Origin of the sequence: Psychromonas aquatilis (assembly GCF_038155185.1) — a bacterium.
GTDB classification, from domain to species: Bacteria; Pseudomonadota; Gammaproteobacteria; order Enterobacterales; family Psychromonadaceae; genus Psychromonas; species Psychromonas aquatilis.
In genome coordinates this window covers 1-57,671 of sequence record NZ_JBAKAZ010000009.1, presented here as the reverse complement: position 1 = coordinate 57,671, position 57,671 = coordinate 1, and the positions used below count along the sequence as shown (strand labels likewise).

Annotated in this window: 51 protein-coding genes (1 of these 51 running past the window's edge); 39 read left to right on the top strand and 12 right to left on the bottom strand. The window is 37.6% G+C overall.

Annotated elements, in window-relative coordinates; all coding sequences use genetic code 11:
* Positions 1-518 carry the 3' portion of a DEAD/DEAH box helicase family protein gene (locus tag V6256_RS04030; protein ID WP_341596779.1) on the top strand. It extends 2,380 nt beyond the left edge of the window, so only the last 518 of its 2,898 coding nucleotides appear in the window; the start codon falls outside the window, past its left edge; the stop codon is at positions 516-518.
* Positions 519-643: 125 nt separating this feature from the next.
* Here V6256_RS04030 and V6256_RS04025 read toward each other — a convergent pair whose 3' ends face one another.
* Entirely contained in the window at positions 644-1,987 is a 1,344-nt protein-coding gene (locus V6256_RS04025) for an MATE family efflux transporter (RefSeq protein ID WP_341596778.1), read from the bottom strand.
* 163 nt (positions 1,988-2,150) lie between these two features.
* Here V6256_RS04025 and V6256_RS04020 point away from each other — a divergent pair, with 163 nt between their 5' ends.
* Together V6256_RS04020 and pepN are read left to right on the top strand one after the other, a co-directional pair.
* Complete coding sequence (locus V6256_RS04020) at positions 2,151-4,856, top strand: bifunctional acetate--CoA ligase family protein/GNAT family N-acetyltransferase (protein ID WP_341596777.1); 2,706 nt, start codon at positions 2,151-2,153, stop codon at positions 4,854-4,856.
* A 188-nt stretch (positions 4,857-5,044) separates the two neighbouring features.
* Entirely contained in the window at positions 5,045-7,690 is a 2,646-nt protein-coding gene (gene pepN / locus V6256_RS04015) for an aminopeptidase N (RefSeq protein ID WP_341596776.1), read from the top strand.
* A gap of 1,299 nt (positions 7,691-8,989) precedes the next feature.
* On the opposite strand, the gene V6256_RS04010 is transcribed toward pepN, so the two are convergent.
* Positions 8,990-9,601 (bottom strand): hypothetical protein, encoded by a 612-nt coding sequence (locus V6256_RS04010; protein WP_341596775.1) that lies wholly within the window; start codon positions 9,599-9,601, stop codon positions 8,990-8,992.
* An 82-nt stretch (positions 9,602-9,683) separates the two neighbouring features.
* Positions 9,684-10,205 carry a DUF2062 domain-containing protein gene (locus tag V6256_RS04005; protein WP_341596774.1) on the bottom strand — a complete coding sequence of 174 codons (522 nt, stop codon included), beginning with the start codon at positions 10,203-10,205 and terminating at the stop codon, positions 9,684-9,686.
* A gap of 33 nt (positions 10,206-10,238) precedes the next feature.
* On the opposite strand from V6256_RS04005, the gene V6256_RS04000 reads away from it, so the two are divergent.
* The 13 genes from V6256_RS04000 to V6256_RS03940 all read left to right on the top strand — a co-directional run bounded on the left by V6256_RS04000 (position 10,239) and on the right by V6256_RS03940 (position 27,405).
* Positions 10,239-12,698: a DNA internalization-related competence protein ComEC/Rec2 gene (locus V6256_RS04000; protein ID WP_341596773.1), complete on the top strand. Its 2,460-nt coding sequence runs from the start codon at positions 10,239-10,241 to the stop codon at positions 12,696-12,698.
* A gap of 20 nt (positions 12,699-12,718) precedes the next feature.
* Positions 12,719-14,470 (top strand): lipid A ABC transporter ATP-binding protein/permease MsbA, encoded by a 1,752-nt coding sequence (gene msbA / locus V6256_RS03995; RefSeq protein WP_341596772.1) that lies wholly within the window; start codon positions 12,719-12,721, stop codon positions 14,468-14,470.
* The gene (gene lpxK, locus V6256_RS03990; protein WP_341596771.1) at positions 14,470-15,441 is read left to right on the top strand and encodes a tetraacyldisaccharide 4'-kinase; all 972 of its coding nucleotides are present in this window, start codon (positions 14,470-14,472) and stop codon (positions 15,439-15,441) included. The genes msbA and lpxK overlap by 1 nt, the downstream gene beginning before the upstream one ends.
* Complete coding sequence (locus V6256_RS03985) at positions 15,435-15,614, top strand: Trm112 family protein (protein WP_341596770.1); 180 nt, start codon at positions 15,435-15,437, stop codon at positions 15,612-15,614. Before lpxK ends, V6256_RS03985 begins: the two co-directional genes overlap by 7 nt.
* Positions 15,615-15,616: 2 nt before the next feature.
* Entirely contained in the window at positions 15,617-16,396 is a 780-nt protein-coding gene (gene kdsB / locus V6256_RS03980) for a 3-deoxy-manno-octulosonate cytidylyltransferase (protein ID WP_341596769.1), read from the top strand.
* Positions 16,397-16,399: 3 nt separating this feature from the next.
* The gene (locus tag V6256_RS03975) at positions 16,400-17,344 is read left to right on the top strand and encodes a hypothetical protein (RefSeq protein WP_341596768.1); all 945 of its coding nucleotides are present in this window, start codon (positions 16,400-16,402) and stop codon (positions 17,342-17,344) included.
* Positions 17,345-17,358: 14 nt separating this feature from the next.
* Positions 17,359-18,258, top strand: a complete 900-nt coding sequence (locus tag V6256_RS03970) for a DUF350 domain-containing protein (RefSeq protein WP_341596767.1) — start codon at positions 17,359-17,361, stop codon at positions 18,256-18,258.
* A gap of 61 nt (positions 18,259-18,319) precedes the next feature.
* Entirely contained in the window at positions 18,320-20,029 is a 1,710-nt protein-coding gene (locus V6256_RS03965; protein ID WP_341596766.1) for a polyamine aminopropyltransferase, read from the top strand.
* A gap of 175 nt (positions 20,030-20,204) precedes the next feature.
* Positions 20,205-21,953 carry a bifunctional ornithine lipid synthase OlsF gene (gene olsF, locus V6256_RS03960; protein WP_341596765.1) on the top strand — a complete coding sequence of 583 codons (1,749 nt, stop codon included), beginning with the start codon at positions 20,205-20,207 and terminating at the stop codon, positions 21,951-21,953.
* Between the two features lie 260 nt (positions 21,954-22,213).
* Positions 22,214-23,776 (top strand): SulP family inorganic anion transporter, encoded by a 1,563-nt coding sequence (locus V6256_RS03955; protein ID WP_341596764.1) that lies wholly within the window; start codon positions 22,214-22,216, stop codon positions 23,774-23,776.
* An 854-nt stretch (positions 23,777-24,630) separates the two neighbouring features.
* Positions 24,631-25,593 carry a 6-phosphofructokinase gene (gene pfkA, locus V6256_RS03950; RefSeq protein WP_341596763.1) on the top strand — a complete coding sequence of 321 codons (963 nt, stop codon included), beginning with the start codon at positions 24,631-24,633 and terminating at the stop codon, positions 25,591-25,593.
* Positions 25,594-26,082: 489 nt separating this feature from the next.
* Positions 26,083-26,679 (top strand): UPF0149 family protein, encoded by a 597-nt coding sequence (locus V6256_RS03945; RefSeq protein ID WP_341596762.1) that lies wholly within the window; start codon positions 26,083-26,085, stop codon positions 26,677-26,679.
* A 12-nt stretch (positions 26,680-26,691) separates the two neighbouring features.
* On the top strand, positions 26,692-27,405 hold the full coding sequence (locus V6256_RS03940) for a TIGR01621 family pseudouridine synthase (RefSeq protein WP_341596761.1): 714 nt from the start codon (positions 26,692-26,694) through the stop codon (positions 27,403-27,405).
* Positions 27,406-27,491: 86 nt separating this feature from the next.
* Here V6256_RS03940 and xthA read toward each other — a convergent pair whose 3' ends face one another.
* The 3 genes from xthA to V6256_RS03925 all read right to left on the bottom strand — a co-directional run bounded on the left by xthA (position 27,492) and on the right by V6256_RS03925 (position 29,468).
* Positions 27,492-28,298 (bottom strand): exodeoxyribonuclease III, encoded by an 807-nt coding sequence (xthA, locus tag V6256_RS03935; RefSeq protein WP_341596760.1) that lies wholly within the window; start codon positions 28,296-28,298, stop codon positions 27,492-27,494.
* A gap of 80 nt (positions 28,299-28,378) precedes the next feature.
* Positions 28,379-28,615: a TIGR02647 family protein gene (locus V6256_RS03930; protein ID WP_341596759.1), complete on the bottom strand. Its 237-nt coding sequence runs from the start codon at positions 28,613-28,615 to the stop codon at positions 28,379-28,381.
* A 430-nt stretch (positions 28,616-29,045) separates the two neighbouring features.
* Complete coding sequence (locus V6256_RS03925) at positions 29,046-29,468, bottom strand: outer membrane protein assembly factor BamE (RefSeq protein ID WP_341596758.1); 423 nt, start codon at positions 29,466-29,468, stop codon at positions 29,046-29,048.
* 241 nt (positions 29,469-29,709) lie between these two features.
* On the opposite strand from V6256_RS03925, the gene hemA reads away from it, so the two are divergent.
* The 8 genes from hemA to rlmM all read left to right on the top strand — a co-directional run bounded on the left by hemA (position 29,710) and on the right by rlmM (position 36,702).
* Positions 29,710-30,975, top strand: a complete 1,266-nt coding sequence (hemA, locus tag V6256_RS03920; protein WP_341596757.1) for a glutamyl-tRNA reductase — start codon at positions 29,710-29,712, stop codon at positions 30,973-30,975.
* Positions 30,976-31,015: 40 nt separating this feature from the next.
* Positions 31,016-32,107 carry a peptide chain release factor 1 gene (prfA, locus tag V6256_RS03915; protein WP_341596756.1) on the top strand — a complete coding sequence of 364 codons (1,092 nt, stop codon included), beginning with the start codon at positions 31,016-31,018 and terminating at the stop codon, positions 32,105-32,107.
* Positions 32,108-32,944 (top strand): peptide chain release factor N(5)-glutamine methyltransferase, encoded by an 837-nt coding sequence (prmC, locus tag V6256_RS03910; protein WP_341596755.1) that lies wholly within the window; start codon positions 32,108-32,110, stop codon positions 32,942-32,944.
* A gap of 83 nt (positions 32,945-33,027) precedes the next feature.
* A complete protein-coding gene (locus V6256_RS03905) occupies positions 33,028-33,417 on the top strand; it encodes a SirB2 family protein (RefSeq protein WP_341596754.1) in 390 nt (129 codons plus the stop codon).
* Between the two features lie 3 nt (positions 33,418-33,420).
* Positions 33,421-34,281: a SirB1 family protein gene (locus V6256_RS03900; protein WP_341596753.1), complete on the top strand. Its 861-nt coding sequence runs from the start codon at positions 33,421-33,423 to the stop codon at positions 34,279-34,281.
* A gap of 51 nt (positions 34,282-34,332) precedes the next feature.
* Positions 34,333-35,178 carry a 3-deoxy-8-phosphooctulonate synthase gene (gene kdsA / locus V6256_RS03895; protein WP_341596752.1) on the top strand — a complete coding sequence of 282 codons (846 nt, stop codon included), beginning with the start codon at positions 34,333-34,335 and terminating at the stop codon, positions 35,176-35,178.
* Positions 35,179-35,188: 10 nt separating this feature from the next.
* Positions 35,189-35,578 carry a DUF423 domain-containing protein gene (locus V6256_RS03890; RefSeq protein WP_341596751.1) on the top strand — a complete coding sequence of 130 codons (390 nt, stop codon included), beginning with the start codon at positions 35,189-35,191 and terminating at the stop codon, positions 35,576-35,578.
* A 32-nt stretch (positions 35,579-35,610) separates the two neighbouring features.
* Entirely contained in the window at positions 35,611-36,702 is a 1,092-nt protein-coding gene (gene rlmM / locus V6256_RS03885; protein WP_341596750.1) for a 23S rRNA (cytidine(2498)-2'-O)-methyltransferase RlmM, read from the top strand.
* Between the two features lie 48 nt (positions 36,703-36,750).
* Here the strand turns inward: rlmM and V6256_RS03880 are convergent, their stop codons facing one another.
* Positions 36,751-37,965, bottom strand: coding sequence for a pyridoxal phosphate-dependent aminotransferase (locus V6256_RS03880; RefSeq protein WP_341596749.1), 1,215 nt, complete (start codon positions 37,963-37,965; stop codon positions 36,751-36,753).
* A 408-nt stretch (positions 37,966-38,373) separates the two neighbouring features.
* Here V6256_RS03880 and moeA point away from each other — a divergent pair, with 408 nt between their 5' ends.
* The 4 genes from moeA (at position 38,374) to V6256_RS03860 (ending at position 43,246) form a co-directional block, all read left to right on the top strand.
* Positions 38,374-39,621, top strand: coding sequence for a molybdopterin molybdotransferase MoeA (moeA, locus tag V6256_RS03875; RefSeq protein ID WP_341596748.1), 1,248 nt, complete (start codon positions 38,374-38,376; stop codon positions 39,619-39,621).
* Between the two features lie 92 nt (positions 39,622-39,713).
* Positions 39,714-40,766, top strand: coding sequence for a 3-deoxy-7-phosphoheptulonate synthase AroG (gene aroG / locus V6256_RS03870; protein ID WP_341596809.1), 1,053 nt, complete (start codon positions 39,714-39,716; stop codon positions 40,764-40,766).
* A gap of 89 nt (positions 40,767-40,855) precedes the next feature.
* The gene (locus V6256_RS03865; protein WP_341596747.1) at positions 40,856-42,256 is read left to right on the top strand and encodes a cobyric acid synthase; all 1,401 of its coding nucleotides are present in this window, start codon (positions 40,856-40,858) and stop codon (positions 42,254-42,256) included.
* 9 nt (positions 42,257-42,265) lie between these two features.
* Positions 42,266-43,246 carry a Solitary outer membrane autotransporter beta-barrel domain gene (locus V6256_RS03860; protein ID WP_341596746.1) on the top strand — a complete coding sequence of 327 codons (981 nt, stop codon included), beginning with the start codon at positions 42,266-42,268 and terminating at the stop codon, positions 43,244-43,246.
* Positions 43,247-43,328: 82 nt separating this feature from the next.
* Here V6256_RS03860 and pdxH read toward each other — a convergent pair whose 3' ends face one another.
* A complete protein-coding gene (gene pdxH, locus V6256_RS03855; RefSeq protein ID WP_341596745.1) occupies positions 43,329-43,982 on the bottom strand; it encodes a pyridoxamine 5'-phosphate oxidase in 654 nt (217 codons plus the stop codon).
* A gap of 136 nt (positions 43,983-44,118) precedes the next feature.
* On the opposite strand from pdxH, the gene V6256_RS03850 reads away from it, so the two are divergent.
* The 3 genes from V6256_RS03850 to V6256_RS03840 all read left to right on the top strand — a co-directional run bounded on the left by V6256_RS03850 (position 44,119) and on the right by V6256_RS03840 (position 45,719).
* Positions 44,119-44,610, top strand: a complete 492-nt coding sequence (locus V6256_RS03850) for an elongation factor P hydroxylase (RefSeq protein ID WP_341596744.1) — start codon at positions 44,119-44,121, stop codon at positions 44,608-44,610.
* Positions 44,611-44,853: 243 nt separating this feature from the next.
* Positions 44,854-45,306 (top strand): low molecular weight protein-tyrosine-phosphatase, encoded by a 453-nt coding sequence (locus V6256_RS03845; RefSeq protein ID WP_341596743.1) that lies wholly within the window; start codon positions 44,854-44,856, stop codon positions 45,304-45,306.
* Positions 45,307-45,314: 8 nt separating this feature from the next.
* Entirely contained in the window at positions 45,315-45,719 is a 405-nt protein-coding gene (locus V6256_RS03840) for an acyl-CoA thioesterase (protein ID WP_341596742.1), read from the top strand.
* 6 nt (positions 45,720-45,725) lie between these two features.
* On the opposite strand, the gene V6256_RS03835 is transcribed toward V6256_RS03840, so the two are convergent.
* A complete protein-coding gene (locus tag V6256_RS03835; RefSeq protein ID WP_341596741.1) occupies positions 45,726-46,481 on the bottom strand; it encodes a 4'-phosphopantetheinyl transferase family protein in 756 nt (251 codons plus the stop codon).
* A 60-nt stretch (positions 46,482-46,541) separates the two neighbouring features.
* Positions 46,542-46,844: a DUF496 family protein gene (locus V6256_RS03830; protein ID WP_341596740.1), complete on the bottom strand. Its 303-nt coding sequence runs from the start codon at positions 46,842-46,844 to the stop codon at positions 46,542-46,544.
* Between the two features lie 263 nt (positions 46,845-47,107).
* On the opposite strand from V6256_RS03830, the gene V6256_RS03825 reads away from it, so the two are divergent.
* The gene (locus tag V6256_RS03825) at positions 47,108-48,487 is read left to right on the top strand and encodes a PhoH family protein (RefSeq protein ID WP_341596739.1); all 1,380 of its coding nucleotides are present in this window, start codon (positions 47,108-47,110) and stop codon (positions 48,485-48,487) included.
* Positions 48,488-48,533: 46 nt separating this feature from the next.
* Here the strand turns inward: V6256_RS03825 and V6256_RS03820 are convergent, their stop codons facing one another.
* Entirely contained in the window at positions 48,534-49,127 is a 594-nt protein-coding gene (locus tag V6256_RS03820; RefSeq protein WP_341596738.1) for an RNA methyltransferase, read from the bottom strand.
* Between the two features lie 94 nt (positions 49,128-49,221).
* Complete coding sequence (locus V6256_RS03815) at positions 49,222-49,581, bottom strand: DUF2750 domain-containing protein (RefSeq protein WP_341596737.1); 360 nt, start codon at positions 49,579-49,581, stop codon at positions 49,222-49,224.
* 149 nt (positions 49,582-49,730) lie between these two features.
* Here V6256_RS03815 and V6256_RS03810 point away from each other — a divergent pair, with 149 nt between their 5' ends.
* From V6256_RS03810 to V6256_RS03780, 7 genes are all read left to right on the top strand, one after another.
* Positions 49,731-50,861: a site-2 protease family protein gene (locus V6256_RS03810; protein WP_341596736.1), complete on the top strand. Its 1,131-nt coding sequence runs from the start codon at positions 49,731-49,733 to the stop codon at positions 50,859-50,861.
* A gap of 33 nt (positions 50,862-50,894) precedes the next feature.
* The gene (locus V6256_RS03805; RefSeq protein WP_341596735.1) at positions 50,895-51,347 is read left to right on the top strand and encodes a YbaY family lipoprotein; all 453 of its coding nucleotides are present in this window, start codon (positions 50,895-50,897) and stop codon (positions 51,345-51,347) included.
* A gap of 110 nt (positions 51,348-51,457) precedes the next feature.
* The gene (gene cysD / locus V6256_RS03800) at positions 51,458-52,366 is read left to right on the top strand and encodes a sulfate adenylyltransferase subunit CysD (RefSeq protein WP_341596734.1); all 909 of its coding nucleotides are present in this window, start codon (positions 51,458-51,460) and stop codon (positions 52,364-52,366) included.
* A 47-nt stretch (positions 52,367-52,413) separates the two neighbouring features.
* Positions 52,414-53,823 carry a sulfate adenylyltransferase subunit CysN gene (gene cysN, locus V6256_RS03795; RefSeq protein WP_341596733.1) on the top strand — a complete coding sequence of 470 codons (1,410 nt, stop codon included), beginning with the start codon at positions 52,414-52,416 and terminating at the stop codon, positions 53,821-53,823.
* Positions 53,824-53,888: 65 nt separating this feature from the next.
* The gene (locus tag V6256_RS03790) at positions 53,889-55,616 is read left to right on the top strand and encodes an SLC13 family permease (protein WP_341596732.1); all 1,728 of its coding nucleotides are present in this window, start codon (positions 53,889-53,891) and stop codon (positions 55,614-55,616) included.
* A 90-nt stretch (positions 55,617-55,706) separates the two neighbouring features.
* Complete coding sequence (gene cysC, locus V6256_RS03785) at positions 55,707-56,339, top strand: adenylyl-sulfate kinase (RefSeq protein WP_341596731.1); 633 nt, start codon at positions 55,707-55,709, stop codon at positions 56,337-56,339.
* On the top strand, positions 56,339-57,298 hold the full coding sequence (locus V6256_RS03780; RefSeq protein ID WP_341596730.1) for a DHHA1 domain-containing protein: 960 nt from the start codon (positions 56,339-56,341) through the stop codon (positions 57,296-57,298). The genes cysC and V6256_RS03780 overlap by 1 nt, the downstream gene beginning before the upstream one ends.
* Positions 57,299-57,671 lie beyond the last annotated feature (373 nt).

The following is a 57,671-nucleotide window of genomic DNA, read 5'->3' as shown; positions in this document are numbered from 1 at the left end:
ATTTAAGATTGTTAGAGTATAGGCAACGAGACAGTATAAAAACGGCTATCGCTAGCTCAAATGTAACGGAATTAGCACCGCCTATTCAAGTAGAAAGTGAGCCTTTACAGTTGAAATTTTACCCTAACTTGAAAATTGCATGTGGGCATTTTAAGACAGGGGAAGTATCGGAAGTGGAATACAAAATAGCACCTGAGGGTTATGGGCATTTGGATAGTGATAAGCACTTTCTAGCGCATGCAACTGGTAATTCTATGAATGGGGGTAAGTATCCAATATTAGATAATGACTTGCTGTTACTAGAATTAATTACACCGGAAAATGCAGGCTCTTTACAAGGACAAACAGTGGTTATCGAAAATCATGATATGACTGGCGATGAGTTGTATTTGTTGAGAGATATTAAAAAATTAGGTGATGGAAGATATCAACTGATTGCGAAAAATAGTGATTATGAAAATATTATTGCCAGTGAAAATATGAAACCACTTGCAAGATTAAAAGGGGTTATTGCTTAGGTTTCAATCCTAAATAGATTATCAACCAACACGCTGAAATAGGTTTTACAGCATGTTGGTTGATCAAGGTTAGTGCTGTTTAAGGCTAACTAATCTAATAACTAACCCCACAACTAATCCAATAATTAAGCCATTAACTTGTTTTGTGTAGTGCGTAGTTTTTGTCCTAATAATACCGCTGCGGTTGTAAGGCCAACGGTAATACCAACCCAGAACCCTTCCGCGCCCATTGGTTCTACTAACCAGTCTGTCATACCCAGAATGTAGCCTAATGGTAACCCGACAATCCAGTATGAGATGAAAGTACGGGTGAAAATGGCGTTCATTTCTTTATAGCCTCTTAATGCTCCCGCTGCGACAACTTGTATCGCATCTACACATTGATATACCGCTGACAGTAAGATTAACGTAATGGCCAAGTCGATCACTTCTTTGCTGTCAGAATATAATAAAGCTATTTGCTCTTTAAAGATGATACTGAGTAGGGCTGTGATAACTGATAAGCCTAAGCCTAAAGCCAGTCCAGCATAGCTAGCTTGTTTTGCTCCGTTGTTATCTTTTTTACCTAGGTTATAGCCTACACGAATGCTGACTGCGCTGGCGATACTCATTGGTAACATGAAAATCATACTAGAGTAGTTAATGGCGATTTGATGCGAAGCAACAACTAATGGGCCAAGTGGCGCGACTAAAATGGCAACGGCTGCAAAAATAGTCACCTCAAAAAAGATCGCAATCGCAACGGGTACACCTAGCTTAGTGATAGTGTAAATTTGTTTAAAGTCAGGTTTACTAAATTGTTTGAATAATGGGTAATATTTTAGTTTACGGGTATAAAATACATAAGCTGCCAACATCAAACACATGATCCAATAGACAATGGCCGTTGCAACGCCACAACCCGCACCACCTAACGCAGGTGCGCCTAATTCACCGTAAACAAACATCCAGTTTAATGGGATGTTAACTAATAGCCCAATGAAGCCAATTACCATGGCAGGCTTGGTTAATGATAAGCCTTCAATATAATTGCGTAATGCTTGGAACAGTAAAAATGCAGGGATAGCAAAAATCATGGCATATAAATAATGGGTAGTGATTTCTGCTAATAATGGTTCAATGTCCATTATCACCATTAAATAACTGGCATTAAATAGCACAATCGCTATTGGGATCGATAATAATAGGGAGAGGTAAATACCTTGTTGACCGGTTTTTGGAATATTAGCGAGATCGTTTGCGCCATGAGCTTGTGCGATTAACGGAATAAGTGCAATCAATACGCCGACACCGAATAAAATACAAGGTAACCAGATGCTTGCAGCAATCGCTACAGCCGCCATGTCTGTTGGGCTCACGCCACTGGCCATGATGGTGTCAACAAAGCCCATTGCAGTTTGTGCAAATTGAGCAATGAACAGTGGAATACTCAATTTTATAATTTTTTTGGACTCAACAATAAAAGGCACAAACTACTCCATTAGATAAAAAAGGTGAAGTGTAGTCTGCGCCATCAAAGGACGCAAACAAATATTAAATGATATGCCTCTTATTTTAATTTAAAAAATATAACAGTGACAACTTTAACAGGTAATATAAGCACATATTTAGTTGATATTAGGTGAGTTTGCTATGAGTTTGCAATTATTGAAAAATTTCTTTAATCCTCAATCTATTGCGGTCATTGGCGCGTCGGTCAATGTAAAACGCGCAGGGTATTTAGTGGTTAATAATCTCCTTGCTGCTGGTTTTAATGGACCTATTATGCCGGTAACACCTAAGTATCGTTCGGTCCATGGTGTACTCGCTTATAAGGCTGTTGAAGATTTACCGATTACTCCTGAGTTGGCGGTTATTTGTACCAGTGAGCAGCGTATTCCTGAGATATTATTGTCACTGGCTGAAAAAGGCTGCCATGCCGCTATTATTGTGGCTACTGAAACTGAAACGGATATCTCTGAACAGATTTATAGGGTCGCAGCTGAAAATAACATTCGTTTATTGGGCATGAGTAGTTTGGGGATTATCTCTCCGCATAATTTAGTGAATGCCAGCTTATCGCACTGTAATGCACTACCGGGCAATATTGCTTTTATCTCGCAATCAGCAGCGGTGTGTACCACGGTTTTAGATTGGGCAACCAGTAAAGGGATTGGTTTTTCTGCTTTTGTGTCGTTAGGTGATGCACAGGATCTGTCTTTTGCTGAGTTGTTAGATTATTTGGCGCGAGACCCTAAAACCCAGTCTATTTTGTTATATATCGATAATATTGATAATGCGCGTGCCTTTTTGTCTGCTGCTCGAGCCATTTCCCAACATAAAACTGTATTGGTGATTAAGTCTGGTACGTCATTATTAGGGGCAAAAGCCGCTGCCTTGCATAGTCGTGGTCTATTTGGGCATGACAGTGTTTATGATGCAGCGATTAAGCGTGCCGGGATGCTAAGAGTACATGATTTACATGAGCTGTTTGCCGCAGTTGAAACCCTCGCTTATTCAACGCATTTACATGGCGAACGTTTAGCCATTATCAGTAACGGTGGCGGCTTAGGTGTGTTAGCCGTTGATAATTTAGTGGAAGAAGGTGGCCGTTTAGCTGAATTAGACGATGAGTTGATGGATAAGTTAAACACTTGTCTGCCTAAGAATTGGTCGCATAATAACCCTATTGATATGATTGGCGATGCAGATCCTAAGCGTTACGCAACTGCTTTAAAGTACATTATGGACAGTGATAATGTGGATGCTGTGTTAATCATGCACAGCCCATCAGCGCTCTCAAATAGTACGGAAACGGCACAAGCCATTGTCGATATGATTAATGCGCATCCTAAACGTAAACAAATTAATATCTTAACCAACTGGACGGGTGAAGAAGCCGCAAAACCTGCTAGAAAGATCTTCTCAAAAGCCAGTATTCCGACATTAAGAACGCCAAAAGGGGCGATCACCGCCTTTATGCATTTAGTGCAATACCGCCGTAATAAGAAGTTATTGTTAGAAACACCAAGTAGTTTACCTGAACATTTAATTTACGACCCTCAAGCTGCTGCTGACTTTATTGTTGAAAATATTGCACAGCGTAGCCCTAGTGGTAATAGTAATTCGGTGAAGCTAAGTACTTATTGTATGAAACCGCTGCTGGATGCTTACCACTTAAATACCATTGAAACGCACATCGCACTGGATATTAATGAGGCGATTGAAAAAGCAAAAATTATTGGCTATCCGTTAGCCGTTAAAATTAATTCACCGGATATTCAATATAAATCGCAAGTGCATGGCGTGATGTTGAATATCGACAACGCGCGCGAACTTGATTCAGCACTAACCTCGATTACTTCTCGTGTTAAAACTGCGTTACCAGATGCAGAGTTAACTGGATTTACACTGCAGGAAATGGTCGCTTCAGGGCTTGCTTTAGAATTAAGGGTGATGATTAAACAAGATCCGATTTTTGGGCCTGTGATTGCGATTTCACAAGACAGTGACGACCGTGATTTACACAATACACTGGAGAATGCAGTGGTTGCTTTACCGCCTTTGAATATGGCGCTAGCACGTTATATGGTTATTCAGGGTATTAAAGATAAAAAGATTAAAATTAATAAAATTGCACATGACTTTGATATGCAAGCGGTGTGTTTAATGCTGACGCAAATTTCACAAATGTTGCTCGATAATCCACAAATTAACGATTTAGATTTTAATCCGGTGTTAGTGTCAGGGAAAGAGATCACGATTGTTGATAGCCAAGTGTCTTTAACTGCTTCTGATGATGATTTACCAACGCATTTTGCGATTAGCCCTTATCCAAAAGAGTTGGAAGAATACATCACCTTAAAAAATGGCCAAGATATTTTGATTCGTCCTATTACCGCTGAAGATGAGATGCGAAACCTGACCTTTGATAATAGCTTAAGCAAAGAGGATCGTTATAAACGTTATTTCTCAGAGCGCGGCAAAATGACGCATGAAGAGATGGCGGTGTTAACGCAAATCGATTATGAAAGAGAGATGGCGTTTATTGCGTTACGTTTAGACAGTGATAATGAATGGGAGATTTTGGCGGTGATTAGAGCGTCAACGGATCCTGATAATATTGATGCGGAATTTGGAATGATTGTGAGTGCCGATTTACAAGGTTTAGGCTTGGGTTCCATTATGCTTAAAAAGCTAATTGCTTATCAAGCGTCGAAGGGAACACGTTATTTAACGGCGATGACCATGCTGAGTAATGTGGGAATGGCAAAATTAGCAAAAAAAATGGGTTTTAAAATTGAACGAGATATTGAAGAGGGTATTATAAACATGGAGTTGGAACTAACAAAGATCTAAACAGTCTGAGAAAGACGTGAGATTAACTATGTTGTACTGGCCATTATGAGATTAATTGCCAGTATCAATGATTTTAGTATTCAATAAAGAAATTATAAATACCAAAAAAGTATTCAAAAGGGCTTAGCGTTCCTCGAGCCTTCTTGTATATTAGCTGCATTCATTTTTCCCATTAAGAGCATATAATAATGAGCCAAACAGATTCCCTTGTAGAAGAGGTTGTTGAGAAAAATCCTCAAGAAAAACACCTAAGTGATTACCGCCCATCAGACTATACTATTTCCACTATCGACCTTGTATTCGATTTGTTTGATGAAAAAACAAAAGTACAAGCTATTAGCCAAGTTGAACGTGTTAGTGAGTCAGTCACACCGTTATTTTTATTCGGTGAAGCATTAACTTTAACGTCACTATTAGTTGATGGCGTTAACTTTACCGATTACCAATTAGTTGAAGATGGCATTGTGATCAATAACTTGCCTGCTTCATTTAAATTAGAAATTAACACTGAAATTGATCCTGTTAAAAACCAAGCGTTTGAAGGGTTATATAAATCAGGTAGTGCTTTTTGTACGCAATGTGAAGCCGAAGGTTTCCGTCGTATTACTTATTACCTTGATAGACCTGATGTGTTGGCAAAATTCAGCACTAAAGTGATTGCTGATAAATCACTTTACCCATTCCTTTTATCTAATGGTAACCAAGTAGACCAAGGTGATTTAGAGAACGGTCGTCACTTTGTCAGCTGGGTTGATCCTTTCCCTAAACCAGCTTACCTATTCGCTTTAGTCGCGGGTGACTTTGATGTACTAGAAGATAACTTTGTCACTAAAAGTGGCCGTGATGTGAAATTAGCTTTATTTGTTGATAAAGGTAATTTAGATAAAACACAACACGCAATGGTATCGCTTAAAAAATCAATGAAATGGGATGAAGAGCGTTTCAACTTAGAATACGATTTAGATATCTACATGGTGGTTGCTGTTGATTTCTTCAACATGGGCGCAATGGAGAATAAAGGTCTTAATATCTTTAACTCTAAATACGTGTTGGCAAATCCACAAAGTGCAACAGACCAAGATTACTTAGGCATTGAAGCGGTTATTGGACATGAATATTTCCATAACTGGACTGGTAACCGTATCACTTGTCGTGATTGGTTCCAATTAAGCCTAAAAGAAGGGTTAACGGTATTCAGAGACCAAGAGTTTAGCTCTGATTTAGGTAGCCGTAGTGTTAACCGTATTGCTAATGTGATGACATTACGTGATCATCAGTTTGCTGAAGATGCAGGCCCAATGTCACATCCAATTCGCCCTGAAAGTGTAATGGAAATGAATAACTTCTATACCTTAACTGTGTATGAAAAAGGCTCTGAAGTGATTCGTATGATGCACACATTATTGGGAGAAGAAAAATTCCAACAGGGTATGCAACTTTATGTTGAACGTTTTGATGGCCAAGCGGTAACTTGTGATGATTTTGTGGCTGCCATGCAAGATGCAAGTGGCGTTGATTTATCGTTGTTTAAACGTTGGTACTCTCAGTCAGGTACACCGCAAGTATTTGTAACAGATCATTACAATAGCGACAGCCAAACTTATCAACTGACCTTTAAGCAAAAAACATTACCAACGGCAAACCAGAAGAAAAAACTACCATTGCATATTCCTGTTGATATCGAACTGTTAGATGTTAATGGTAACTCTATTGAGCTTGCTCCTGGTAAAACAAACCGTGTACTTAGCTTGACTCAAAAAGAGCAAACGTTTGTGTTTGAAAAGATCACAACACGACCAGTACCTTGTCTGTTTAGAGGTTTCTCTGCACCGGTTAAATACCAATATTCATACACTGATGAGCAGTTACTGGATATCATGAGCTTTGCGACCGATGAGTTCTCAAGATGGGATGCTGGCCAGTCGTTATTTAACAAGTACTTAATTCAAAATGTTAAAGCACTTAACGCTGGTAAAGAGATGACTGTACCGATTATCTTTATTGATGGTTTTAAGTCTATTCTAGTGAGCGAAACGTTAGATCCTTCATTAATCTCTGATATGTTTACCTTTACCAGTGAAAATGGGGCACGTGAGCTGTTTGATCAAGTTGATGTTGATGCTATTAATAAAGTTCGTGGCTTCATGCTTAATGAAATCTCAACTCAATTGCATGAGTTGTTTGTTGATACTTATCTACGCCATAATCAATTGAAAGCATACCAGCCTGATATTGACGATATCGCAAAACGTAAGCTTAAAAATCTTGCATTGTCTTTCATTGCCCGTGTCGATAAAGAGCTAGCTGATAAATACGTTACTGAGCAAATTGCGTCATGCAATAATATGACCGATCATCTTGGGGCGTTAAATGCGGCTAACATTGGTTTATTGCCATGTCGCGCTACAGTAATGCAAGACTTTGATGATAAATGGTTTGAAAACGGCCTAGTGATGGATAAGTGGTTTGTATTGCAAGCGAGCATGCCTTCGGACGATGTACTAAGTCATATTGAGTCGTTATTTGAGCATCGCAGTTTTGATTTCAATAACCCTAACCGTTTACGCTCTTTAGTCGGTGCTTTTGCGCAAACTAATAGCTACCGTTTCCATAATATTGACGGCAGTGGTTATAAGTTCTTAACTGATCAGTTAATTAAACTAAATAGTCAAAACCCACAGGTTGCTTCGCGTTTAATTACGCCGTTAATTCAATTTAATCGTTTAGATGCAGCACGCATCAAGTTAATGAAAGCAGAGCTTAATCGTTTATTAGCCTTGCCTGATCTAGCAGTTGATTTATATGAGAAAGTAACAAAAGCATTAGCGCAATAATTGGTTTGTTAATAGCAAACTGTAAATAACAGAGCGTTAATAAGTACCTCATGTTTAACACTGGCTATTCGATATTGAATAGCCAGTTTTTCCATTACATTTCTTCTCCACTATCTTTTTTATCTGTTGTAACAACCCGTATTAGCGACGCTATCTTGCTGGGCTAAGATTTTTATTGGCTTTTATTTTGGTTTTTGGGGCGGTGGCTTCAGCCTCCCTTGAAGATGTAATGAATAGAAGAAAGTACTTCGTTCGTTACCTTGTTGCGTTTTACTCGATGAATTTTTGTTTTTATTTTTGGGATTGACGCAAGCAGGAAGACTAAAGTCACCGCCCCGGGGTTGGAAGTTGGTCGTTCTCATGAACTGAGGAGCTCTGCGACTTATTTTTTTAGCTTCCCTTGAAGGCGTAGTAAGTAAAAAATATTTCACTAATTACCTTGTTACATTTTACTTTGATGCAGTTTGTTTCGGGGCGGTGGCTTTAGCCTCCCTTGAAGGTGTAGTAAGTAACAAATATTTCCCTAATTACGTCGTTACATTTTACTTTGATGCAGTTTGCTTTGGGGCGGTGGCTTTAGCCTCCCTTGAAGGTGTAATGAATAAAAGAAAGTACTTCGTTCGTTACCTTGTTGCGTTGTACTCGATGATTTTTTGCTTTGGCTTTTGCTTTGACGCAAGCAGGGAGACTGAAGTCACCGCCCCGAGTTGGAGGCTTAGCTCTTGGGGCGGTGGGCGAATTAAGCGCCAGCTTAGTTTCATGAGCGGATCTCTGCGACTCCTTTTTTTGGTCTACTTTGAAGATGTAGTAAGTAAAAAATATTTCACTAATTACCTTGTTACATTTTACTTTGATGCAGTTTGTTTCGGGGCGGTGGCTTAAGCCTCCCTTGAAAGTGCTATGAATAAAAGAACGACTTCGCTTGTTACCTTGTTGCGTTGTACTCGATGATTTTTGTTTTGGTTTTTGGGACTGACGCAGGCAGGGAGACTGAAGTCACCGCCCCGGGTTATAGCTTTGGCTTTTGCTTTGACGCAGGCAGGGAGACTGAAGTCACCGCCCCGGGTTATAGCTTTGGCTTTTGCTTTGACGCAGGCAGGGAGACTGAAGTCACCGCCCCGAGTGAGAGCTTTGGTTTTTTGCTTTGACGTAGGCAGGGAGACTAAAGTCACCGCCCCGGGTTAGAGCTTTGGTTTTTTGTTTTGACGCAGGCAGGGAGACTGAAGTCACTGCCCCGAGTTAGAAGCTGAGTTCTTGGGGCGGTGGTTTTGTATTTACTTATACAGTTTAGTTTTTAGGTTAGAAGGTATATTCAACACCGGCTAATAGTTCTGTTTCTAAAAAGTAACCTTTATCGCAGTCTGTTGCTGAACACATTGATTCATTATGTCCATCTCGTAATAACGTTCCGTAAATACGTAAATCACTACGTAATGCAAATTGCTCACTTAATTGATAACGCGCACCTAATGCCATGTTACCTGATAAGGCAAAATCATCGTCGTATTCATTACCTTGAGGGTTGATGTAGGTTGCACCTGCACCTAACGCAATACTGGTTGAGAAGGGTGTTGAGTTTCTAAATAAAATTCTGCCGCCAACATGTAAGTATTGAATGTATTGTTCGCTGACTGGTCCTGTGCGTTGGCTATTAGAGAATAATAGTTCGCCTTCTGCGTTTTTTGCATAAGCCCAGTTTAAGGCAATCGCTTGTGAAAAACGTGCACTGTCATCTCGGTAATCATTATGCGTACCATCGTCCGTTTCAATATCAAGTTTGGCACCTAAGAAAGCGGTTACTTTAACGTATTCACCTAGGTAGTTTTCTTGAGTATCTGGATTTTCTGCAAAAGCAGGGTATGCGAAGCTACTTAAAGCAATGGCTGTGATTAAGCCTTGGTGTATTTTCATAACATATCCATATATTGATGATGCGTATTAGCATGATAGGAAATAGAATAACGTAAATTGTGTTATCACTGAATACAATAACTTACTTATTTTTTTGAAAAGCTTTTCGATTCTTCCACTTTTTCGCAGAACTATAACGCCAAAAGAAAGTTAATGTCCAATAACCGATAAAAGAGCAAATCAATCCTATAATAAAACAACCAAGGAATAATGCAGGTGCAATGGTTTCTAGGGCGTTTAGTATCCATTCATAGGACAAGCTAAAGTGAAATGCCATCAAGGGTTGATGCAAAATAAATGCACCTAGTCGATAAGCACCATAAAATAAAGGCGGCATTGTGATTGGGTTAGAAACCCAAACGAGTGCAACGGAAAGCGGTAAATTAACAGAAAAATAGATGGCCAAAAACGCGGCTAACAGCATTTGAAAAGGAACAGGCATCCAAGCACAAAACAAGCCCACAGCAACAGCACCTGCCGCAGTACGTCGATTTAAATGCCATAAGTTTGGCGTTTGTAACTTTTCGCCAAATATTTTTAATTTTGGGTTTGCACGTAATTTTGCTGGATCTGGGGAAAAACGTTTAATGAAATTTTTTGGCATATAATTAAACTTTATCTGTTAAACGGGATAAAAATGCGCTCTTCTATTTGGCTCTCTATCGCTGTTTTTATTGTTACTATTTATAGCCCACAATTATTAAATTACCGTGGCGTAGTTATTTGTTTATTAATGGTTGTGCTGCTTATGTGTAGTCATCGCTGGCGTTATTTAAGTATATTGCCACTAACTGCATTATATTTCAGCTTATTTACGTACGTTATTTTGTTTGGGGGTAATAGTGATCTCATTATTAATGACCATATCACGCAAAATAAGAGTACATCGAATCAAACTAATACATTCCCAGAAAATCTGATTTCACCTATTCTTAACGCACACGACAATACCATAACAGTGCGGGTTAAATCATTAATCAATACAAAAAATAGTGGTTATTTTATTGCAAATATCGTTTCTATCAATAATTTACCTTGTATTTTATGTCCTAAAGTTGAAATGCGTTGGTATCGTCCATCTTTTGCGGTGCAAGCAGGACAACGTCATACATTCAAAGTTAAGTTAAAGGCATTACAAGGAAAAGGGAATCCAAATAGCTTTGATCGTCAGAAGTGGCGATATTCTCAACATATCGCTTATATAGCAAGTATTAAAGAACATATTTCAGTGGTTGATGAGAGGATTTCCTTTCGTGCCAAGCTTTATTTAAAAATGCTTGAGCTGACTGAGGGAATGTCCCAGCAAGGTGCCATTTTAGCTTTGGCGTTTGCCGATAAAAGTTTATTAAGCACTGAAGATAAAGAAGTAATCAAAGCGTTGGGGATTGCTCATCTGTTCGCTATTTCAGGCTTACATATAGGCTTATTGTTTGTTTTTACTTTTGTCATTGTGCAATTTTTAATTAAGAAGTGCTTACCGACCCATTGGTTAGGGTGGACCTCTTGGCGACTGGCTCACTTACTTAGTTTTTCTGTGTGCTTAGGCTACGCCTATATCTCCGGCTTTTCATTGCCTACCCAGCGCGCCTTATTAATGCTTATTTTTGGTGTGCTGATGTTAGCCAGTAAACGCAAGATCAGCGTCTTTGATTTATTGGTTTTTTCACTTTGGGTTATTTTATTAATCGATCCTCTGGCTATTTTAAGCAGTAGTTTGTGGCTTTCCTTTACTGCCATGAGCGCTATTTTGTTATTTATCTGGGCTGTACAAAGAAGACAAGAAAGGCTTAACCATCAAGCTTTATGGAAAAATTACTTAATAAAATTTTATCGCTTTGTGAAAGGGTTAGTTCTGTTACAGCTATTGCTGACTTTGTTTATGTTACCTATTCAATTCTTAAACTTTTCTGCTATCAGTGTGTTTTCATTAGCCGTTAATTTGATTGCCATCCCATTGTTTTCTTGGGTGATTATTCCAGTGACTTTACTTAGTACTATGCTTGCTATGGTTAGTGATCAACTTGCTTTGTATTTATTGATGATCAGTAATGAGACCTTGTCTGTATTTATGCATTATGCCAGCGCTTTTTCGGTTGGTTATATTTTATTATCAGAGGAAACTATTAGGTTATTGTTAACGTTACTTATATTCATCTTATTGCTGTTATTTTCTGTTTACTTATATCGTTGTCATCGCTTTGATAAAAAGTGGGTGAGCATATTATTAAGCTTATTTTTAGCATTTGTGGTGATCAGGATTTTTGAAATAAAATGGCAAGCAAAGCACAGTTGGCAGGTTGATATTTTTGATGTTGGCCAAGGCTTGTCGATATTGGTGAGTAGCCAAGACCAGCATTTATTGTATGATGCAGGCCCGAGTTATCCCGGTGGTTATAGCGTAGCTGAGTACACCGTATTACCTTATTTGTATGCGAAAGGGATTAATGAGATAGATTACTTTTTTGTGAGCCACAGTGATAATGATCATGCTGGTGGACGATATGTGGTCGATCAGCATATTAAACTAAAACAGGCCTATTCTGGAGAAGCGAGGGTATTGAATCAGACTCAGCAATTAAATAGTGGCCAAGCATATCAACAATGTCTTACTGGCCAAACGTTTAATTTAGGGGCATTAACCTTGCAGGTTTTATCACCGGAAAAGCCAAGTAGTAATAATAATGATAACTCTTGTGTTGTAAAGGTGAGCGATGGAGTAAACAGTATATTGTTGACGGGCGATATTAGTCGTACAATGGAACGTAAATTAGTGCTTGAGAATCAATCAAGTAAGTATCAGACATCCTTAAATGCAGATATTTTAATTGCACCGCATCATGGTAGTAAAACCTCTTCTAGCATTGAGTTTATTGAAGAGGTCGATCCTGAATGGGTGGTGTTTACTGCGGGTTATAAAAATAGATGGAATTTTCCAATTTATGATGTGGTGAAACGCTATAAAACTCGAGGCATTAAAGATTTAACCACTGGACATTCTGGTTTTATTCGTTTTAATGTCGAAAATCAGCACATACAAGTAAAAACTTATAGAGAAGATTTAGCTGCTTATTGGTATCATCTGCAAATTGCATTCTAAATCTTTCATTTGGTGAAATAATGAAACAGAACAAAGAAAATGGCTTGGCAGTATTAAAACGTCTGGTGAGTTACCTTAAAGAATTTAAACTCGCTTTATTTGGCGGTATTGTTGGCATGATCGGTTATGCGGTGGTGGACATGGCATTGATATGGTCATTACAACCGTTAATTGATGATGGTTTTACAGGCAAAGATCCAAGTATATTGGCGATGATGCCGATTTTTGTATTAGTTGTGATTGCTTTTAGAGGACTTGCTGCATTTCTTAGTTCCTATTGTATGGCCTGGGTTGGTACGCATATTGTGATGAAATTACAACGTCAACTTTTTGCACAACTTATCTTATTGCCTATCTCTTTTTTCGATAAAACCAATACTGGTGATCTACTGTCAAAAATTACTTACGATGCCAGCCAGGTGTCGAATGCTGCAAGTAGTGCATTGGTAAAAATATTCAGAGAAGGTGCGACGGTTATTGGCTTAGTGTGTCTGATGTTTTATCAAAGCTGGCAGCTTTCTTTGGTCTTTTTTGTGGTGGCACCAGTGGTCGGTATTGCAATCAGCATCGTCAGTAAACGCTTTAGAAAAATCAGCAAAAACTTGCAGAATGCGATGGGTTTAGTGACTACTTCTTCAGAACAAATGTTGAAAGGCCATAAAGAAGTTTTAATGTTTGGCGGTCAAAAAATTGAAAACAAGAAGTTTGAAAAAGTTAGTAATACGGTTCGTACTCAAAATATGAAAATGGCCAGTGCCAATGCGATCAGTGTGCCGATTATTCAAACCATTGCGTCTTTTGCATTAGCATTTGTATTGTATTTAGCGACTTTCCCGCAAATTATGGACTCACTATCATCTGGAACATTCGTGGTGATCATTAGTTCGATGATGGCGCTAATGAAGCCGATAAAAAATGTGACGCAAGTTAATAATGAAATTCAAAAAGGTATTTCTGCAAGTACTAGTTTATTTAATATGCTAGATATGACGGTTGCAAAAGACGAAGGTACTTACGAGGTGGATCGTGTTAAAGGTGATATTAGTATTAACGATATTACTTTTACTTATCCAACGGCTGAAAGAGCGGCATTAGAAAATGTGAGCTTTGAAGTGAAAGCTGGTCAGTCAGTTGCCTTAGTAGGTCGTTCAGGCAGTGGTAAGTCAACGATTGCTAATTTATTGACACGATTCTATGACATTGATTCTGGTGAAATAGCATTAGATGGCAAAAATATTGAAGAATATAGCTTGAGTTCATTACGTAACCAAGTTGCCATTGTTTCACAAAATGTGCATCTATTTAACGATACCATTGCCAATAATATTGCCTATGCTAGTGAAGATAAATTTACTGAGCAGGACATTATTGATGCGGCAACAACGGCGCATGCCATGGAATTCATTAATAGTTTCCCAGAAGGTTTAAATACCATTATCGGTGAAAATGGCGCGATGCTCTCTGGTGGACAACGCCAGCGTTTAGCGATTGCCCGAGCATTATTGCGTGATGCACCTATTTTAATCTTAGATGAGGCGACTTCTGCGTTAGATACTGAATCTGAGCGTCATATCCAAGCTGCGCTCGATGAGCTGCAAAAAAATAGAACTTCGATTGTCATTGCGCATCGTTTATCGACGATTGAACATGCTGATCAAATCTTAGTGATTGACCAAGGTAAAGTGGTTGAAAAGGGGACTCATGCTGAGTTACTTGCGCATGGTGCTATTTATTATAATTTAAACCAAATGCAAGCGGCAGGTGATTTATAATGCCTTTTTGGTATCAACCTACACGCTGGTGGAGTTGGTTTTTATGGCCATTCTCGCTATTAATGCAACTGATCAGCGTGATCCGTCGTTATGCTTATCAACGTGGCTTACTCAAAAGTTATCGCAGTCGTTTGCCGGTTGTGATCGTTGGTAATATCTCGGTGGGTGGCAATGGTAAAACTCCTTTTGTGATCAGTTTGTGTGAAATTTTAATCGCTAAAGGCTATAAGCCTGGTGTGATTAGTCGTGGTTATGGTGGTAAGGCTGCGCAATATCCATTAATGGTTGGCGCAACGACTACTGGAAAAGAAGCCGGTGATGAACCTGTTTTAATCCATAAACGCTTACAAATCCCTGTGGTTGTCGATCCTGTACGTGCCAATGCCGCGGCGTATTTAGAAAAAAATACTGATGTTGACGTTATTATTACTGATGATGGCCTACAACATTATGCCTTGCAGCGTGATATCGAAATAGTGGTTGTTGATGGTAAGCGCCGTTATGGTAACCAACATATTATGCCAATGGGGCCATTACGTGAGTCGGTGGCGAGATTAAAAAGCGTTGATTACATTATCAATAATGGTGAACAGCATGCCAACGAATTCACCATGCTATTAACCCCATCACAATGCAAAAGGGTAGACGCGAGTCATGGCCAGTTAACAGATAAATCTGTGAATGCTTGTGCGGCGATTGGTCATCCTCCCCGCTTTTTCGATACCTTACAAAATAATGGTTTTAAACTAAATAAAACAGTGGCCTTTGCCGATCACCATGCTTATATCGAAAGTGACTTTGCGCAATTTGAGTCGACGAAACCCTTGTTAATGACAGAAAAAGATGCAGTGAAATGTACTGCATTCGCACAAGATAATTGGTGGTATTTACCGATTGATGGTCAATTACCAGATACCTTTGTGCAACCCTTTTTAACCCAATTAAAACAGATTAAGGAAGTAAAATGTTAGACATTAAATTACTGGATATTATTGCTTGTCCTATATGTAAAGGTAAATTAAGTTACGATAAGAATAATAATGAATTGATCTGTAAGTTTGATCACCTTGCTTACCCAGTGCGAGATGGTATTCCTGCGTTGTTAGAAACTGAAGCGCGTAAAATTTCTGCCGACGAGGAATAATCATGTCATTCATTGTCATTATCCCTGCACGATATCAATCCACTCGTTTACCCGCTAAACCTGTCGCTGATATTTTAGGTAAAACCATGGTTGAGCGTGTTGCAGAGCAAGCGTTAAAAAGTGGTGCTAAACAAGTTATTGTGGCGACCGATGATCAACGTATTGTTGATGTGTTAAATAATATTGAAAATGTTGATGTTTGTTTAACCTCTAAAGATCATGAATCTGGCACGGATCGTCTTGCTGAAGTATGCCAACAATATCAATTTGATGAAAATGAGATCATTGTTAATGTGCAAGGAGACGAACCGCTTATTCCACCGAGTGTGATTAAGCAGGTGGCAACTAATTTAGCCAATAATCAACAGGCTAGCGTTGCAACCTTAAGTGCTCCAATCGCTGATCAAGCTGATGCCTTTAATATTAATGCGGTTAAAGTGGTCACCGATAAAAACAACCTAGCGTTGTACTTTAGCCGTGCTACCACGCCATGGGATAGAGATAACTTCACAGAAGAAAACAAGCAAACGAATAATATCGATTTACAGCATTTGCAAAGACATATTGGTATATACGCTTATCGAGTTAGCTTTTTACAACAATATTCGGGCTTAAGCGTGTCACCTTTAGAAGTGATTGAAAAATTAGAGCAACTGCGTGTGTTATGGCATGGCTATAAAATTCATGTTGATACTGCTTGTGAAGTGCCGCCTGCTGGTGTTGATACCATTGAAGACTTGCAGCGTGTGATTGCCGTTTTATCAGAAAGTGAAGGGCTATAATTGATGCGTATTGTTCTGGTTTTTTGTTTAAGCTTGTTACTTATATCTTGTGGTGATGATCGTCCTGAGCAGTTACAGGCTTACATTAAAACTGCGGATTATCACCTGCAAAACTTAGGTAATGATTTAGATAATAATAATTTGCGTAATGCGATTATTTTAAAACAATATGCAACTTTATTAAAAAAACAAAAAACTGAATTAACTCCTTTATTAAATGAATTAGAAAAAGACGCTACCCGCGATGGGCCTATGTATCGCTCATTAGCAGGACGTCTGAATACCCTCAAAACAACACCTGACGTATTAGGTGACATCGATACTCAAATCGCTGAAAGCAGAACCTTGATAGAGGCATCGGATAGCAATTTATATAATGATGCGTTGTCCGATCCTATTAATGTGATTGCAGATATGTCTAATGGTCAATTAGCGCGTGTTAATGCGATTAGCCAAGCGCAAAGCCTACAAGCTAATGGCGCTGAGGATAACGGTGCTGGTAGTCAATTAATAGGTAACCCCAACTACGGAACTTGGCAAACCAATAGTAATGGTATGTCGTTTTGGCAATGGTATGGTGCTTATGCGTTGTTTTCTGCATTAACGCCACGTCCGGTTAACTATTATGGTTGGTCTAATAAGCGTGATTATAGTTATTATAATGATGTTGGTCGCCAACGTTATACTTCGCCGCAACAGCGCAAAAAGCAGGACACATTAACTCAACGTACTAAAAAGACCTTTGCTAATAGAGGCGGCTTCAATAGCCCTTACGCAAAATCTAAAACAGGGGCGAGTCGTATGTCGAGCTCTAGTAAAAAGGCACAATCAAGCACTGGTTTTTCTTCAAAATCCAGTTATTCAAAGAAAAAGAAATCGTTGTCTTCATCAAGTAGTTTCAGAAGTAGTCGTTCGACCACTTCTCGTAGTGTTCGTCGTGGTAAATAGGGATAGATTAAAACATGAATGAATTATTAGCAGTATTAGAGGAACGCAGTGGTTTAATAGCCTATCTGGCTATTGATATGGCGATTGCAATCATATTACTCGGTGGTATTCGTTATATCATGGGGGTGATCAATAAAGTCGATACAGCGGATGAGTTGGCTAAAAAAGATAACTTTGCCTTTGGTATTAGTATGGCTGGTGGCGTTGCTGGGATGGGGATTGCATTAAGTGGTGCAGTGACTGGCGAGTTAGCAGGTTCATTAAGCATCGAGTTTATAGGTATGCTTGCCTATGGCGTTGCGGGCCTTATTTTAATTAAAGCGGGCGGTTATATTCATGATAAATTTGCGCTTTCTACATTTGATAAAAGAGAGCAAATTTCAGAACGCAATATCTCAGTAGGGATCGTTGATGCAGCATCCGTTATTGCAACTGCGATTGTTGTCCGTGCATCAATTATTTGGGTTGATGGTTTAAACACTGATACTTTTGTTGCTTTAACCGCAGCCTGGGTCGTATCGCAAATTATGCTGGTGATTATTACGCGTTTATTTGAATGGCAATATTCTAAAAATAATGGCATTACTTTTCAAAATGCGTTGGTAACAGGGCACTTGGCGTTAGCTATTCGTTATAGTGGTTATTTGATTTCTACAGCGATGTCGGTTACTGCAGCGAGTCACTTTATTGAGTTTGATATTACTTCCCTGTGGTTAGGTATTAGTCAGTGGGTGGTGATCAGTGTGGTATTAATGGTGTTATTAACCATACTTACGACATTTGCTAAGTACCTTGTTTTATTCGGCATTAACCGTCAAGACGAAGTTGAAAATCAACAAAACATTGGTATTGCCACCATTGAATTAGCAACCTCTTTTGCGATTGCATTAATCTTAATGGGATTAATGGCTTAATTTCTTAATCAATGATTCAGGCCATCTTTAGATGGCCTTTTTTATAAGCGAAACAAAATTTATGCTCTCCAAGCTGCTGCGAAGCAAAAAAACAACTCTTTTACTTGATGATGCTTTTTTAATCTTGATCATGGCGACATTGGCTTGCTGTGGGCTGATTTATGAGTACTTATTATCTCATTATTCAGCGCGTATTTTAGGCAGTGTGGAAACGGTAATTTATGCCATTATTGGCATTATGATTGTGTCGATGGGGATTGGCGCATTTACCGCTAAAAAAGTGAAGAATGCGTTTCAAGGCTTTGTTGTATTAGAGTTAGTTGTTGCGTTAATTGGCTGTACTGCAACATTATTGATCGCTTCTGTGATTGCCTTTAGTCAAACACTGCCACAGGTGATTGCTGATACGTATCTTATCCCAAATGATGTGATGTTAAAGGGGGATTTCTTATCAACATTCACGTCTTTTAGCACCAGTCTTCCTTATGTTTTTGCCTTTGTGCTGGGCTTTTTAATTGGTATGGAAATCCCATTAATTGCGCGTATTCGTGAAACTGTCTATGGGCATCACTTGGATCATAATGCCGGGACTATCTATGGTGCAGATTATATTGGTGCTGGTATTGGCGCTGCGATCTGGGTTTTATTTATGCTCAAGATTGAGATCAGTGCTGCGGCTGCGTTAACCGCTTCCTTAAATTTAGCTGCGGGATTCATCTTTTTAATTCGCTTTAGACAGTACCTTAAGCATAAAACTAAATTAATCATTGGTCATTGCCTGCTTGCTTTGGTGGTGATCGGTATCTTTATGTTTGGCGGTCATTGGCAAAGTAAAATGCAGAATATGTTGTACTTAGATAAAGTGATTTATCAAACGCAAACACCTTACCAGAACTTAGTGTTCACTGAGCGCTTATTAGGTGGCGGTTATCAACCTATCTATAGCTTTTACATTAACGGGCGTTTGCAGTTTTCTAGTTTAGATGAACATATTTATCATGAATTTTTGGTGCATCCTGCGATGCAAGCTTCTGGTCAACACAACAATATTTTAATTTTAGGTGGTGGTGATGGCTTAGCCTTAAGAGAAGTACAAAAGTGGCAACCTGATAGCGTGACGTTAATCGATTTAGATCCTAATTTAGTGTCTTTATTTCAACAGCCAGAGCAGTTTTTACCCGCTGCATTAAGCAACAAGGTGAAGTCACTAACACAGGATAGTTTTAATCAAGCTGGTGTGACTGTTATTCATGATGATGCCTTTATTGCCATTGATAAATTGCTCGCGAAACAGCAAATGTTCGACACCATTATTGTTGATTTTCCTGATCCTAGTCATCCTGATTTAAACAAACTGTACAGTGTTAACTTTTATTATCGTTTAAAACATTTATTAAATGGCGATGGCGCCATTGTTATTCAATCTACATCACCGTTTCATGCAAAACCTGCTTTTATCTCGATTGCTAAAACCTTAGCGGAGGCAGGGTTCAATACAGAGCAATACCATCAAAATGTCCCTTCTTTTGGGGAGTGGGGCTGGACGATTGGTACTAAAAGTGGGCAGCTTGCTTCTACACGATTGTCACACTTTGAAGATATTAGTGTGCCTACTAAATGGTTAACCTTACCGTTATTAAATGGCGCTTTTGTTTTTAATAAAGATTTTTATAAAAACAAATACGAGATTAAAGTTAACTTTTTAGGCAGTCATGCTTTATATCAATACCATCAAACATCATGGGAAGTTGAAACGGAGTTTTCCAAGTAAACTTTTGCTTTAAATAAGCTACCAACAATCATTAAAGGTTAAATTGTTAACTATTTACTGATTGTTGGGGCTATTTTAGCGAATTTAATATGTCATAAATCAGTCATATTTACTTAACCGTATTGTCATTGAAACTTTTTATCCTATTCAAAACACGATAAAAAGGTTTAATAATATGTTCTCTCACCAACAGGTGTTTAAAAAGTATTTTCCACAAATTGCAGAAGATACATTAAGACATAAACTACTCAATTCAATCTGTAAAAAGCTCCTTCATGAAGCGGAGTTTGTGCAATTCTCTGAACGTTACCCAAACCTTAGAGGATTTGATTTAATTGAAAAGATTCTTGATCATTTTGATTTCAGTTTCGCCACCATTGATAAGCAAATCGAGCGTATTCCTGTTTCTGGGCGAGTGGTTATTGTATCCAACCACCCGATCGGCACATTAGATGGCCTTGCGTTATTGCATCTTGTAAAGAAATTAAGAAGTGATGTGAAAGTGGTGGCGAATCAATTGCTAATGGAAGTGAATGCGTTACATGATGTGTTATTACCGGTGAATAACTTATCTGGTAATACAGCTAAACAAGATCTCCTTAACATTCATCAATTCTTATCAAATGAAGGCGCCTTAATTATTTTCCCTGCCGGAGAAGTATCGCGATTTACACCAACCGGTATTAAAGACTGTCCATGGCAAAAGGGCTTTTTAAAAATAGCTTTCCGTGCCAAAGCGCCGATTTTACCTGTTCACATTAAAGCGAGGAACTCTTGGACGTTCTATGCTTCATCCTTTTTTTATAAACCATTAGCTAGCCTGTTATTAGTACAGGAGATGTTTAAACATAATGAAAAGAGTATTCAAGTTCATATTGGTAAGCTGATCCCTTTTGAAAGTTATGGAAGAAATAAGCTATCAACTAAGGTCAAAGTGAACCTGCTGCAAAAAGAAGTTTATCGTATTCCTAAGAAGCAAGAGAGTTACTTCAAAACAGAATTGGTGATTGCGCATCCGGTGCCGAGAGTGGAATTGAAACACGCAGTAGAAAAGTGTGAATTATTAGGCACAACCTCAGATGGTAAACATATCTATTTGTTAGATAAACCAGATCATGGCGTTATTTTAAGGGAGTTAGGGCGCTGTCGAGAACTTACTTTTAGAGCGGTGGGTGAAGGGACTGGCGAAAAACGCGATCTAGATAAGTATGACTTTGACTATATGCACTTGCTTCTGTGGGATAAAGAGCAATTAGAGTTAGTAGGCGCTTATCGTTTTGCTGATACCTCTAAATTAGTTTCTGAAAAAGGGTTCGATGGCATATACAGTAGTGAATTATTTGATTACTCAGCACAAATGACGCCTCTTTTTAAACAAGGTATTGAGTTAGGGCGCAGTTTTGTTCAGCCCCGTTATTGGGGAAAGCGCAGTTTAGATTATTTATGGCAAGGCATTGGTGCTTATCTTGCGCGTCACCCTGAGGTGCGTTATTTATTTGGCCCTGTGTCATTAAGCGCGTCATTACCTAAGCGTGCTCATGCCTATTTAGTGTACTTTTATCAATTGTATTTTCCTGCTCAGGGGGATTATGCCGCTGCCAAAAATCAATATTCATTGTCTGATGAGTTAGATACTGAACTATTAACCTATTTTAGTGGAGATAATTACGCAAAAGACTTCACTAAATTAAAAACGATGATGCAAAATATGGGAGTGAGTGTCCCTACAATGTATAAACAATATACCGAGCTATGTCGTGATGGCGGCGTTCAGTTTATTGATTTCAATATTGACCCTGATTTTAATCATTGTATCGATGGTCTTGTGGTGGTGGATTTGTGTCATGTTAAAGCGAAAAAACAAGCGCGTTATATTGATATTCACTTAGCAGAAGAGCAGCAGCATCAAGTAAAAGTGTATTAACAGCAATGCCGATAATGACCTAGTTTATGCTTGTAAGATTAAGCGCTAGCGACGTTATTGATTTTATAATGAGAATAATTTGTTAATTTAATCAATATCTTGCTGTCATTTATTTTTGCAGTGCTTAAGTAGATCAATTAATAAGTCGATTAAGCTTAGGTTACATTTAAATCCCCATCGTTTACTTTTTGCTGTTATCCTTAATGGGCGCTATACTACGCACCCTTATATTTATTACCCCTTAAAAAGGAAGTACAGCGGTGTTTGAGTTCCCCAAATTTAATAGAAGTAGTGTGAAAAATGATGTGCTTTCAGGATTAACTGTTGCACTTGCACTGGTCCCTGAAGCCGTGGCCTTTGCCTTTGTGGCAGGTGTTGAACCTATGATTGGTTTATATGCCGCGTTCATGGTTGGATTGGTTACATCGCTGTTCGGTGGTCGCCCTGGAATGATTTCTGGTGCAACTGGCGCAATGGCCGTGGTGATGGTTGAGTTAGTTATGGAACATGGCGTGCAGTATTTGTTTGCTGCTGTGTTGTTAACAGGCTTGATTCAGATTTTAGCCGGCGTGTTACGTTTTGGTAAATTTATTCGATTAGTACCTTATTCAGTGATGATTGGATTTGTAAATGGCTTGGCAATTGTGATTTTCTTAGCGCAATTAGGGCAATTTAAAATTAAAAATGCTGATGGTAATTTAGTGTGGATTGCGGGTAATGACCTGTATGTGATGGGAGGGCTAATTGTCTTAACTATGGCCATTATTCATTTCTTACCTAAATTAACCACTGCGGTTCCATCGACTTTGGTGGCGATTGTTGTTGTTACTTTATTAGTTTACTTTGTACCTGCATTAGATACACGTACAGTACTAGACTTTTTACAAGGTATGACTGGCGATGAAAATGCCACGATAGCTGGCACATTACCTACCTTTGCTATTCCAGCAGTACCATTTACATTAGAAACGTTATATATCATTTTACCTTATGCGTTCATCTTAGCGGCAGTTGGTTTAATCGAATCATTGTTAACACTTACAGTGGTTGATGAAATGACGGGGACACGTGGTCGTCCAAATAAAGAGTGTATGGCTCAAGGTGCTGCGAATATGGTTAATGGTGTATTCGGTGGTATGGGTGGTTGTGCAATGATTGGTCAGTCAATGATCAATATTAACTCTGGTGGTCGTGGCCGTTTATCAGGTTTCACTGCTGCCATTGCGTTATTAGCTTTCATTCTATTTGCATCAAGTCTTATTGAAGTTGTACCACTGGCTGCGTTAGTGGGTGTGATGTTTATTGTTGTTATTGGTACCTTTGAGTGGGCTTCTTTCAAAATGATACGTAAAGTACCAGCGAAAGATGTGTTTGTTATTATTCTTGTGACCAGTGTGACAGTAGCAACTGACCTTGCATTTGCTGTATTTGTTGGTGTGATTGTTTCTGCATTAGTGTTTGCATGGGAACATGCTCGCCATATCAATGCAGAGATTAAAGAAAGCCAAGATGGTAATGAGAAAGTCTATAACATCGATGGTCCATTATTCTTTGCTTCAGTGAGTAACTTCCTTGAGTTATTTGATGTAAACGAAGACCCGCGTCATGTTACTGTCGATTTTGCTCAGAGCCGTGTTGTTGATCACTCTGCCATTGAAGCGATTAGCGTACTGAATGGTCGTTATGCTAAAGAAGGTAAGAAGTTACATATTCGCCATCTTAGTAAAGATTGCCGTAAACTGTTGCATAAAGCTGGTGTGTTGGTTGAAACAGATGCAAGTCAAGATCCTAGTTACGCGGTTGTTTCAGATACATTAGGCTAACAATCAAGTATGTAGCTATATCAGGCTTCTTATTAAGAAGCCTTTTTTAGCGTAATAATTGTATTGAGTAGGTTAGTTCAATAAAAAGCAGGTTAGGTAATACCAATCACACTAATTAACTGATCTATTTTACTTGCTAAAATAACTTATTTCTTCGTTGTAATTTTCGCAAATAGAACAACTATTTAACTCAAATTACGCCTTAAACTAAGTCATTTTTTCTGCGTAAAATTTAGATCACTTATTTAATATAATTGGTATAACCTGCTTTTTTTGTTTTAGAATTTAAGTATTTAGAATAGTCTGAATGCGAGAAAACGGGGCTGACAAGCTTATCGATTTGATTGGCGAATTGGGCGATATTCAGCATCGCATTTAGGACTTAGTTGATTTGTTTTTGGATTCCAAACTGAAAACCATACATGTTTATTTCTTAATGTTCTTTTTTTACTTTTCATTTTTTATCTCCTTTTTAATTGCTACACACAATAATCGCTTGTTATTGCAATTTTGTGACAATTTTAAAAAGATTAAATGACATAGATTAATAAAATAGCAAGAAATAACCCTTTATGAAAAAATATGCTTAATTTTATTATTCTACAGCGCTCTTATATTGTATCATTTCATTTGAGCGTCATCGGTTGTTTACATGAAAAACCAATGATTAAATAATAGCTATTTCAACAATGTTAAATTGTGTTTTTGTTTTTAAAAAAATAGAAAGGCAGTGAGCAAAAAATTGAAATAATAAAGTTTTAATTTAGAAATGATTATTTAGCGCTAATACTCTTGCGTTTCTTATAAGAGCTAGCATGATAATATTTGTTGATTTTTAATTGGTGAGGTAAATTTTGATTAAAAAAGTTGGTGTTTTAACAAGTGGTGGTGATGCGCCTGGTATGAATTCTGCTGTACGTGCGGTTACGCGTACTTGTCTTACTCACGATATTGAAGTATTCGGCATATTCGATGGTTTTGCTGGTTTACACGCAGGTAATATTAAGCAATTACAACGTAATTCTGTTTCTGACATCATTAACCGTGGTGGTACTTTCTTAGGCTCGGCAAGATTTCCTGAATTTAAAGAAGAAAGTGTTCGTAAAGAAGCAATTAAACAATTAGAAAAATTTGGCATCGATGCATTGATTGTTATTGGTGGTGATGGTTCATACATGGGTGCTTTGAAGCTAAGCGAAATGGGTTTCCCTTGTATTGGTATTCCAGGCACGATTGATAATGATATCGCTGGTACAGACTTTACTATCGGCTTTATGACTTGTTTGAATACTATCGTAGATGCAGTTGACCGTTTACGTGATACTTCTTCTTCACATAACCGTATCTCAATCGTTGAGATGATGGGGCGTCACTGTGGTGATTTAACATTATGGGCATCAGTTGCAGGTGGTTGTGAATACGTGATCGTACCTGAAATCGATTTTGATGAAGATGCGCTTATCAAACAAATTATGGATGGTGAAGAAAAAGGTAAAAAACATGCGATTGTTGCTATCACAGAGCATGTGACAGATGTAACTGCATTAGCTAAACGTATCGAAGCAAAAACTAAGCGTGAAACACGTGCGACTGTATTAGGTCATATTCAACGTGGTGGGGCGCCAATGGCATTCGACCGTATTCTAGCTAGCCGTATGGGAGCTTATGCTGTTGAATTATTATTAGAAGGTAAAAGTGCTCGTTGTATCGGTATTCAATGTGCGAAGATGGTTGACCATGACATTATTGAATGTTTAACAGATATGAAACGACCTTTCCGTAAAGACCTTTACGAATTATCAAATATCTTATACTAAATTTAGTATAAAGAAGTTGCTTAAGCCTACCTTTTGGTAGGCTTTTTTGTATTGATTGGAATATCATTTTTGTTTTTTATCATAAATGCTGCGATGTCTGCTAAATTATGCAGAAAACAGACCACTATCACTATTAATTTGTTTTAGAAAACACTCGTTGATGTGTAATACCAATCACACTAATTAACTGATCTATTTTACTTGCTAAAATAACTTATTTCTTCGTTGTGATTTTCGCAAATAGAACAACTATTTAACTCAAATTACGCCTTAAACTAAGTCATTTTTTCTGCGCAAAATTTAGATCACTTATTTAATATAATTGGTGTAAGATCATTTGTAGGAAGCTTAAAGCAAGCCCATTTTCTGTCCTAACTAAGTTATTTAATACCATGTAAATAGGCATGTGTATTAACTAAGTTATTTAATACCATGTAAATAGGCATGTGTATTTAGAGTATGTTGTCATCTTTTTAATAGAGAGTATTTATGCCCAATCAAGACAATAAGATCATCAGTGAATTTATTGATTTTATAGATAATCATCAACAGCAGGAAGATTTACAAAGCGCGTATTATCAGCTTGGTTTTATATGCAGTGTACAAGCGTTACCTGAACTGGTTGAGTTAGAGCAGTGGTTAAATATGATGTCACGTGGCGAGCAGCCAATTAATTTTGAAGACCAAGCTCAAGCGGTTGAATATGCACAATGGATTTTACAGGTTGTTGAGTATATACAAGTGCAGTATCAACAGGCGATCCCATTAACCGATCTTCACTGTGAAGCGTGGTTAGATGAGCAAAATAAGATATCCAATAGAGGGGCTGAGTTTGCTAAAGGCTTTTTAGAAGCAGTACAATTATTTAACGAAAATTGGCTTATTATTGAGGATAGCGCTTCAACTCAAAACTTATTTCAAACTACGCTTTTATTGCTTACAAAATTAAACCCACCGCAACAGATGCCGGCAGAGTTAGTCACACTGTTTACTGACTTGCCTGAAAGTGATGAAATTATTGCAATATTGCCGCAACTATTAAGTAATTTAGCCTATCACGCTGCTCAATATATTAGTCAAGAATAGGAAAAGGGTTATATGTCTGAATTAATCGAAGCTAATAACGCTTATTTTTCTGTAGTGAGTGAGGAGCAAGACTTTGTTGTGATTAACAAACACCCCGGTATTAATTTTCATAGTGAAGATGGTGAGTTTGGTGTTGTGGTGGCGGCGGAGAAACATTTTAATCAAAAACTATTTAGTGTGCATCGTTTAGATAAAATGACTTCTGGATTATTGTTATTAGCCAAGTCATCTCAGGCTGCGCATGATTTATCGGAATTATTCAAAACCCAACAAGTCCAAAAGTATTACTTAGCGATCAGTGATAAAAAGCCTAAAAAATCCCAAGGATTAATTAAAGGTGGGATGGAGAAATCTCGCCGTTCAATGTGGCGATTGACTCGTAATACCGATAATTTAGCGATTACTCAATTCTTTAGTTATGCGCTAGGTGAAGGGAAAAGGTTGTTTGTGGTTAAGCCCAAAACAGGTAAAACACATCAGATTAGAGTGGCGCTAAAAAGTGTCGGCAGTGCTATTTGTGGTGACCCTATTTATGCAACCGAAAATGCTTTTCAGTTTGATCGCGGTTATCTGCATGCTTATCAAATACAGTTTATTTTTAGAGAGCAAGCGTTTAGGTTTAATGCTGTGCCTGACAATGGCGACCTATTTGTCTCTGAAGCTTGTCAGAGCAAATTAGTAGAATTAGGTGATTGTGATTTATTAAAATGGCCCAAGAAGGTTTAAGGCAAGCCTGTATATGCTAATGAAGATGAAATAGGTCGGCAGAGTACGGCCTATTTCATTAACATCTATTTCATTAATAAAAGTAGTTAAGCAAATTCTGTCCAAATAGGCGCGTGGTCAGAAGGTTTATCAATTCCTCTTAGTTCGTAATCGATATCCGCTTCTACAGTTTTTTCTGCCAAACTCGGTGTTGCTAAAACCACATCGATACGTAATCCACGGTTATCATCAAAACCACGAGAACGGTAATCGAACCAGCTGAATTTTTGATCTTCTTCTGGATGTAATAAACGGAATGTATCAGTAAAGCCGAAATTCATTAACGTCGCTAGCCATTCACGCTCTTCTGGTAAAAAGCTACATTTTTTAGTTTGTAACCAACGTTTCTTGTTTGCTTCACCGATACCAATATCAAGATCTATTGGTGAGATGTTGATATCACCCATCACGATCACTTGCTCTTCAGCAGTGTGATTCTCATTTAAGTAGGTGTTTAGATCTTGGTAGAATTGACGCTTATAAGGATATTTTGTTTCATGTGTTTGGTTTTCACCTTGTGGGAAATAACCATTTAAAATACGTACTGGTTGTCCATCTTCATCAGCAACGGTCACCATGATCATACGTTTTTGGTGATCTTCATTATCAGTGGGGAAGCCATATTGTACATCTGATGGTTTTTGTTTACATAACATAGCAACACCGTAGTGTGCTTTTTGGCCATGAAAATAAACATGATAGCCCATCGCTTCAACTGCTTCGACAGGGAAGGCGTCATTGTGTACTTTAATTTCTTGTAGTCCAATGACGTCTGGTTGGTGTTTATCAATAACGGCTTGTAATTGATGGAGACGAGCACGTAATCCGTTAATATTGAATGAGATAACTTTCATAATAATAGCCTTTACAAAATCTAAAGGCTGAATGTACCTTGTTGAACGTATTTACTCAACAAGAAGGTATTGATTTTAGATTAATTTAACGCCATTAAAAGGTGATGTAAATGTTCTGCTGCTTCAATGCCTAAACTAGTTAGGTAACCACCGTCAGGCTCTGTTGTTAAGCCTTTATCAAAAAGTGATTGTGCTGCTTTAATCAACTCAGGTGAGGCATCGTTGTGCACTTTTAAGCCTTCTAAATGTGACGTCTCTGGGAATTTAGATAATAGTTTAATTTCATCGAAAAAAGTATCTGAATAATTTTTAATCATAAGTTAACTCTTCTATGTCATTGAGGAGTTTTCATCTTATGCTTTAGTGACTAAAAAGCAAAAGGTACTCGTAGGTATCTTGGGCTAGATCAATTATCGACGCACTTTTGTTATATAAATCAGTGCAATGATCGATGTAGAGGGTTAGTAATACCAATCACACTAATTAACTGATCTATTTTACTTGTTAAAATAACTTATTTCTTCGTTGTGATTTTCGCAAATAGAACAACTATTTAACTCAAATTACGCTTTGAACTCAGTCATTTTTCCTGCGCAAAATTTAGATCACTTATTTAATATAATTGGTATAAGCTTATTAATGCTAACTGAGCTTATGCCCTGAGAAGACGTAAATGGAAGGGGAGTGAAAGGTATAAAAAAAGGAATGCATAACATTCCTTTTTTATAAACATGAATAAGCTAAAAATTATTCCGTTGTAATCGCTTTAGAGGGTTGGTCTGTTTGCGCGGCTTCATTAGGTGCATTTTTTGCTTTTGGATTTTTAACTAACGGGTTTTCTTCAGCGGTGTTATCACTGATGATTTCATTTAAGATATTATCTTTAAATGTTAATACAATTTGTGATTGTTGTACGTCTTCACCGCCTGGTTTGATGTAACGAATGTAATACCATTTTGATGAATCGAATTGATCAATTAGCATTGGCGATCCCAGAACATAAATAACTTGTTGCTGAGTCATGCCAATTTTAACTTCTGCAAGTTTGGCTTCATCAATATAGTTTCCTTGTACTACATCAATTTGATACACAAAAGTGTCGTACAAAAAAGAACAACCGGAAACTGAAAATGCGAGAATAAGGCTGGAAAGTATTTTTTTAATGGTCATGGGCTCATCAATATCTAATTAAAATAGTTTGAACATGATAATACCCAAGCAAAGCTAACAAGTAAAAATATTAACCAAAATTTTGTTATAATATGGTTATTCAGTGAGATATCAGAAGTTTTTGTATAAAAATAATACTAAATGTCGAGATGAACCAGAGTTAGCTTTAAATCTGTTGTAAATTTACGTAGAATTCAGCTCTTTGTTTTACTTCTTTTTCTTGTATCTGTGAATTATATAAATGCCATTATTTGCGTTAGGAATTAATCATCAAACTGCCCCTGTTAAATTAAGAGAACAAGTTGCTTTTTCGCCGGACTCTTTTTTTGCTGCGTATGCAGATTTGTTAGCGCAACCTTCCGTTAAAGAAGCTGTCATTATTTCGACTTGTAATCGTTGTGAGATCTATTGTCACTATGAAGGTGAAGATAGCGGTCCTTTACTCAGATGGTTAACGGATTACCACAATATTGAAGCTGGCAGTTTTGATGATAATTTCTATTGTTATCAAGACCAAGAGGCTATCTCTCATCTTTTTAGAGTTTCCTGCGGTTTGGATTCACTGGTACTTGGTGAGCCACAAATACTTGGGCAGATTAAACAAGCGTTTGCCGTTGCTAGCCAAGCAAAATCAGTTAAAAAAATACTAAATAAGTGGTTTCAATATGCTTTTAAAGTGGCAAAACGGGTTCGTACCGATACGCAAATAGGCGCGAATGCGATTTCTGTTGCGTTTGCTGCTGTGTGTTTAGCACGACAAATCTTTAGTGATTTATCAAAAAGTCGCGTGTTGTTAATTGGGGCCGGTGAAACCATTGAGCTAGTGGGGAAATACTTATTAGAGCATGAAGTGCCTAATATTACGATTGCTAATCGTACACTGGCTCGCGCTGTTGATTTAGTCGACCAATTTAATGCAAAAGCGATTGTGTTAGGGCAAATACCAGAGCAGTTATCGCAAGCAGATATTGTTATTTCATCTACAGCTAGCCAATTACCGATTATTGGTAAGGGGATGGTTGAGTGTGCATTAAAAGATCGTCGTCATCAGCCTATGCTGTTTATTGATATTGCCGTACCGCGTGATATTGAGCAGCAAGTATCAGAATTAAATGATGCGTACCTTTATAGTGTAGATGATCTACAGGGTATCATTGAAGAAAATAAACAAGCGCGCATCGAAGCAGCAATTGAAGCTGAAAAGATTATAGAAGTCGGTGTTGAAGAGTTTAGTGCTTGGCAAGATTCATTAAAAGCGGTTGAAAGTATCCGTTTATATCGTCAAAACAGTGAGCAATTAAGAGATGAATTATTACAACGTGCTATTGCTTCATTAGCGAAGGGTAACGATAGCGAAAAAGTATTAAAAGAATTGGCTTACAAATTAACGAATAAGTTAATCCATCAACCAACCCAAGCATTAACTGCGATTAGTCACTCTGGAAATGACCAAGACTTAGAGTTGATTAGGTCGACATTGGGTTTGAGCCAAAAAGATGATTTATAAAGAATAGTAACGCTATTCAACTGTTTATAAGAAGAGAAAAATGAAAGCATCGATTATTTCAAAATTAGAAATTTTAGTAGAACGTTATGAAGAAGTTCAAGCCTTACTAGGCGACCCGGATACTATTAGTAACCAAGATAAATACCGTGAACTCACTAAAGAGTATTCGCAATTAGAAGAAGTTGTTTTATGTTTTAAAGCATACCAAACTGCACAGGAAGATTTAGCCGCTGCAGAGCTCATGCTTGAAGATGACGATGAAGAGATGCGTGAAATGGCCAGCGATGAGATTGTTGAAGCCAAAGCAAGTGTTGAAAAGTTAGCTGATGAATTACAAATCTTATTATTACCTAAAGATCCAAATGATGACCGTAACTGTTTCATCGAGATACGTGCTGGGGCTGGTGGTGATGAAGCCGCTATTTTTGCTGGTAACTTATTCCGTATGTACAACAAGTTTTGTGACAGCAAAAAATGGCGTGTTACGGTGATGAATAGCAATGAAAGTGAACAGGGTGGCTTTAAAGAGGTTATCTTACAAGTTGAGGGTGAAGGCGCTTATGGTTTGATGAAATTCGAATCAGGTGGTCACCGAGTTCAACGTGTTCCTGAAACTGAATCGCAAGGCCGTATTCATACATCGGCTTGTACTGTTGTTGTGATGCCTGAGATCCCTGAATCAGAAGCTATTTCAATTAACCCAGCTGATTTAAAAATTGATACTTTCCGTGCTTCTGGTGCTGGTGGTCAGCACGTTAATAAAACAGATTCTGCAATCCGTATTACCCACGTACCAACGGGAACAGTAGTAGAGTGTCAGGATCAACGTTCACAACATAAAAACCGTGCGCAAGCGATGTCTGTGTTACAGGCGCGTTTACAGCAAGTTGAAGATGAAAAGAATAATGCTGAAGAGCAAGATATTCGTCGTAGCTTAGTGGCAAGTGGTGATCGTAGTGAACGTATTCGTACGTATAACTACCCACAAGGCCGTGTTAGTGACCATCGTATTAACTTAACGATTTACCGTCTAAATGAAGTATTGGAAGGTGAGTTAGATGCGTTATTAGATCCTATCTTACAAGAAGATCAAGCAGATAAACTTGCTGCACTAGCACAAGGTGCTTTGTAATTGCGCATTGATGATGCATTAGTCTGGGCTGAGTATACACTGGTTAATAGTGACTCAGCACGATTAGACGCACAAGTGTTATTGGCGTTCGTATTAGGTAAAGAAACGATTTACCTAATGACGTGGCCTGAGCGAGACTTAAGCGAACAGCAAAAGGCACAGTTTGAAGCGTTAATAGAAAAGCGTGTTAATGGGCATCCCGTTGCACACTTAACTGGTGAACGTGAATTCTGGTCTTTACCACTAAAAGTCAATAATAGTACCTTGATACCTAGACCCGATACTGAAGTCCTTGTCGAACAAGCTTTGTCGGAGATACAGTCTCATTTTACTGGGCAAACTTCGATACTCGATTTAGGAACTGGTACTGGCGCGGTTATCTTAGCGTTAGCAACTGAATTACCGATGGCGAAATGTGTTGGGGTTGATTATAGCCATGATGCAGTGCAACTGGCGACAGAAAACCGCGATAGCTTAGGGGTTAATAATGTCTCTATTTTACAAAGTAACTGGTTTGAAGGTGTTACGGGTAAGTTTGATGTTATAGTCAGTAACCCTCCTTATATCGACCCAACAGATAAGCATTTAAAACAAGGTGATGTCCGTTTTGAACCTTTATCTGCTTTGGTGGCAAATGAACATGGTCTTGCTGATATTCGTCATATTAGTGAGCAAGCTAAACAGTATTTGGTAGAAGGTGGGTGTTTGTTATTTGAACACGGCTCTGACCAAGGTTTGGCAGTGCGTGAGATTTTGCAAGATAATGCCTTTGTTGATATTCGTACTATTAAAGATTATTCGCAAAACGACCGTGTTACGTTAGGCTATTTCAAATAAATTTTTGTATTAACGTATTAATAAATAACTATCTTTGTTTCACAAAATGACAGTAGTTAGTTTTAACTTTCTATAGGAAAACGATGTACTCAATACTAAAACACACACATATGACGTTTATACTGTTAGCTATTATCGTGTACATATTACGATTTTACTGGTTGAAGTCAGGGCATGCGAATGCACAAAAAGCAGTTTATAAAAAAATTCACCTACACACACATTTAACGATTATTGTCCTAGGTATTCTACTGATGGTCACTGTTCCTTGGGTGCCGTCATTGGATGTCGGTGGGGCTTGGTTACTTGAAAAGCTGATCGCATTTGTTGCATATTTTGCAATGGTTCAAGTTTCCTTAAAAGAAGAAACTAAACCTAATATTCAATGGCTAGCATTTATCGGTGCATTCGGTTGGTTAGCCTATATTGCAAAACTTGCGTTCACCAAACAAGCTATTTTATTAGTGGGGTAAACAATGGAATTAGATGAGCAAAGCATCATTGAACAACCTGTTTCAAATACGACGCTAATTTATGAGGGAATAGATTACAATGCTTATTCTCTTATTCAGTTAGCCTGTATGGCTGAGTCGGAAATAACCGGCCAGTCTATTGCTAAGTTTCAAGATGCAATGAAGTTGCAGTTAATTGTTATTAAATCGAAGCTGAGCAATCAACCTGAAAATAATCTTGATAAGTTAAACGCTCTGTTACGTTGTGTTTATGACGAGCAAGGGTTTACTGGAGATTGGAAAGCCTTTTTTAAAGTAAAAAATGCATTACTTTCTTCTGTTTTATCACGCCGCAAAGGGGTGCCGATTAGTTTAGGTTTTTTACTCATTGAAATGCTAAAGGAAGTTGGCTTTGATGCTTACGGCATTTGTTTTCCAAGTGGGTTTATTGTCAAAGTATTGCTTAATAATGAATCGCTGTATATTGACCCATTTAACGGGCAATTAGTTGGTTTTACGGAACTTGAGCTTAAAGTCCGTGGTCAATTAGGTAACCATGCGCGTTTAACCTCTGATATGTTGCAAGCAGATAGCAATGAAACAATTATCAAGCGTTATGTTAATGTGATTAAGGCTGGATATATTCAGGCTGATAATGTTGAATTAGCGTTATTATGCAGTGATATTTTGCTGCGACTTGATCCAGAAGATGCTTTTGAAGTAAGGGATCGTGGTTTTTTATTTCAACAATTAGATTGTTTTCAACTCGCATGCAATGATTTTACTTATTTCATTGAACAGTGTCCTGATGATCCGATTGTTAGTTTACTTAAACAACAAATTAAAAGTATGAGTGATGATCTTGTTGCTCAAGTTCTTCATTAAATTATTTATGTTTGTTGCTCATAAAATTGAGCGACAATTAAGAGAGAAAAAATGACTCAGAAAATTATCAAAGTAGGTAATATAGACGTAGCTAACGATCTTCCATTTGTTTTATTTGGTGGAATGAATGTTTTAGAATCACGTGACCTTGCCATGAAAATGGTTGAAACGTATGTTGAAGCAACATCAAAACTAGGTATTCCTTATGTTTTCAAAGCTTCATTTGATAAAGCAAACCGTTCTTCTATTAATAGCTTCCGTGGTCCAGGCTTAGAAGAAGGCTTACGTATTTTTGAAGAAATCAAATCTACTTTTAACGTACCAATTATTACTGACGTGCATGAACCATATCAGGCTAAACCGGTTGCTGAAGTCGTTGATGTAATTCAATTACCTGCTTTTTTAAGTCGCCAAACGGATTTAGTGCAAGCAATGGCTGAAACTCAAGCGGTAATTAACGTGAAAAAAGCACAATTTCTTGCGCCTCATGAAATGCAACATATCATTACTAAATTCAATGAAGCTGGTAATGACAAGATTATTTTATGTGAACGCGGTAGTTGTTTTGGTTATAACAACCTTGTAGTTGATATGCTTGGTTTTAGCACAATGAAAGAAACAAATTATCCTGTTATTTTTGATGTGACACATTCATTACAAAAACCTGGTGCAAGAACTGACAGTGCCGATGGTCGTCGTAGTCAAGTTGTTCAATTAGGCTTAGCGGGTATGTCGCAAGGTATTGCTGGGCTATTCTTAGAGTCTCACCCAGATCCAAGCAATGCTAAATGTGATGGGCCATGTGCATTACCATTAGATAAATTAGTGCCTTTCTTAACGCAAATGAAGCAAATGGATGAGCTAGCAAAAAGTCTAGCACCTATTGTTACTGAATAAGGCAAAACCATTGTTACTAACTAAACAATCACGTTGTTTTATTGCTGTTGCTGCCTTATTGGGCGCAACAGCTGTAATGTTAGGCGCTTATGCGAGCCATGGTTTAGCTAATTGGGCATCGCCTGCACAAGTTTCTCAAGTTCAAACTGCTGTTCACTACCAGCTCTTTCATGTTATTACATTAATTGTTGTAGCGACCATTAATTCAATTGTTAACAGCCGATTAATCAGTGCAAGTCTGTATTGTTTTACCGCTGGTATTTTTTGTTTTAGCGGCAGCTTATATTATTTAGTGTTTATGGCTTCAAAGTCATTAGTTCTGGTGACGCCATTGGGTGGATTATTTTTAATCTTAGCCTGGTTGTTATTAGCGTTCTCTATGTTTTCAAATAAAAAATAAAGATTTACTCAAACAGAGTAAATGAGGTAGTTATGTTAGGTATTCTTTTATATTGTCGTCCCGGTTTTGAAAATGACTGTGCTAATGAAATTCAAGCTAAAGCAAGTGAACTAGAAGTTTTTGGTTATATTAAAACGTTAAAAAACAGTGGCTTTGTTTTATACCACTGTTATGACCCTTCGCAAGTTGAAGGGCTAGCTGAACAATTGAATTTTTCACAGCTTATTTTTGCGCGACAAATGATCGTAGCAGTTGCGCTTGTAGAAGAGTTACCTGCAGAAGATCGTATTAAACCTATTTTAGAAATTACCCGAAACTTACCGATGGCCGGTGATGTTTTTGTAGAATGCCCTGAAGGGGATGAAACAAAACCATTATTAACCTTCTGTCGTAAATTCACAGTGCCGTTTAGACAAGCACTTAAAAAGCATAATAATCTGACTAAAAAAGAAAACATGAAAAAGCGCCGTACTCATGTTTGCTTTATGGATTATGAAACGGCTTATGTTGGTTATTCTTTGCCAAATAACCGCAGTGAGCAACATATGGGAATCACTCGTTTACGTTTTCCAAATGAAGCGCCAAGTCGTTCAACATTAAAATTAGACGAAGCTTTTCAGACATTTTTAACTAAAGAAGAGCAAGAACAACGTGCCCATTCTGGTCTTCGTGCTGTTGATTTAGGAGCTTGCCCTGGCGGTTGGACTTATCAATTAGTTCGTCGTGGTATGTTTGTTAGTTGTGTTGATAACGGTGCAATGGCTGAGTCGTTAATGGATACAGGTCAAATAACTCACTATATGGAAGACGGTTTTAAGTTTGAACCGGAGCGTAAGAACATCCACTGGTTAGTGTGTGACATGATTGAAAAACCAAAACGTGTGGCAAAATTGATGGCGCAATGGTTGGTTGATGGTTGGTGTAAAGAGGCTATCTTTAATCTGAAATTACCAATGAAGCAGCGTTATCAAGAAGCGACAGAAGATTTAAAATTATTAACAGATATTATTGAAGAGGCTGGTTTTAATTATGAACTTCAAGCCAAACACCTCTACCATGACCGTGAAGAAATTACCGTGCATGTGCGTTTAACTGATAAATTCTATGGCGCTTTAGATAAGTAGTTAACTAGCGCCGATACAGGCTTTGTATCGGCGCTAGATGTCTATTTGTTATTGATGATAGCCATCTAAGAACTTACCAATCTTGTTGATTGCCACTGTCATTTCATCAACACGTGGTAAACAAACAATTCGGAAATGGTCAGGTTTATGCCAGTTAAATCCTGTACCTTGTACAATTAAGATTTTTTCTTCTACTAACAAATCCATTGCAAAACGTTGATCGTCTTTTAAGTTGAATTTCTTTTGATCTAATTTAGGGAAAAGATATAAGGCGCCTCTAGGCTTTTTACAGCTAATACCTGGAATATCATTCAATAACTTCCAAGCGGTTTGTGTTTGATCATATAAACGACCACCTGGTACCGTTAATTCATTGATACTTTGATAACCACCTAAAGATGTTTGAATCGCATGCTGCATAGGAACATTTGCACACAAACGCATACTGGCTAAAATTTCAATGCCTGAAATATAGTCTCGAGCTTGCCTTTTGGCTCCACTGATCATCATCCAACCAACTCGGAATCCACAAACTCTATAGGCTTTTGATAGACCATCAAAGGTAACAATTAAAATATCATCGGCAAGAGTTGCTAATGGAATGTGTACAGCGTCGTCATAAACAATCTTTGAATAGATTTCATCAGAAAATACAATTAAGTTGTGTTGACGAGCCAGCTCTACTATTTGCTCTAATAACTCTTTACTGTACACCGCACCGGTTGGGTTATTTGGATTAATTAATACAATACCTTTAGTACGAGATGTTATTTTAGATTTAATATCATCGATATCTGGAAACCAATCCGATTCTTCATCACAGATGTAATGCACGGCTTTACCGCCTGATAAGTTCGCAGCGGCAGTCCAAAGAGGGTAGTCTGGCGAAGGAACTAAAATTTCATCGCCATTGTTTAGTAAACTTTGCATCGCCATCACAATCAACTCACTCACGCCATTACCAATATAGATATCATCGGTATCTAACGATAATAAGCCTTTTGCTTGATAATGCTGCATGACAGACTTACGAGCAGAAAATAGACCTTTACTGTCACAATAACCTTGGCTGTGTTGTAAGTTCTTTATAACATCAACCAATACTTCTTCTGGGGCTTCAAAACCAAATTGGGCGGGATTACCAATGTTCAATTTAAGAATACGTTGACCTTCTTCTTCTAATTTATTAGCTTGCTTTAATACTGGTCCACGAATGTCATAGCATACGTTATCTAATTTGTTTGAACGAACAATTGAATACATTTGATTCCCTTTTATCCTTATTTTTATAGCTTATACAACATTCTGTTAAACTACCTTATCTCATTGATTTAGTGAAGTGTAATCCATAATATATTAACGGTATCATTGTTTAAGCCTGCTTTCTTCCTTTAACTTCTTAATCTTTTGTGTTTTTTGTATTGTATCAATACTTATAAAACAATATTTCATCACACTGTCACCTTTGTCGTGCTTAATAAAAGTACAGAGAACGATTGATAATCCCCAATCTTGTTATGCAAATCTGTTATTTTGTATGAAAAATAATCATTTAAATCAAGTTTTTGTGCGATTAGGTAATTTAACAGTATTTCTTTAGTTTATGGAATTGCGCCCTGCGAAATAAAAGGACACAATCAATCTTGGTTATTTTAAAGTGAGGGGAAAGCAATGAGTGGGTGTGATGTACAAGGGCTAATGCCTTTGACTGATGCATTAGCAGTAATGCACAAAGAATTATCAGTTGTCTGTGAAGAGATAAGTTTACCTTTATCGGATGCCTTAGGTTATACACTTTGCTCGGAAATTATTTCCCCTAATAATGTACCTGCTTTTAATAACTCAGCAATGGATGGATATGCATTGCATGCCGAAGACCTCGCAAATTGTACTTCGGATAATCCTATTTCTTTGTCATTGGTGGGTAAATCTTTTGCCGGAAAGCCGTTTACAGGAAAAGTAAATTCCGGTGAGTGTATTCGAATAATGACAGGTGCCGTGGTACCAGACGATGTAAACTGTGTTGTTATGCAAGAGAAGTGTGTTGTAAATAATCAACAGATAACCTTCAGTGATACGGTGAAGATTAATAACAATATTCGTTTTGCCGGTGAAGATCTATCGATGGGGCAGGCGGTGCTGAAAAAAAGCCATAAACTAACATCGCGAGATATACCTTTGTTGGCTTCGTTAGGCATTGCTAATGTACCTGTTTATCGTAAATTAAAAGTGGCGGTTTTATCTTCTGGCGACGAGTTAAAAAGTCTAGGTGAAACCCTCCAAGAAGGCGATATCTACGATAGTAATAGATATAGCATAATAGCGCTTCTGTCGCGTTTAAATGTCGAAATCATTGATTTTGGGATTATCCGTGATGATTATGAAGCAATAAAGGCAGCGATGTTAGCTGCTGATCAGCAAGCAGACGCAGTAATAACAAGTGGTGGTGTATCCGTTGGTGATGCCGATTTCATTAAACAAGTGTTAAGTGAAATAGGCGAAATTGGTTTTTGGAAGCTGGCAATTAAACCAGGCAAACCATTCGCTTACGGTAAGTTACCAAACAGTGTATTTTTTGGGTTGCCAGGTAACCCAGTTTCGGCTATCGTGACTCTATACCAACTCGCAGTGCCAGCAATGGCAGCAATGGGTGGAGAGCAAATTAAACCGGCTCTACGCCTCAATGCAATAAGTACAGATTCTTTACGTAAAGCCCCCGGCAGAATGGACTTTCAACGAGGAACATATTCACTAAATGAGCAATCTCAGTTAGTGGTAACAACTACAGGTAATCAAGGATCTGGCGTATTTAGTTCAATGAGTCAGTCAAATTGCTTTGTTGTACTTGAGCAAGAAAGAGGAAATGTTGCTGCAGGGGAGACGGTCATCATTGAGCCTTACGGGGCTTTAATGGATTAACGATTAACCTAAATCGTTGATAAGACAATAATAGTTTTAAATAACAATAGATAATATACTAACAATTAGCACTAAGATGTGTACCAGGACAAATTATGATTAAAACAGATGATATAAACATAACTGCAATCAAAGAATTATTACCGCCCGTTGCGTTATTAGAAAAATTTCCAGCTACCCCTGAAATCAGCCATACAGTATCAGGTTCACGTGAAGCTATCAGTAATATCCTAAGCGAGAAAGACGATCGCATCCTGGTTATTATTGGCCCATGTTCAATTCACGACACTGAAGCGGCACTAGAATACGCGGATAAATTATTACCATTGCGTGAAAAATACAAAGATTCACTTGAAGTAGTAATGCGTGTTTATTTTGAAAAACCACGTACTACCGTTGGTTGGAAAGGCTTAATCAATGATCCTGAGCTAAACGGTACTTTTAATATCAATAAAGGTTTACGTACAGCACGTAAATTATTATTAGATATCAATGGTAAAGGCTTACCTGCGGCGACTGAGTTTTTAGATATGATCACACCACAATATGTTGCGGATCTCATGTCATGGGGCGCTATTGGTGCTCGTACTACTGAATCACAGGTTCACCGTGAATTGGCTTCTGGTCTTTCATGTCCTGTTGGTTTTAAAAATGGTACAGATGGTACGATTAAAGTTGCAGTAGATGCGATTGGTGCAGCGAATGCTTCACATCACTTCTTATCTGTGAATAAATTTGGTCACAGTGCAATTGTTGAAACAGCGGGTAACCCTGACTGTCATATCATACTACGTGGTGGTAAAGAGCCAAACTACAGCGCAGAGCATGTAGCGGCAATTAAAGCAGACCTTAAAAAATCAGGTCAGCCAGAAACATTAATGATTGATTTCAGCCACGCAAATTCTTCGAAAAAATTCGAAAACCAAATGAAAGTTTGTACTAATGTTTGTGAGCAAATTGCTGGCGGCGATAAAGCTATTTCTGGTGTAATGGTTGAAAGTCATTTAATAGAAGGTCGTCAAGATTTATGTGAAGGTGTTAAACCAACATATGGCCAAAGTATTACTGATGGTTGTATCGGTTGGGATGCAACAGAAACATTGTTAGCACAGCTTTCTGAAGCAGTAATCAAACGCCGCGGTTAATATTAATTGTTTAAAATTAATGGCAACGTTATATTAATGAGCACTGTGTAAACGGTGCTTTTTTTTACCTTTTAAAACAGAAGTTATCAATGACCAATAAACAAAGACCTATAATGATTTTAGGTTGTACCAGTGATGCAGGAAAGTCACTCGTTGTCACTGCAATTTGCCGTTTATTAGCAAATAGAGGGGTTAAAGTTGCCCCGTTTAAAGCACAGAATATGAGTAATAATGCTGCTATTACAAAAGATGGTTTAGAAATTGGTCGTGCACAATACCTGCAAGCAATTGCGGCAAAAACAACGCCATCTGCATTAATGAACCCAGTTTTATTAAAACCCAGTGCGGATACCTTTAGCCAAGTAATTATTAACGGTAAAGTCGACTCGGTTATTTCCAACATGCCCTGGATGGAGAGAAAAAAGCTCCTGTGGCCAAAAGTATTGAGCGCATTAAGTCAATTGCAAGATGAATATGAGCAAGTGGTGATTGAAGGGGCGGGTAGCCCGGCGGAAATTAATTTACGTCAGGGTGATATTGTTAATATGAGTGTCGCATTAGCATGCCAAGCAGATGTGTACCTCGTCTCTGATATTGACCGAGGTGGTTCCTTTGCTCATCTGCTTGGAACTTGGGCTTGTTTAGCACCAGAAGAGCAAAAGTTAATTAAAGGTTTTGTACTTAATAAGTTTCGCGGTGATCCTGCTTTATTAGGTAATGCGATGCAGTGGTTAGAGGATAAAACAGGCATACCAACGGTGGCAAACCTCCCTTATCATCGCCATCAATTACCTGAAGAAGATAGTTTTAGATTAGCTAATAACTGGCAACATGGTGTGATTAATGTGGCCTTAATTTATTATCCATATGCTTCAAATATGGATGAGTTTGATGCATTGAGTCATCAACAGGATATTAACCTTGTGCCTGTTTCAGAGTGCCAAGATTTGTCTGTGTTTGATGCGATTATTTTACCGGGCAGTAAAAACAGCGGCAAAAGTTTAGCGTTTTTACAAGAGAATGGTTTAGATAAACAAATTCATGCCTTTTCTAAAACCGGTAAATTGGTGTTAGGTGTTTGTGGCGGTTTACAAATACTTGGTCAACATATTAACGATCCATTAAAGCTTGAAGACGGTAATAAAAAAGCGTTAGGTTTACTTGATATCAGCACCACACTGGCACATAACAAAGCCACAAAACAGGTGAATTTACAGTGGTTAGAACAAAAACTAGAGGCCTATGAGATACATCATGGCAAAAGTGTAGTATTAAATGACACCGTGCACAGCTTTATCGCTGAGCATATTGGTTGGCAGCAAGGAAATGTATATGCTACCTACCTTCACGGGTTGTTTGATAATAAAGTTTTTTATAATTGGTTTATGGCGCAGTTTAATGCTCCGCAAAATGGAATAGATTGGAAGGAACACATTAACCAGGAATTAGATAATTTAGCCAATATGTTTGAAGAGCATGGTTGGTTATAGGCACAGAGAATGTTGAAAAGATTTTTTACTAGAAAAATGACCAAGATTGTTGTTCCATGTTTGCTGGTCATGACTGCTATCAATGCCCATGCTGATAGTAATGAAGCGTATAACACAGTAGAAGAAGCCTTTGCGATCGCAACCTTGATTTCAGACAGTGATGCGTTGACATTTGGTTTTGCTAATTTCGATTTAGATGTAGATGATCCGGGCTTTGGTACCGAAAGCAGCGCTAGTTTGAAAAATAGCTTGAAGGTATTTGTTGTTCCTTATACTTGGGATCTTGAACCTATTAATGAGCAGTTTGAACAAGCAATAACCATGCGTGCATTCTATATAAGCACTGAACGAGATAGTGAAATTTATGAAGGTATTAAAGATAACCTAGAGCAAGATACTGTGGGTGTTTATGGTAGCTATTCGCAATTTTATCATTTAGATGATAATTGGTATCTGACTTCAGAGCTAGGTTTGCACTTGACCTATTATGAAAACAAATACCATTATGGTGAAGGGGTACCAGACAGCATTATTAATGAACTTGAAGGTAGAGTTTTTAATGTGAACGCTTTTGCTGCTATTGCTGAGCCAATCGTGGGAATTGGTTATTCAGAAGATGAAGAGTGGGGGACTTGGCGTGTTCATAATAAAACCAATTATATTTATGGGCATGGATTAGGTGGCTCGATTCGTCATCCGGATAAAATGAACCCCGAGGGCTGGCGCTCCACCAATGGTGTTGAGTTAACGGTGAATGTGCCTGAGTTATGGGGTGTGCATGATTTTTTGACAATAGATTTTAAACGCATTGATCTGTTTGGTGATTTAGAGTCGATGGCTGATGATGGCTATTATTATGAAACCAGTTTAGGGTGGGTAATTGATACCAATGAAAAAGTCCCTTTATTGGATAATATTGGTATTGGGGTTTCCATTAATTACGGTAGTTCTATTAGTGGTGCGACATTAGTATTATATTGGAATGAATAGCCATTAAGTGTCGAATTAGATAACAGCTAAAGGGCGTGGATAAGCAGAAAACTTAACAGCTGCTTATCTACGCCCTTTGAGTTTATGGGTTTAAACGAGTATCAACCCATTTCCCATCTTGTTGCGTGTAAACAAAACGATCATGTAATCGATCCGCTTTACCTTGCCAAAACTCAATACTTTCAGGAATAACACGGTAGCCACCCCAGAATTCAGGTAGCGGGATCTCTTTACCTGCGAATTTATTTTCATAATATTTAACAGCATCGACTAAAGATTGGCGTTTATCCAGTGTTTGGCTTTGTCTTGAAGCCCATGCACCAATTTGACTGCCTCGCCCACGTGAATGAAAATAAGCTTCTGACTCTTCATGACTTACGCGTTCAATACGACCTTCTATTCTCACTTGGCGTTGTAGAATGTTCCAATGAAACAATAAAGCAGCATGTGGATTTTGCTCAAGCTCACCGGCTTTTCTACTGCTATAGTTAGTGAAAAATACAAATCCTTTTTGATCAACTTCTTTCAATAAGACCATTCGAGAGGAAGGTTTACCTTCAGCTGTACAAGTTGAAACGGACATCGACTCAGGTAATACAACTCCCGTATCTTCAGCTTCAGTTAACCAAGATTTAAAAAAATTAATAGGGTCGTTAGTGGTAGTGAGTGTTTTATTTTCAATCAATACACCTTGACCTAAGGTAAATGCGCAACGAAGTTTACTTAGTAGTGACATAGTTATCTTTTCATTAGATTGGACCGAGACTGAAGTGTATAATTTGTTAATAACCTTGTCGATAATATTGTTTTTACTCATTAAAAAATATTAGCTCGATGAGTAAATTAAAATGATGAATAACAGGTAACACTCAATGCACAACACCTTTACTGATGATCAGTACTGCGAGTTTTTAATTAAATTACTAGCGCCGGTATTTCCAGCATTAACCATTCAAGGTGGGGCCGATGAGCCTTTCTATAAAGCGCCAACCGAGACAGATAAAGCGGTCTTATATTTTAGAGAAAACTATCCGAGAAGCCTATTACATGAGTTAGCGCATTATTGCCTTGCCGGCGATAGACGAAGAAAGCTCGACGATTTTGGTTATTGGTATTCTCCATGTGGACGAAGTGCAGAAGAACAAACGCAATTTGAGCTAGTAGAAGCAAGGCCACAAGGATTAGAGAAAGCCATGTGTGAGATCGTCGGGATTAAATTTTCGCCGAGCACTGATGACTTTTCGGGAAGACCTGCCTCTCCGTTATTTTTACAGCGTTTAGAGGCAGCTTACAATGAAATGATTAACACTCCTCCTTTTACTGCAAGTAAAGTCTTAGCGGCACTGCGTAAAATATCGACTTAATGCAGATTGACAGCCAGTAATCACTTTTATTTTTTAGGTGCATATGGGGGGTTAATACCAGTCAATTATCTGTTGCTTTTTTGGTGGCTTGAGGATGATTTACATTGATAGTTGAATTACGCTTTTAAAGAGTAAGGCTGAGTCATGTTAGCTTATCGGATAAATTGGATACTATGTTATGTACAATACTGTAGTTATTTAGTTCTGTAGTTATCAAGTTATTTTTCAGCGAGAGGTTGTAATATGAAAAAAATACTAGTGGTTTGCTTAGGTAATATTTGCCGATCTCCAACAGCGGAAGCGGTATTAAAAGCCAAGGCGGCGAGCAAAGGGATCACTGTCGAAGTTGATTCTGCGGGTATTATTGGTTATCACCATGGCAGTACGCCTGATTCACGTGCGATGGCAGCAGGAGAAAAACGTGGTTATTGTTTTGATGGTATCTTTTCACGCAAGGTAAAAGAACAAGACTTTGCTTATTTTGATTATATTTTAGCAGCTGATAAGCAAAATAAACAAGACTTACTGGCGGTTTGCCCGACACAATACAAGGATAAAATATCGCTGTTCTTGGAAATGGGCGATACAGATCAACTGGAAATTCCTGATCCTTATTACGGCGGAGAACAAGGTTTTGAATTAGTGCTGGATTTGCTAGAGTTAGCCAGTGAAAACATTTTAGATAAAATAGGTTAATAGATTTAATGACACAAAAAACATATCACCATTCAGTACAAATTTATTATGAAGATACAGATCATTCTGGGGTTGTATATCATCCGAATTTTTTAAAGTATTTCGAACGAGCACGTGAGCATGTTATCGATAGCCAACGATTAAATACGTTATGGAATGAAAAAGGTATTGGTTTTGCTGTTTATAAAGCTAATTTAACTTTTCAAGAGGGTGTAGAGTTCGCTGAAATTTGTGATATCCGTACCAGCTTTATTATCGATGGAAAATATAAAACGCTGTGGCGTCAAGAAGTATGGCGGCCTGGTGCGACACGTGCAGCTGTTGTTGGTGATATTGAAATGGTTTGTTTAGATAAAAATAAACAACTGCAGCCTTTACCGTTAGAAATAATGGAGGCGCTACAAGCTAGTTAAACGCTATTATTTATCTTTAAACAGGGATTGGGCATCTATATAGTTAATGGACTGCTCGATACTTGATTCTCTACAAATGGCTAACATTTGTTTATTTAAGGTTTTTTGATAAAACCGCCAATTGTTATGCTTTGCCAATGGATAGGTATCATTAAACTGCAGCTTGATAACTTGTTTATCGTCAACTTCATTTATGTTGAAGTAAAATGTATCTAAGCCTAAACTAATTCCTACGCCGACTGCTTTTACAAAAGCTTCCTTTAAAGTCCAATACTTAAAAAATAGTTGCTGCTGCGCTTCACTAGTTAATAGGCTAAGTGCTTGATGCTCTTGTTTTGCAAAGTAACGTTTGCTGATTGGTAGGATGGAAATACGTCGTTCCGGGCTTTCTATATCACAACCAATATCATCATTAATCGTTACTGCCATTACAATTAAGTGATTGTTGTGGCTCAAATTAAAGCGAATATTATTTGGGTTACCTAATAACTCAGGTTTACCGTGCTTATTTCGTGAGAATTGTAAGTTGATTGGTGAACAGAGAACATATTGCGACAATATCAAACGCGTGAAAAGTCGTGTAATAAGGAATATTTGCTGTGCTTCTTTATGTTTAAAGGAGGCAAACTTAGTTATTTCATCAGGCGATAAAATAGATTTTATATAATCATCAGAGAAATTCGTTAATTGAAGTGGGTCAATAAACCATAAATCAATACGATTAGCTTTCAGCTCGTTATAAGAAGAGATAAGCGGGTTCAATGATGTACCTTATTTACAACTTAAAAAGAGCGGAGTGCTCTTTTTAAGTTTAAATCAATATTATTTATTCGTTTCTGGACGCTTAAATGAGTTGATTTGCTTGTTTACGTCACGACGCTCTTTAGATAATTCTGCACCAATAATAATATGGTCATCTACACGGTCTTCGTAATCTGATTGCATGTTTTTTACGATAGTTACAATATCATCGTGTGACATAGTCGGAGTAATGTACTCTAACAGGTTGGTTAATAGGTCAACACGTTTACGGTTATCACGGATTTTTTTCTCGTTATCAATGATTTCACGTTTCAATTTATTTTTACGGCGAGTGTTTTTAACTAACTCAAGAACTGTACTCATGTCTAACACCTTTTGATTTATAGTCTTAATTCTTTTATGAACAACAAATCATGTTATTCCATAAAATCGTTATTTTAACAGTACCTTGATTATACCCACAGGAGTAATTTACGAAACAGATTTTTTCAAAATTTGATAGATAAATGATTGAAACTTTAACTTGACTGTTATTTGAGCAAGTGACATTGTTGTCATAAATATGAAATAACTTATTGTTTATATGTAGATGTAATCGCAATATTATTCCAATAGAGGAGTTATTCATGACAGAAGCCGAGCGCAAATATTATATACTTGATACCAACGTTTTATTACATGAACCCCTAGCTTTATATTCCTTTCAAGAACACAATGTTGTGATACCAATGACGGTTTTAGAAGAACTAGACCGTATCAAAGATAGGCAAAAAGACGTCAGTCGAGATGCCAGAGTTGCCATTAGAAGTTTAGAGAAGTTATTTCAAGATGCTACCACGGAGCAAATAAGCCAAGGCGTTGGAATCGAACACAAAGGTGTTCAACTCGGCGGTGTTATTTCTATTTTTGCTGATCACCATGCTTCATTTCTCCAAGAGTCTTTTAGTGAAGACGAACCCGATAATCGTATTATCAATGCGGCATTGTACTTACAAAAAAGCAAAGTCCCTTCTAGAGTTGTATTAGTTACTAAAGATATTAATATGCGCCTGAAAGCCAAAGGGGCCGGTTTGAAGTATGTTGAAGATTATCGCACGGATAAATTAATCGATGATGTCGACTTACTAAGTAAAGGATATCAGCAGGTTGAAGGTGAATTTTGGGATGATATTTGCGAGTGTGAAACATTTAATCGAGGCGAAGATACTTACCATCAAATAAAAACAGATAAAATTAAAACGCCTTACCCTAATCAATATGTCACTGATCAAAGCAATAAGTTTGTTGGTAAGATAACTGATCATTACAAAGGTGGTGTTGAGCTTTTAGATATTGGTTATGATCGCCTAATGGGTGAGCAAGCTTGGGGGATAACACCTAAGAATATTTATCAGGGCATGGCGATCAATGCATTGCTTGATCCGAATGTTGATTTAGTGATTTTAACTGGGCCTGCTGGTTGTGGTAAAACCTTGCTCGCTGTCGCTGCAGCTTTAGAGTTGGTTATCGAACAAAAGCTGTATGATAAGATTATTGTGACGCGTAATACTCCCGATGTTGCGGAGAATATTGGTTTTCTACCAGGCACAGAAGAAGAAAAGATGATGCCTTGGTTGGCTTCTGTAACTGACACGCTAGAAGTACTGCATAAAAATGATAACTGTAGTGCAAGCTCAGTGAATTATATAATGGATAAGGCCAATATTCAGTTCAAATCCGTTAACTTTATGCGTGGGCGAAGTATCCAAAATAGCTTTGTTTTATTAGATGAGTGTCAAAACTTAACCGCTTCACAACTTAAAACGATTATTACTCGTTGTGGTGAGGGCACTAAAATAGTTTGTTCGGGTAACCTTGCTCAAATTGACAGTAACTATTTAACTCCTGTGACATCGGGGTTAACTTATATCGTTGAACGATTCAAAGATTTTGAAGGCAGTGCAAATGTCTACTTAAATGGCGTAATGAGAAGCCGCTTAGCAGAGTTTGCAGAAGAGCATCTTTAATAAACGGTTCATAAGCAATGGCTTTTAAATAGAAAGCCATTGTTTGTTATTTTTCAGCTTCTAAAGCTTGTCTTTTCGCTTCTTTTATTCGATTCTTTTCGTATTTTAATTGTTTTACTTTGATTTTATTATTTTTATCTCGGCTACTTTTGATTAAGTCATTATCAATTTGATGTGCCTGAGATTTCGATAATTTATCGTAAAGCACTACATTTACTGACGCTGCTAAATTCATGCAACCAATAGTTGGTACATAAACCACGTGATCTGCTTTGTTGATCACTTGTTGCTTAATTGTCCCGTCTTCAGGCCCAAATAAATACATGGCATTATCAGGATGTTTAAAATTAGGTAATGGCGTTGCGCCTTCGATAAGGTCTACACAAACTAATTCCATGCCAGGTTCGAGCGCTGTTAACATATCTTCATAATGCACTAATGGCACAATTTCGTGCACTTTTTGTGTGTCTGCTGCTAAGCGAACGGCTCTGTTAAAACGTTCTCCAGAATAGACTACTTTATGGGCATCATAACAACCCGCAGCACGCATGGCTCCGCCTACGTTCGATGAGCTTTTAGGGTTAGTTAGTGCAATAAAAGTGCGTTTTTGATGATTAGTTTGTATATTTTTTTCGGACATAGTTTTACTGTTTTCAGGTATATTGCTAATAAGTGTTGATATAAATGTAAGAGGAGGGATGCGCTGCCAATATCAAATTAACAGCACCTTAGCTTTATAAAGCTTCTATTTGACCTAATGCTTCTGTAAATTCAGATAAACCTAATTCGATATCGTCTTCTTCACCTACCCAGTTTAATCCAACAATTACGTCATCTTCCACTAGATCTTCTAACCAAAATTCAAACCAGTCAGCTAAGCTAATTGGTGCTGCAACATATTCTTCCCACTCTTCAACACAATGTTTTTGTGCAAGTGCTTGTGTTGACCATAAAGGCATCACTTCAGTTTCTTCATATTGCATGGAATCCATTACCACCCAATCGCCGCTTGCTATATCCTGCAGAGCCCATAAAACTTGACTGTCTTTAACGTCATTTTGGAATTTTTCTAATGCTGCAATGTTTTGAGTCATGGTCTATCTCTTTATCTTTTAATGGGATGCTTAGTATACGGGTTAAGCTAATAATTGATAGTGAGAAATGATCGCAATTTAATGAAATATCATGATGGTTAGTATTTTTATCTTCAGGCATAATTGTTGTAATTAAAAAAGGAAGTCAGATGGAATTATTACAAATACAACTGTTTGGAAAAACGCTACGTCTCGAAGCCTCAATGGCGGGGTGGCAACAATTAGTGTGGGGAGAACAAATTGTTTCTCAAATTACCGCGAGTGAAGCTAGCCAAGGTATAAAAACACACCGCTTTGAGTTAATACAGCAGGTAAATGTCGATAACGATATAAACAACGCTGAAGTGTTAGCGGCGCAATCCAAATCTATCGTATGTGAGTTAGAGGTAGATTTGACTTGGCAACCATTTTTACTTAGCTATACATTAAAGGTTGATGGTAAAACCATTGAGTCATCATCTCGTAATGAAAAAGACATTGAACAACAAACGCCTATTGCTATTAATAAGCAACCGACAAAGCTGAGTATTATTGGCCTTGGTAGTCTTGCCTTAAAGTTATTTAAAAGCGCTAAAGTGATTAAAGTTGTATTAGCCGGGGCAAGTGTCGCTGCCTATAGTTGGTTTTTTTCTTTTCAATTTGCAGCATCTTTAATTGTGTGCCTGGTGTTTCATGAGTATGGCCATATCAGAGCGATGAAGCATTTTGGCATGAAAACTAAAGGGATCTATCTAATTCCGTTTATTGGTGGATTAGCGGTTACTGATGAAAAAATAAACACGCGTTGGCAAGATGTGGTTATCTCAATCATGGGACCCACATTTGGGCTATTGATGTCAATTTTTTGTGTGCTTATGTATTGGCTAACTGATAGTCAATTTTTTGCTGGTCTTGCCGCTTTCAATGCATTGCTTAATCTATTTAATCTCTTACCTATTTTACCTTTAGATGGCGGGCATATATTAAAAAGTATTAGCTTTTCTATGAATAGTAAACTAGGGTTGGTTAGCTGTATTGCTGGAGCACTTATCGGCATTGTTGCTAGTTATGCTTTAAATTTGACTTTATTAGGTTTTTTATTAATTATAGGTTGTGTTGAAATTATATTTGAGTGGAAAGGGCGCTTTAATAGCTCTTTATTACCCCTTGATCGTTATGGGCAACTATTTTCAATAACGTGGTATTTAGTGACTATATCGAGTTTAATTGGCATTATTTTTTATTTTGCGAAGACTGGCGACGAATTAATGTCATTACCTTTGATTATACTAGGAAGTTAATCTAATTTTATTTGATAGCAAAAGGAATTGACATTGAATTTAAAAAAATTCAGCTTGATAGCTTTACCTTTATTGATGCTGGGTTGTAGTGACCCAAAGGTCAACACTGAGACTACCAACACTTATCAAAACTATAATGGCGTTGATGCTCAAGCTGTTTTTGGAACGGTGACTTACAATGAAGGTATTATCTTACCTGATTCAGCAACGTTAACTGTAAAACTTCAGGATACATCTCGCCAAGATGTCAGTGCTATCGTACTAGCGCAACAAACTATTATGCTCACCTCTAACGCACCCTGGTCGTTTAGTATGAATTACGACCCGAGTATTATTAAAGATAAAAGAAACTTCACCATCTCCGTTAGGATTGAGGTTGATGGGCAACTATATTTTATTAACAAAAATCGAATAGCTGCGTTTGACGGTAGTGCGATCAAAGTGATAGTTTCGCCTGTAACTGGTTTAAAAAATACAACTATTTAACGGTCTTATAACAATTTACTATAATCTATCTTATTTCGTTACTGCATTTTTTTTTAATAAATGCATAATACAATAAATTATAAACACCTTGTGACTTTGTAAGGAAACACATGAATAATAAACGATTAACTCACCTTAAGGCGCTTGAGGCTGAATCAATTCAAATTATGCGAGAAGTAGCTGCAGAGTTTGATAACCCTGTGATGCTATATTCAATAGGTAAAGATTCATCAGTGTTATTACACCTTGCCCGTAAAGCATTCTACCCTGGCAAAATACCTTTCCCTCTTTTACATGTTGATACTAACTGGAAATTCAAAGAGATGATTGAATTCCGTGATAATTTAGCAAAGAAATATGATTTCGATTTGTTAGTTCACAAAAACCCAGAAGGTATTGCAATGGGCATGGGGCCATTCACACACGGTTCTGCTAAGCATACTGATGTGATGAAAACTCAAGGTCTTAAGCAAGCTTTAGATCATTACGGTTTTGATGCTGCATTTGGTGGTGCTCGTCGTGATGAAGAGAAATCTCGTGCGAAAGAACGTGTTTACTCTTTCCGTGATAAGAAACACCGTTGGGATCCAAAAAACCAACGTCCAGAATTATGGAACATTTATAACTCTAAAGTAGACCGCGGTGAAAGTATTCGTGTATTCCCACTGTCTAACTGGACTGAACTTGATATTTGGCAGTACATTTACCAAGAACAAATTGAAATGGTGCCACTGTACTTCTCAGCTCCTCGTCCAGTTGTTGAGCGTGATGGTTCTCTTATCATGGTTGATGATGAGCGTATGCCGCTTGAAGAAGGCGAAGTACCTGAAATGAAAAATGTACGTTTCCGTACGCTTGGTTGTTACCCTCTAACTGGTGCGATTGAATCTGAAGCAAAAACATTACCAGAGATTATTCAAGAGATGCTATTAACAACTACATCTGAGCGACAAGGCCGAGTGATCGATAACGATTCTGCGGGTTCGATGGAAAAGAAAAAAATGGAAGGTTACTTCTAGGCAAACGCTTGAAATAACTGAATCCTATAAAGAGTTAAGGAAAAAAAATGAGTAATGATACAAATCTAATCGCATCGGATATCGAAGAATACTTACGTGTTCATGAAAACAAAGACATGATGCGTTTTATCACTTGTGGTAGCGTAGATGATGGTAAATCAACATTAATCGGACGTTTATTATTTGATAGTAAAATGATCTTTGAAGATCATATGGCTGCAATCGAGAAAGACTCTAAAAAATTCAACACAACTGATGAGTCTTTTGACTTAGCATTATTAGTTGATGGTTTACAATCTGAGCGTGAGCAAGGCATCACAATTGATGTTGCTTACCGTTACTTTGCAACAGAGCAACGTAAATTCATTATTGCAGATACACCAGGACATGAACAATACACACGTAACATGGCAACTGGTGCGTCAACTTGTGACTTAGCGATCATTCTGATTGATGCGCGTCACGGTGTACAAGTTCAAACTCGTCGTCACTCTTATATCTGTTCTTTATTGGGTATTAAGCATGTTGTGATTGCTATCAATAAAATGGACGCTGTAGATTACGATCAAGATGTTTATAAGAAAATAAAAGACGATTACCGTGAGTTTGCTAAACAGTTAAATATTGCTGATGTACGTTTTGTACCAATTTCAGCGCTAAAAGGTGACAATGTTGTAAACCAAAGCGAAAACATGCCTTGGTACCCAGGTTCTCCTTTATTACGCCTACTTAATACTGTTCAAATCAGTAGTGATGATAATAAACAATTCCGTTTAGGTGTTCAGTACGTTAATCGTCCAAACCTAGATTTCCGTGGTTTTGCAGGAACAATTGCATCAGGTGAAATCCGTATTGGCGATATAATTGAAGCATTACCATCAGGTAAGCAAAGTAAAGTAAAAGAGATTGTTACTTTTGATGGCAATATTGATGTTGCTTACCAAGGTATGGCGATCACATTAACACTTGAAGATGAAATCGATATCAGCCGTGGCGATATGATTGTTCGTCCACATGAAAAACCACAATCAACTAAGAACTTTGAAGCTGATGTTGTTTGGATGGATGAAACTGCTCTGCATGTTGATCGTGAATACATCATTAAAGTAGGTAGTAATTCTACTGTAGGTTCTGTGACTGCAGTTAACTACCAAACAGATGTTAATACTATTGAGCAAAAACCAGCAAATCAACTTGCCCTAAATGAGATTGGTAGTTGTAATTTTGAAGTGGCAAAAGAAGTACAATTTGATGCTTATGCTTCAAACCGTGCGACTGGTGCTTTCATTATTATTGACCGCTTATCTAACGCAACTGTTGGTGCGGGTATGATTAAACAAGCTATCGAAGGTAAAGCTGAATCTAAATCAGATTACAGTGACTTTGAAGTTGAGTTTAACGCATTAGTACGTAAACACTTCCCACACTGGGAAGCGAAAGATATCCTAAAAGGATAATTCTAAAAAGTGATCAGTTGTTAGTTGATACTGACTTCTGATCACCCTTCATTGATGGCGTATTCATGACATTCCAATCCTATTTTGTACTTGCCGTTTTCATTTTAACCATCATTGGTTTGATTAAATTTCAACAACGCCCCAGTTTAGTTTTTGGTGTTGCATTATTGTCTCTATTTTCCACAGAAATGGTTTCTACTGAACAGGTGATAAAAAGCCTTTCTAATCAAGGTTTACTGACCTTAATTCTACTTATGCTATGTTCGATAGCATTAGAAAAAACACGTTTATTACGTTTAGTGGCGATGAAAGTCATTAGACCTACTTACAGTGCAACCTGGTTGCGTTTATTCGGTTTTACCGTTTTCTCATCTGCATTTCTCAACAACACTGCTGTTGTTTCAACTATGTTGGCACCGATTCGCAATAATCCTAATCACTCTGCTAGCAAGTTACTTATTCCTCTTTCATATGCTGCTATCTTAGGAGGCACATTAACGCTAGTGGGGACATCAACCAACCTGATTGTGAATAGTTTGGTATTAGATATGAACCTACCATCACTTGGTTTTTTTGATTTTACGCTAGTGGGATTAGCCTTAGTGGTTACCTGTGGGACGACACTGTATTTTTGTCGTTCCCTATTACCAGACCATATGATGAAAAGTAGCAAATCAGAATCTTATTTTATAGAAGCTAAAGTGAATCCCGATTCAACCTTAGTAGGTAAAAGCATCGATGAAAATGGCCTAAGACATCTGCAGTCATTATTTTTAGTAGAAATAATGAGGGGAGATCTACAATTAACGGCGATTACGCCCAATGAAATCATACAAGCAAATGATAAGTTAATTTTTAGTGGTGATATTTCAAAAGTAAGTCAGTTACGTATGTTTGATGGCTTATCTATTTTTGCAGAAAATAGTGGTCTTCCTCTAGGTAACCTACGTGAAGTTGTGGTTCGTTCAGAAAGTATTTTAAATGGCAGTACGTTAAAGTCTGTTGGTTTTCGCTCATTATTCGATGCAGCTGTTGTGGCGATTAAACGTGATGGTGAGAAGGTCTCTGGTAAGATAGGACGACTTAAAATAAAGCCTGGTGATTTTTTAGTGTTGGCCGTTGGTGAAGATTTTAAATCACGTCGTAATATACGTAAGAATTTTATACTACTATCGGATGTAGAACTGGATTCGCGTCTTACTGGCACTAAAGAGGTACTGGCTATCGTTGGTTTCTTTGCTGCGATTGTTTTGGCTGCATTTGGTATTTTGACGTTATTCAAAGCTGTTTTATTGTTATTAGGCGTGTTGTTACTTACCGGCTGTTTAACAACTAATGAATTATTAAGAAGATTTCCGGTTGAAATCTGGGTAATCATCTCCTCCGCAATCGTATTATCTTATGCGCTACAAAATAGTGGGGTAATAGATAATTTCACCGCTTTAATGAGTGCGAATACAGATTTGTTTAGCCCGTTATTGGCATTAATTATGGTCTACATTATCACATTATTATTGACTGAATTAGTGACAAACAACGCAGCCGCTGCATTAATTTTTCCCATTGCTTATGGCCTTGCTAATAGTATAGATGCAAATCCTATGGCCTTTATTATGGCAGTAGCTTTTGGTGCAAGTGCGAGTTTTATTAGTCCTTATGGTTATCAAACAAACTTAATGGTCTTTAATGCTGGCCAATATAAATTGAATGATTTTATCAGGGTCGGTGTGCCAATGAGTTTAGTTTATAGCGTGACTTGCGTGACAGCAATCGTGCTTGTATTTGGGTTGTAATTATTATAAAAAATTATTAATTAATATTGTTATTTATCGACTTTACTAGCGATAACATTGAATATTAAAACACATTAAGAGAGAGTTATTATGACTAGTCCTTACATAGAAAAAGAAGTGGATGGTGATAAATCATCTGATGTTGTATGGCATCAAGCCAGTGTTTCACATCAAGATCATTGCCAATTAAATGGTCATAAAGCAGCTGTTTTATGGTTTACAGGCTTAAGCGGATCAGGCAAATCTACAGTGGCTAATGCAGTTGATTTAATGCTTTTTCAACATAAAGCAAAAACCTATGTGTTAGACGGTGATAACGTGCGTCACGGGTTAAACGGTGACTTGGGTTTTTCAGATAAAGACCGTGTCGAAAATATTCGTCGTGTTGGGGAAGTTTCTAAATTATTTGCAGATGCTGGCTTATTGGTATCGACTGCGTTTATTTCGCCTTTTGTTGCTGACCGTGAAATGGTGCGCTCACAGCTACCTGAAGGGCAGTTTATAGAAGTGTTTATTGATACGCCTTTAGCAGTCTGTGAGTCTCGCGATCCTAAGGGCTTATACAAAAAAGCAAGAGCTGGTGAAATTAAGAACTTCACGGGTATTGATAGTGCTTATGAAAAACCTGAGAACCCAGAAATACATGTGCAAACAGATCAAAAATCAATTCAAGCATGTGCACAACAGGTTATCGATTATTTAAAACAAAATGAGTATTTATAATGCATTATGATATTTTTAATGGTGATGCAGACGGTATCATCTCACTAATTCAATTACGTTTAAATGAGCCTAAGCAGTCTACATTAGTCACAGGCGTAAAAAGAAATATTCAATTACTAGCGGATATTGATGCGAATGCGAGTGACACACTCACCGTATTAGATATCTCTATGGAAAAAAACAGCAAAGCATTAAATGCACTGTTAGAGAAAGGCGTTAAAACGTTTTATGTCGATCATCATCGTGCTGGTGATATTCCAGAATCAGAGCATTTAACGGCAATGATCGACCTAGATGCAAATACTTGTACTGCCTTGATCATCGATCAATATTTAAAAGGTAAATACCGTAGTTGGGCAATATGTGCGGCTTATGGTGATAATATGATTGCCAGTGCTGAAAAGTTAGCAGATCAAGCTGGATATGATGCAACTCAAAAAGAGCAGTTGAAAGAGCTCGGTACATTAATTAATTATAATGGTTATGGCGCTGCGATATCGGATTTACATTTTGATCCCGCTGAACTGTATCGTTTATTACTTAAGTATGAATCACCTTTTGACGTGATTGCAGACCCGCAGTCACCTTATATCAAACTACAAGCTGCTTACCAAGAAGATTTAAACAATGCATTGGCTATACCTGCTCAATATAAATCAGATTTACTCAGCATTTTTGAATTACCTGATCAGCCTTGGTCACGAAGAATTAGTGGTGTTTATGGCAACTTATTAGCTAACCAACAACCTGATAGTGCCTTTGCTGTGCTGACTCAAAATGCACAAAATAACTACCTTGTTTCTCTTAGAGCGCCGCTTAATAATAAGCAGGGCGCAGGGGATATTTGTAGTCAGTTTGAATCTGGAGGTGGTCGAGCGGCCGCAGCAGGTATTAATCAGTTACCAAAAAATGAATTAAACCATTTTATTGAGCTGGTTGAAGCGCATTATAAAAAATAAGTTATAGCAGTTACGTTAAATAAATTAATTATCGTGATTGGTATTAGATAAGGGGGCGTTTTATCGCGCTCCCTAAATTGCTATTGTTATTTATCAGTTAACGATACCTGCCTTGGCATGTTCTTCTAGATATGGATTCCTCTTTACTCGGTACCTTGGTGGATAATAGAAAACGCAAAACGTTTGCCTTGGCCAGTTACCTGGCACTTATCTAAACGAATATCTTTAAACCTAGTATCTTTCTAATCCAGTATCACTCAAACCTACTATCATTAAAGCCATTAATTCTTTTAACGTGTTATCAGTATTGGCAAGCTTATACCAATCTAAGTAAAAATATGATCTAATTGATTTATCTATTGCGATTAAAGCA

Coding starts and splice junctions, on each gene's coding strand:
- V6256_RS03860 (WP_341596746.1), top strand. CDS start 42,266: ATGTTGAAAAGATTTTTTACTAGAAAAATGACCAAGATTGTTGTTCCA.
- V6256_RS03970 (WP_341596767.1), top strand. CDS start 17,359: ATGAATGAATTATTAGCAGTATTAGAGGAACGCAGTGGTTTAATAGCC.
- V6256_RS03810 (WP_341596736.1), top strand. CDS start 49,731: ATGGAATTATTACAAATACAACTGTTTGGAAAAACGCTACGTCTCGAA.
- V6256_RS03830 (WP_341596740.1), bottom strand. CDS start 46,844: ATGAGTACAGTTCTTGAGTTAGTTAAAAACACTCGCCGTAAAAATAAA.
- V6256_RS03790 (WP_341596732.1), top strand. CDS start 53,889: ATGACATTCCAATCCTATTTTGTACTTGCCGTTTTCATTTTAACCATC.
- prfA (WP_341596756.1), top strand. CDS start 31,016: ATGAAAGCATCGATTATTTCAAAATTAGAAATTTTAGTAGAACGTTAT.
- V6256_RS03850 (WP_341596744.1), top strand. CDS start 44,119: ATGCACAACACCTTTACTGATGATCAGTACTGCGAGTTTTTAATTAAA.
- msbA (WP_341596772.1), top strand. CDS start 12,719: ATGAAACAGAACAAAGAAAATGGCTTGGCAGTATTAAAACGTCTGGTG.
- V6256_RS03820 (WP_341596738.1), bottom strand. CDS start 49,127: ATGTCCGAAAAAAATATACAAACTAATCATCAAAAACGCACTTTTATT.
- kdsB (WP_341596769.1), top strand. CDS start 15,617: ATGTCATTCATTGTCATTATCCCTGCACGATATCAATCCACTCGTTTA.
- lpxK (WP_341596771.1), top strand. CDS start 14,470: ATGCCTTTTTGGTATCAACCTACACGCTGGTGGAGTTGGTTTTTATGG.
- pdxH (WP_341596745.1), bottom strand. CDS start 43,982: ATGTCACTACTAAGTAAACTTCGTTGCGCATTTACCTTAGGTCAAGGT.
- cysD (WP_341596734.1), top strand. CDS start 51,458: ATGAATAATAAACGATTAACTCACCTTAAGGCGCTTGAGGCTGAATCA.
- V6256_RS03900 (WP_341596753.1), top strand. CDS start 33,421: ATGGAATTAGATGAGCAAAGCATCATTGAACAACCTGTTTCAAATACG.
- V6256_RS03880 (WP_341596749.1), bottom strand. CDS start 37,965: ATGTATTCAATTGTTCGTTCAAACAAATTAGATAACGTATGCTATGAC.
- xthA (WP_341596760.1), bottom strand. CDS start 28,298: ATGAAAGTTATCTCATTCAATATTAACGGATTACGTGCTCGTCTCCAT.
- olsF (WP_341596765.1), top strand. CDS start 20,205: ATGTTCTCTCACCAACAGGTGTTTAAAAAGTATTTTCCACAAATTGCA.
- V6256_RS03780 (WP_341596730.1), top strand. CDS start 56,339: ATGCATTATGATATTTTTAATGGTGATGCAGACGGTATCATCTCACTA.
- kdsA (WP_341596752.1), top strand. CDS start 34,333: ATGACTCAGAAAATTATCAAAGTAGGTAATATAGACGTAGCTAACGAT.
- V6256_RS03940 (WP_341596761.1), top strand. CDS start 26,692: ATGTCTGAATTAATCGAAGCTAATAACGCTTATTTTTCTGTAGTGAGT.
- rlmM (WP_341596750.1), top strand. CDS start 35,611: ATGTTAGGTATTCTTTTATATTGTCGTCCCGGTTTTGAAAATGACTGT.
- V6256_RS03825 (WP_341596739.1), top strand. CDS start 47,108: ATGACAGAAGCCGAGCGCAAATATTATATACTTGATACCAACGTTTTA.
- V6256_RS04020 (WP_341596777.1), top strand. CDS start 2,151: ATGAGTTTGCAATTATTGAAAAATTTCTTTAATCCTCAATCTATTGCG.
- pepN (WP_341596776.1), top strand. CDS start 5,045: ATGAGCCAAACAGATTCCCTTGTAGAAGAGGTTGTTGAGAAAAATCCT.
- V6256_RS03945 (WP_341596762.1), top strand. CDS start 26,083: ATGCCCAATCAAGACAATAAGATCATCAGTGAATTTATTGATTTTATA.
- moeA (WP_341596748.1), top strand. CDS start 38,374: ATGAGTGGGTGTGATGTACAAGGGCTAATGCCTTTGACTGATGCATTA.
- V6256_RS03840 (WP_341596742.1), top strand. CDS start 45,315: ATGACACAAAAAACATATCACCATTCAGTACAAATTTATTATGAAGAT.
- V6256_RS03815 (WP_341596737.1), bottom strand. CDS start 49,581: ATGACTCAAAACATTGCAGCATTAGAAAAATTCCAAAATGACGTTAAA.
- V6256_RS04000 (WP_341596773.1), top strand. CDS start 10,239: ATGCGCTCTTCTATTTGGCTCTCTATCGCTGTTTTTATTGTTACTATT.
- V6256_RS04010 (WP_341596775.1), bottom strand. CDS start 9,601: ATGAAAATACACCAAGGCTTAATCACAGCCATTGCTTTAAGTAGCTTC.
- V6256_RS03865 (WP_341596747.1), top strand. CDS start 40,856: ATGACCAATAAACAAAGACCTATAATGATTTTAGGTTGTACCAGTGAT.
- V6256_RS03975 (WP_341596768.1), top strand. CDS start 16,400: ATGCGTATTGTTCTGGTTTTTTGTTTAAGCTTGTTACTTATATCTTGT.
- V6256_RS03925 (WP_341596758.1), bottom strand. CDS start 29,468: ATGACCATTAAAAAAATACTTTCCAGCCTTATTCTCGCATTTTCAGTT.
- V6256_RS03985 (WP_341596770.1), top strand. CDS start 15,435: ATGTTAGACATTAAATTACTGGATATTATTGCTTGTCCTATATGTAAA.
- V6256_RS03965 (WP_341596766.1), top strand. CDS start 18,320: ATGCTCTCCAAGCTGCTGCGAAGCAAAAAAACAACTCTTTTACTTGAT.
- V6256_RS03930 (WP_341596759.1), bottom strand. CDS start 28,615: ATGATTAAAAATTATTCAGATACTTTTTTCGATGAAATTAAACTATTA.
- hemA (WP_341596757.1), top strand. CDS start 29,710: ATGCCATTATTTGCGTTAGGAATTAATCATCAAACTGCCCCTGTTAAA.
- cysC (WP_341596731.1), top strand. CDS start 55,707: ATGACTAGTCCTTACATAGAAAAAGAAGTGGATGGTGATAAATCATCT.
- V6256_RS03845 (WP_341596743.1), top strand. CDS start 44,854: ATGAAAAAAATACTAGTGGTTTGCTTAGGTAATATTTGCCGATCTCCA.
- V6256_RS04005 (WP_341596774.1), bottom strand. CDS start 10,205: ATGCCAAAAAATTTCATTAAACGTTTTTCCCCAGATCCAGCAAAATTA.
- cysN (WP_341596733.1), top strand. CDS start 52,414: ATGAGTAATGATACAAATCTAATCGCATCGGATATCGAAGAATACTTA.
- V6256_RS03905 (WP_341596754.1), top strand. CDS start 33,028: ATGTACTCAATACTAAAACACACACATATGACGTTTATACTGTTAGCT.